The sequence below is a fragment of the Streptococcus mitis SK564 genome (assembly GCF_000148525.1).
In the GTDB taxonomy this organism is placed as follows: domain Bacteria; phylum Bacillota; class Bacilli; order Lactobacillales; family Streptococcaceae; genus Streptococcus; species Streptococcus mitis_H.
The window spans coordinates 1-57671 of sequence record NZ_AEDU01000029.1 but is presented as its reverse complement, the minus strand read 5'-3'; the positions used below and the strand labels follow the sequence as shown (position 1 = coordinate 57671).

The 57671-nt window shown below is 35.0% G+C and carries 50 protein-coding genes and 3 pseudogenes (1 of these 53 running past the window's edge); 16 read left to right on the top strand and 37 right to left on the bottom strand.

Going from position 1 to position 57671, the window contains the following annotated elements; translation table 11 throughout:
- The 10 genes from SMSK564_RS11580 to SMSK564_RS11540 form a co-directional block, all read right to left on the bottom strand.
- Positions 1-9 carry the 5' end (the start) of a glycosyltransferase gene (locus SMSK564_RS11580; protein ID WP_000458861.1) on the bottom strand. 873 nt of this gene lie to the left of the window's left edge, so 9 of the gene's 882 nt are visible here — the first part of the coding sequence; its start codon is at positions 7-9; its stop codon lies beyond the left edge, outside the window.
- A 1-nt stretch (position 10) separates the two neighbouring features.
- Positions 11-835, bottom strand: coding sequence for a LicD family protein (locus SMSK564_RS11575; RefSeq protein WP_001076783.1), 825 nt, complete (start codon positions 833-835; stop codon positions 11-13).
- Positions 832-1575: a WecB/TagA/CpsF family glycosyltransferase gene (locus SMSK564_RS11570; protein WP_001205623.1), complete on the bottom strand. Its 744-nt coding sequence runs from the start codon at positions 1573-1575 to the stop codon at positions 832-834. Before SMSK564_RS11570 ends, SMSK564_RS11575 begins: the two co-directional genes overlap by 4 nt.
- Before the next feature lie 3 nt (positions 1576-1578).
- Positions 1579-2946: a sugar transferase gene (locus tag SMSK564_RS0103150; protein WP_000343579.1), complete on the bottom strand. Its 1368-nt coding sequence runs from the start codon at positions 2944-2946 to the stop codon at positions 1579-1581.
- Positions 2947-2961: 15 nt separating this feature from the next.
- Positions 2962-3645 carry a tyrosine-protein kinase gene (locus SMSK564_RS11565; protein WP_001086093.1) on the bottom strand — a complete coding sequence of 228 codons (684 nt, stop codon included), beginning with the start codon at positions 3643-3645 and terminating at the stop codon, positions 2962-2964.
- A 10-nt stretch (positions 3646-3655) separates the two neighbouring features.
- Positions 3656-4348 carry a capsular polysaccharide biosynthesis protein CpsC gene (gene cpsC / locus SMSK564_RS11560; protein WP_000654829.1) on the bottom strand — a complete coding sequence of 231 codons (693 nt, stop codon included), beginning with the start codon at positions 4346-4348 and terminating at the stop codon, positions 3656-3658.
- 8 nt (positions 4349-4356) lie between these two features.
- Positions 4357-5088 (bottom strand): capsular polysaccharide biosynthesis protein Cps4B, encoded by a 732-nt coding sequence (gene cps4B, locus SMSK564_RS11555; RefSeq protein WP_000565324.1) that lies wholly within the window; start codon positions 5086-5088, stop codon positions 4357-4359.
- 1 nt (position 5089) lies between these two features.
- Positions 5090-6535 carry an LCP family glycopolymer transferase CpsA gene (gene cpsA, locus SMSK564_RS11550; RefSeq protein WP_000091063.1) on the bottom strand — a complete coding sequence of 482 codons (1446 nt, stop codon included), beginning with the start codon at positions 6533-6535 and terminating at the stop codon, positions 5090-5092.
- 424 nt (positions 6536-6959) lie between these two features.
- On the bottom strand, positions 6960-8918 hold the full coding sequence (locus SMSK564_RS11545) for a peptide ABC transporter substrate-binding protein (RefSeq protein ID WP_000208590.1): 1959 nt from the start codon (positions 8916-8918) through the stop codon (positions 6960-6962).
- 195 nt (positions 8919-9113) lie between these two features.
- Positions 9114-10721, bottom strand: a complete 1608-nt coding sequence (locus SMSK564_RS11540; RefSeq protein ID WP_001156790.1) for a glycoside hydrolase family 13 protein — start codon at positions 10719-10721, stop codon at positions 9114-9116.
- Between the two features lie 152 nt (positions 10722-10873).
- Between SMSK564_RS11540 and SMSK564_RS11535 the strand changes: the two genes are divergently transcribed.
- Positions 10874-12358 (top strand): DUF1846 domain-containing protein, encoded by a 1485-nt coding sequence (locus tag SMSK564_RS11535; protein WP_000743601.1) that lies wholly within the window; start codon positions 10874-10876, stop codon positions 12356-12358.
- A 94-nt stretch (positions 12359-12452) separates the two neighbouring features.
- A complete protein-coding gene (locus SMSK564_RS11530) occupies positions 12453-12935 on the top strand; it encodes an S-ribosylhomocysteine lyase (RefSeq protein ID WP_000032549.1) in 483 nt (160 codons plus the stop codon).
- A gap of 60 nt (positions 12936-12995) precedes the next feature.
- On the opposite strand, the gene SMSK564_RS11525 is transcribed toward SMSK564_RS11530, so the two are convergent.
- The 5 genes from SMSK564_RS11525 to rsmH form a co-directional block, all read right to left on the bottom strand.
- On the bottom strand, positions 12996-15101 hold the full coding sequence (locus SMSK564_RS11525; RefSeq protein WP_001063426.1) for an ATP-dependent Clp protease ATP-binding subunit: 2106 nt from the start codon (positions 15099-15101) through the stop codon (positions 12996-12998).
- A 451-nt stretch (positions 15102-15552) separates the two neighbouring features.
- A complete protein-coding gene (gene mraY, locus SMSK564_RS11520) occupies positions 15553-16533 on the bottom strand; it encodes a phospho-N-acetylmuramoyl-pentapeptide-transferase (RefSeq protein WP_000470806.1) in 981 nt (326 codons plus the stop codon).
- Position 16534: 1 nt separating this feature from the next.
- Positions 16535-18787 carry a penicillin-binding protein PBP2X gene (gene pbp2x, locus SMSK564_RS11515; RefSeq protein ID WP_000872295.1) on the bottom strand — a complete coding sequence of 751 codons (2253 nt, stop codon included), beginning with the start codon at positions 18785-18787 and terminating at the stop codon, positions 16535-16537.
- A gap of 3 nt (positions 18788-18790) precedes the next feature.
- Positions 18791-19108, bottom strand: coding sequence for a cell division protein FtsL (gene ftsL / locus SMSK564_RS11510; RefSeq protein ID WP_000840792.1), 318 nt, complete (start codon positions 19106-19108; stop codon positions 18791-18793).
- 10 nt (positions 19109-19118) lie between these two features.
- Positions 19119-20069 (bottom strand): 16S rRNA (cytosine(1402)-N(4))-methyltransferase RsmH, encoded by a 951-nt coding sequence (rsmH, locus tag SMSK564_RS11505; protein WP_025170932.1) that lies wholly within the window; start codon positions 20067-20069, stop codon positions 19119-19121.
- A 166-nt stretch (positions 20070-20235) separates the two neighbouring features.
- Between rsmH and SMSK564_RS11500 the strand changes: the two genes are divergently transcribed.
- The 6 genes from SMSK564_RS11500 to SMSK564_RS0103140 are packed head-to-tail and all read left to right on the top strand — an operon-like array spanning position 20236 to position 22662.
- Positions 20236-20430, top strand: a complete 195-nt coding sequence (locus SMSK564_RS11500) for a helix-turn-helix transcriptional regulator (RefSeq protein WP_001082471.1) — start codon at positions 20236-20238, stop codon at positions 20428-20430.
- 15 nt (positions 20431-20445) lie between these two features.
- Positions 20446-20988: a DUF3278 domain-containing protein gene (locus SMSK564_RS11495; protein ID WP_000712335.1), complete on the top strand. Its 543-nt coding sequence runs from the start codon at positions 20446-20448 to the stop codon at positions 20986-20988.
- A 10-nt stretch (positions 20989-20998) separates the two neighbouring features.
- The gene (locus SMSK564_RS11490) at positions 20999-21247 is read left to right on the top strand and encodes a hypothetical protein (protein WP_000711737.1); all 249 of its coding nucleotides are present in this window, start codon (positions 20999-21001) and stop codon (positions 21245-21247) included.
- Positions 21248-21257: 10 nt separating this feature from the next.
- The gene (locus tag SMSK564_RS11485) at positions 21258-21584 is read left to right on the top strand and encodes a hypothetical protein (RefSeq protein WP_000838777.1); all 327 of its coding nucleotides are present in this window, start codon (positions 21258-21260) and stop codon (positions 21582-21584) included.
- Positions 21585-21610: 26 nt separating this feature from the next.
- Positions 21611-22189: a DUF3278 domain-containing protein gene (locus tag SMSK564_RS11480; RefSeq protein WP_000711226.1), complete on the top strand. Its 579-nt coding sequence runs from the start codon at positions 21611-21613 to the stop codon at positions 22187-22189.
- Entirely contained in the window at positions 22186-22662 is a 477-nt protein-coding gene (locus SMSK564_RS0103140) for a glutathione peroxidase (protein ID WP_000203042.1), read from the top strand. Before SMSK564_RS11480 ends, SMSK564_RS0103140 begins: the two co-directional genes overlap by 4 nt.
- A 30-nt stretch (positions 22663-22692) precedes the next feature.
- On the opposite strand, the gene SMSK564_RS0103135 is transcribed toward SMSK564_RS0103140, so the two are convergent.
- From SMSK564_RS0103135 to SMSK564_RS11450, 7 genes are all read right to left on the bottom strand, one after another.
- The gene (locus tag SMSK564_RS0103135; protein WP_000692895.1) at positions 22693-22923 is read right to left on the bottom strand and encodes a hypothetical protein; all 231 of its coding nucleotides are present in this window, start codon (positions 22921-22923) and stop codon (positions 22693-22695) included.
- Between the two features lie 164 nt (positions 22924-23087).
- On the bottom strand, positions 23088-24497 hold the full coding sequence (locus tag SMSK564_RS11475; RefSeq protein WP_419992002.1) for a peptide MFS transporter: 1410 nt from the start codon (positions 24495-24497) through the stop codon (positions 23088-23090).
- Positions 24498-24926: 429 nt separating this feature from the next.
- Positions 24927-27140: a glycoside hydrolase family 31 protein gene (locus SMSK564_RS11470; protein ID WP_000688737.1), complete on the bottom strand. Its 2214-nt coding sequence runs from the start codon at positions 27138-27140 to the stop codon at positions 24927-24929.
- A complete protein-coding gene (locus tag SMSK564_RS11465) occupies positions 27137-27781 on the bottom strand; it encodes a DUF624 domain-containing protein (protein ID WP_001170584.1) in 645 nt (214 codons plus the stop codon). The genes SMSK564_RS11470 and SMSK564_RS11465 overlap by 4 nt, the downstream gene beginning before the upstream one ends.
- 205 nt (positions 27782-27986) lie before the next feature.
- A complete protein-coding gene (locus tag SMSK564_RS11460) occupies positions 27987-29552 on the bottom strand; it encodes a type 2 periplasmic-binding domain-containing protein (protein WP_000792262.1) in 1566 nt (521 codons plus the stop codon).
- Between the two features lie 9 nt (positions 29553-29561).
- On the bottom strand, positions 29562-30458 hold the full coding sequence (locus SMSK564_RS11455) for a carbohydrate ABC transporter permease (protein WP_001267167.1): 897 nt from the start codon (positions 30456-30458) through the stop codon (positions 29562-29564).
- Between the two features lie 17 nt (positions 30459-30475).
- Positions 30476-31393 carry an ABC transporter permease gene (locus SMSK564_RS11450; protein ID WP_000861540.1) on the bottom strand — a complete coding sequence of 306 codons (918 nt, stop codon included), beginning with the start codon at positions 31391-31393 and terminating at the stop codon, positions 30476-30478.
- Between the two features lie 202 nt (positions 31394-31595).
- Here SMSK564_RS11450 and SMSK564_RS11445 point away from each other — a divergent pair, with 202 nt between their 5' ends.
- The 4 genes and pseudogenes from SMSK564_RS11445 to SMSK564_RS13020 all read left to right on the top strand — a co-directional run.
- Positions 31596-33266: a sensor histidine kinase gene (locus SMSK564_RS11445; RefSeq protein WP_000773065.1), complete on the top strand. Its 1671-nt coding sequence runs from the start codon at positions 31596-31598 to the stop codon at positions 33264-33266.
- On the top strand, positions 33247-34785 hold the full coding sequence (locus tag SMSK564_RS0103130) for a response regulator transcription factor (RefSeq protein ID WP_001023731.1): 1539 nt from the start codon (positions 33247-33249) through the stop codon (positions 34783-34785). Before SMSK564_RS11445 ends, SMSK564_RS0103130 begins: the two co-directional genes overlap by 20 nt.
- A 384-nt stretch (positions 34786-35169) precedes the next feature.
- Positions 35170-36378, top strand: coding sequence for an ATP-binding protein (locus SMSK564_RS11440; protein ID WP_001106641.1), 1209 nt, complete (start codon positions 35170-35172; stop codon positions 36376-36378).
- Positions 36379-36730: 352 nt separating this feature from the next.
- Positions 36731-37123: pseudogene (locus tag SMSK564_RS13020) on the top strand (tyrosine-type recombinase/integrase); the annotation flags it as partial.
- A gap of 281 nt (positions 37124-37404) precedes the next feature.
- On the opposite strand, the pseudogene SMSK564_RS13825 reads toward SMSK564_RS13020, so the two are convergent.
- From SMSK564_RS13825 to SMSK564_RS11420, 6 genes and pseudogenes are all read right to left on the bottom strand, one after another.
- A pseudogene (locus SMSK564_RS13825) lies at positions 37405-37540 on the bottom strand (AAA family ATPase); the annotation flags it as partial.
- Positions 37541-37622: 82 nt separating this feature from the next.
- On the bottom strand, positions 37623-38384 hold the full coding sequence (gene pezT, locus SMSK564_RS11435) for a type II toxin-antitoxin system toxin PezT (protein WP_000762582.1): 762 nt from the start codon (positions 38382-38384) through the stop codon (positions 37623-37625).
- Entirely contained in the window at positions 38384-38860 is a 477-nt protein-coding gene (gene pezA / locus SMSK564_RS11430; protein WP_000578853.1) for a type II toxin-antitoxin system antitoxin PezA, read from the bottom strand. Before pezA ends, pezT begins: the two co-directional genes overlap by 1 nt.
- 451 nt (positions 38861-39311) lie before the next feature.
- Positions 39312-39578, bottom strand: coding sequence for a hypothetical protein (locus SMSK564_RS0103120; RefSeq protein ID WP_001002152.1), 267 nt, complete (start codon positions 39576-39578; stop codon positions 39312-39314).
- A 97-nt stretch (positions 39579-39675) separates the two neighbouring features.
- Positions 39676-41019 carry an SIR2 family NAD-dependent protein deacylase gene (locus SMSK564_RS11425; protein WP_000523607.1) on the bottom strand — a complete coding sequence of 448 codons (1344 nt, stop codon included), beginning with the start codon at positions 41017-41019 and terminating at the stop codon, positions 39676-39678.
- 70 nt (positions 41020-41089) lie between these two features.
- Complete coding sequence (locus tag SMSK564_RS11420) at positions 41090-41431, bottom strand: helix-turn-helix domain-containing protein (protein ID WP_000395812.1); 342 nt, start codon at positions 41429-41431, stop codon at positions 41090-41092.
- Positions 41432-42293: 862 nt separating this feature from the next.
- On the opposite strand from SMSK564_RS11420, the gene SMSK564_RS11415 reads away from it, so the two are divergent.
- Positions 42294-42590 (top strand): hypothetical protein, encoded by a 297-nt coding sequence (locus SMSK564_RS11415; protein ID WP_000611950.1) that lies wholly within the window; start codon positions 42294-42296, stop codon positions 42588-42590.
- Between the two features lie 21 nt (positions 42591-42611).
- Positions 42612-42734, top strand: coding sequence for a hypothetical protein (locus tag SMSK564_RS13820; RefSeq protein WP_004237094.1), 123 nt, complete (start codon positions 42612-42614; stop codon positions 42732-42734).
- A gap of 523 nt (positions 42735-43257) precedes the next feature.
- On the opposite strand, the gene SMSK564_RS0103115 is transcribed toward SMSK564_RS13820, so the two are convergent.
- The 8 genes and pseudogenes from SMSK564_RS0103115 to SMSK564_RS11375 all read right to left on the bottom strand — a co-directional run bounded on the left by SMSK564_RS0103115 (position 43258) and on the right by SMSK564_RS11375 (position 54791).
- The gene (locus SMSK564_RS0103115) at positions 43258-44691 is read right to left on the bottom strand and encodes an ATP-binding protein (protein ID WP_000872635.1); all 1434 of its coding nucleotides are present in this window, start codon (positions 44689-44691) and stop codon (positions 43258-43260) included.
- Between the two features lie 67 nt (positions 44692-44758).
- Positions 44759-46378, bottom strand: coding sequence for an ATP-binding protein (locus tag SMSK564_RS11410; RefSeq protein WP_000687284.1), 1620 nt, complete (start codon positions 46376-46378; stop codon positions 44759-44761).
- Positions 46368-47729: an SIR2 family protein gene (locus SMSK564_RS11405; protein WP_000345451.1), complete on the bottom strand. Its 1362-nt coding sequence runs from the start codon at positions 47727-47729 to the stop codon at positions 46368-46370. The genes SMSK564_RS11410 and SMSK564_RS11405 overlap by 11 nt, the downstream gene beginning before the upstream one ends.
- A gap of 4 nt (positions 47730-47733) precedes the next feature.
- Entirely contained in the window at positions 47734-52431 is a 4698-nt protein-coding gene (locus SMSK564_RS11400; RefSeq protein ID WP_000141851.1) for a DEAD/DEAH box helicase, read from the bottom strand.
- Positions 52432-52794: 363 nt separating this feature from the next.
- On the bottom strand, positions 52795-52989 hold the full coding sequence (locus SMSK564_RS11395; RefSeq protein WP_000469564.1) for a hypothetical protein: 195 nt from the start codon (positions 52987-52989) through the stop codon (positions 52795-52797).
- Positions 52970-53302, bottom strand: coding sequence for a hypothetical protein (locus tag SMSK564_RS11390; RefSeq protein ID WP_001220782.1), 333 nt, complete (start codon positions 53300-53302; stop codon positions 52970-52972). Before SMSK564_RS11390 ends, SMSK564_RS11395 begins: the two co-directional genes overlap by 20 nt.
- A gap of 359 nt (positions 53303-53661) precedes the next feature.
- Positions 53662-54501 (bottom strand): annotated as a pseudogene (locus SMSK564_RS13905) (phage replisome organizer N-terminal domain-containing protein).
- Between the two features lie 8 nt (positions 54502-54509).
- Positions 54510-54791, bottom strand: coding sequence for a hypothetical protein (locus SMSK564_RS11375; RefSeq protein ID WP_000005472.1), 282 nt, complete (start codon positions 54789-54791; stop codon positions 54510-54512).
- Positions 54792-54938: 147 nt separating this feature from the next.
- On the opposite strand from SMSK564_RS11375, the gene SMSK564_RS11370 reads away from it, so the two are divergent.
- Both SMSK564_RS11370 and SMSK564_RS11365 read left to right on the top strand, forming a co-directional pair.
- Positions 54939-55457: a helix-turn-helix domain-containing protein gene (locus tag SMSK564_RS11370; RefSeq protein ID WP_000181350.1), complete on the top strand. Its 519-nt coding sequence runs from the start codon at positions 54939-54941 to the stop codon at positions 55455-55457.
- Positions 55458-55508: 51 nt separating this feature from the next.
- Positions 55509-56663: a site-specific integrase gene (locus SMSK564_RS11365; RefSeq protein WP_000022153.1), complete on the top strand. Its 1155-nt coding sequence runs from the start codon at positions 55509-55511 to the stop codon at positions 56661-56663.
- 851 nt (positions 56664-57514) lie between these two features.
- On the opposite strand, the gene SMSK564_RS13010 is transcribed toward SMSK564_RS11365, so the two are convergent.
- The coding region (locus SMSK564_RS13010) for a hypothetical protein (RefSeq protein ID WP_000315128.1) at positions 57515-57671 on the bottom strand (157 nt) is incomplete at its 5' end.

The following is a 57671-nucleotide window of genomic DNA, read 5'->3' as shown; positions in this document are numbered from 1 at the left end:
ACAAAACAAATTAGTGTCCTCCTAAATGCGATTTCTTTTCATCATCACTAGGCTCTTCGTGAAGATAGTTTTCTCCGTAAAGTCTTTTAAGGTAGCGGTCATACTCCGTTGGAACTTTAAAGGAGGTATCCTCAAAAGACTTCTCTACTCCTTCTCCCCAAATCCCTACCGGCATAACTTCTTTAGCAAATAAAGAAGCATTGATAGTCCCAGCATACTGCTGCTTTTTCCAATCATACTTTTTATAGAGATTATCCAAACGTCTATATACAGAATTCTGAGGAAATAGTTTTGCAAATCCTAGTTTTTTAAAGAAACCAATAATTAGTTTTTGCTTAGCGGAATGCATATCCACATGGTCACCAACATAAGTTGTGCCTAAACTTGCTAAAAAACGATACCAGTATACTTTACCAAAGTAAATCTTTCTTAGAACCGAATGATTTGGAGCACCGTCCAAAGGAATGATATCAATCAAATGCAATCCTAAATTAGTATTTCGGGGCAAACCCAAACGTATTCTTTCATCTTCTAAAAGGAATAATCGAGGAAAGTAGCAATGTAAAGTGTCGCAATATTGATAAGCAAGAACCTGATATTTGCCTGCGATAATTCTATCTTTAAAAATACTTGGCAGCTTATCATATGATTCACGAGGGACAGCGATATCCATATCATCATCCCATGGAATAAAGCCGTCGTATTTGACTGCACCAAGTACACTACCACCACGGAGGAAAAAATCTATACCATTCTCTTCACAGATTTTTTTAAACTCTTTTATAGCATCTAATTCAACTTTTTGAATTAAGTGAATCATCTCTGTCTGGTTCAATATTTAATACCTCTTTTTGCTTTTAAAACTTTTCTTATGAATGTAATATTCCCTACAAAATAACGTTTAAAGAGACGTTTAGGCTCATTAGCTACACGGAATAACCACTCTAGATTTGATTTTTGCATCCAAAGAGGAGCTCGTTGAATATGTCCAGACAATACATCAAAACTACCGCCAACTCCCATAAACACCGAATTGACACCGTTATCCATAAATTTTTGGATAATATATTCTTTTTTAGGAGACGTAATACCAACAAACACAAAATCAGGGGTCTTTTCACGAATATCTTCTTGAATATCTTTCTCATCATTTTCAGAAAAATAGCCATTCCTGTGCCCAATAACTATCAAATTTGGATAATCTATCTTAAATACTTTAAGCATATCTTGCAAAACTTCTTCTTTTGCTCCAAAAAAGTAAACTGAATATCCTTTTTTATTCGACAACTCTAAAAGACATTGCATCAAATCAATACCCGCTACTCGTTCAGGAACAGGCGTTCCTAAAAACTTACTTGCAAGAACAACTGAGGCTCCATCCGCATTAATGATTCCTGATTCATTAACGATTTTTTTGATTTTCTCATCTGTATGACACTGATTAATTTTATCAGCATTCACCCCCATCAAGTGTAGTGGTCTTTTTTCTAATACATTTTGTTCTACAATATCTATCGTTTCATTCATCGTAAGCGGATCAATTGTTACGCCTAAAATTTGGATTCTATCCCTCATTCCTTACTTTGCTCCATCTCTCATAAATACAACTTTAACAGTTTTTAACAAAATTTCAATATCTTTCCAGATTGTCCAATTATCAATATAAGCCACATCTAATTTTACAACATCGTCAAAATCGGTTATTTTACTACGGCCACTAACCTGCCATAAACCTGTAATACCAGGTTTAAAGCTGAGTCGACGTTTCTGTTCTGGAGTATACTGATCATACTCGTCTACTGTCGGTGGACGCGTCCCCACTAAACTCATATCTCCTATAAAGACATTCCAAAATTGTGGCAATTCATCCAAACTGGTTTTACGAATAAAGCGACCAATTTTTGTAACACGAGGATCATTGTCCATCTTAAACATACCACCTTGCATCGTATTTTGATCCATCAACTGTTCTTTGATAGCTTCAGCATCGATCCGCATCGAACGGAATTTATAAAAGGTAAAATGTCGACCATTTTTCCCTATACGAGTTTGAGCAAAAATAGCTGGTCCGCCATCTTTACGAATCAATGGAACTAAAACTAGACTAGCTATACCAAAAAGAATAAGGCCAATAGTGGCACCACAAATATCGAGAATTCTCTTTGAAATCACATGACTAGTTTTATAAAAATTTGTAGAGAAAGTAACTACATTCAATCCTACCATCTCATGAATTTGTTTATTGCGACCCAAATTCTTATCAAATGCATTAAGATTTACAGTTACATCTACCCCCATTGTCTCAAACCTAGAGATAATTTCTCCAATATCGTAGCTCTCTCCTGGAAGGTTGACAAACACCTCATCCACAACTTCATGCGTTGCAAATTCAATAATTTTTTCCTTTTCAATTACAGGTATTTTATCATGTTGAAAGTCAGATTTATCCAAAACACTTACTGCTACCAATTTCCATGAAAGTTCATCAGATTCTAGCAATTTATCAAGAACTTTTTCTATATTTTTCGTTACTGTTAACAGTAAAATTTTCTTGCTATTTTTTAGATTAAAAAACACATGCTTCCAATATTTCTTTATTAAGAAATTCAACAAGTATAAGGATATTCCTTCTAAAGTTAAGAAGTATACCATTCCTCTTCTAGAGATACTAAACCGTTCCTCTATAAAAAAGTTTAATACACTTATAGCTATTGCAAAGAAAAAAATATATCTTATAGTACTATTAAACTCAACTAGGTACCCTCTTTTAAAAAAATTGTTACCATAGGAACTAAAATAAAATACAAAAAAGTGGAGAAGGTATAGTATAACCATCGAAGAACGTTCAATTTCTGTCTCTCTAACAAAGCTAAGAAAATAAACCAATAAAATGACAATAATACTCTGTAATACTGCCAGAAAAATTTTCAATCCTTTTTCATCCATAAAATCTTCCCCAGGTTATTTTTTACCATAATTACCATAACCACCGTAAGAACCATATTTTTCACGTTGAACATCAAATTTATTGAGAACAACACCTAAAAATGGTTTTCCTGCTTGTTCTAACTGGCTTTTAGCTTTTTGTACTTCTCTTCGTTTTGCAGCTCCTGATTCTACAACTAAAATGGATGCATCGCATTTTTGCACAATAATAGCTGCATCAATTACAACTCCAATTGGTGCCGTATCAACGATAATATAGTCGAAATATTTACGTAAGGTTTCAATCACAATTCCAAAGTTGTCACTTTGAAGAAGAGCTGTTGGATTAGGAGAAGACACTCCTGACTCGATGACAAATAAATTGTCAACATTTGTCTCACAAAGTCCATTTGACAAATCCTGAGTTCCAGCCAGATAGTCTGTCAAGCCTGTAATTCTTTCTCTTGACTTAAATACTCCTGACATAACTGAGTTCCGGATATCTGCATCAATCAAAAGAGTCTTATAGCCTGCACGTGCAAAAGCCCAAGCAATATTAGTAGAAGTTGTAGATTTTCCTTCACTAGAATCAACTGAGGTGACCACAATAACCTTCAAGTCATTGCCGCTCAATTGTACATTTGTTCGTAAAGCATTATAGTACTCTTCTGCTTTTTTTACAGAGTTAAGTTTCTGTTGTGATAGTTCTAACTTTGCCATCTCTTCTCCCTTACTTTACTTTATCCAGATTTGGAATAATTCCAAGGAGTGGAATCTCCATAACATCTTCTATATCTTCTGGACGTTTTACACGGTCATCAAATAGTTCAATTAATAGCACTACTACAATCACTAAGCCTGCTCCAAGTCCTGCTCCAATCACAGTATTACGACGAATATTTGGCGAAGACGGTGATATCGCTGGTCGTGCCTCCTCAAGGGTTGTTACATCTGAAACACGAGTAATACTGATAATTTTTTGAGCAGCTACTTCTCTCAAAGAGTTAGCAATACGGCTTGCCTCTTCAGGAACTCGATTATTAACTGAAATAGACACAATACGGGTATCAACTGGTACTGTCACTTTAATTTTATTAGCCAAACCTTTTGGCGTCAAATCTAGTTTCAAATCAGAAACAACTTTCTCCAAAACATCCTGCGATAGGATAATTTCACGATAGTCTTTAACCAAGTATGATCCTGCCTGCAAGTCTTGATTGGTTAAACCAGACTTCTCTCCTTGATTACGGTTAACTACATAAATCCGAGTCGTACTGGTAAACTCAGGTTTGATAACAAAAGTACTGTAGGCAAAAGCAACTGAAGAAGTTATAATTGCCACTAATAAAATGACTAACTTTCTTTTCCATAAAGCTCTAAATAGTTGAAATACATCGATTTCCAAAGTGTTTTGATCTTTCATATTTTCTCCTAAATTAATTGATCCATTATAATTTTTCTGGGATTTTCTACAAAAAGTTCTTTCGCTTTTTTCGCTCCATATTTCTTAGCAATGATATCGTATGCCTGTTCCATATATGGAGGTCTACTGTCTAAATTATGCATGTCACTTGCAACTACATGAACTAAATCACGTTCCAAAAAATACCGAGCTCTCTTTTTCATAAATTTATATCTTTCACCAAAGAGCTTAGGTTTTAAAACATGATAACTATTTATCTGAGTATAGCAACCCATATCAATCAGTTCGCGAACGCGTTTTTCATTATTCTCTAAAGCATCATAACGTTCAATATGAGCAATTACTGGTGTGATTCCCAACATCAAAATATTACTCAATCCCGTATGAATCTCACGATAGGGAGTGTGCATGCTAAACTCAATCAAAGCATAACGGCTATCATTAAGGGTAGGAATTTCTTTTTTTTCTAGCTTTTCTAGAACATCCGAAGTATAGTATATCTCTGCGCCATAAGCAATGACTAAATCATCTGCTACTTCTTTTGCAATTTCACGAACCTTAATAAAATTTGTTGCAATTTTTTCTTCTGGAGTTTCAAACATTCCTTTTCGACGATGTGAAGTAGACACAATCATTCGAACCCCTTGATTATAAGCTTCTCTTAAAAGTGCCTTGCTATCCTCTATCGACTTTGGCCCATCATCTACATCAAAAACGATATGCGAATGGATGTCTATCATTTCATCTACCCTCCATCACATCCTGTATAGCTGCCTTGACTGTAGCTAGACTACTGTCATCGATTTCCATCATATAGAGACTACTGTCTGGCATTGCATAGGAAGGAAGATCCATTCGACCTGTCCCTTTTAAATCTTGAGAATTTACTTTATAATTACCTCCACTTTCCAATTGAGTATTCACTAGATCCATCATAGTCTCAATCGGCATATTTGTTTGAAGGGAATCCTGTAATCCTTGAAGGATATTGCTGTAGTTTTTTAAGGCCTCGGTTGAAGTCAACTTCTGAATAATTGCTACAATAACCTTTTGTTGGTTTCGACCACGGTCACGATCTCCATCTGCTAATGAGTACCGTTCACGAACAAAACCAAGAGCCTGTTCGGAATCAAGGTGAACATTCCCAACGGGGAAATGAACCTTCCCATTTTGTAATGAAAACTCTTGTTCATTATAAACATCTACTCCACCCAACAGGTCAATCAATTTCAAAAATGAGGTAAAATTCAAACGAACATAATAATTAATATCTACACCATAGAGATTCTCTAGGGTGTGAATGGATGAATCAACTCCGTATATACCAGCATGAGTTAATTTATCCTTTTGATTATTTCCACCATCAGCAATAGGAACATATGAATCTCGAGGAGTTGTTGTAAGAAGGATTCTCTTCGTATCCCTATTGACCGTCATTAGAATATTGACATCTGAGCGAGAAACTGAACTAATGGCACCGTAAGTATCAATCCCACTGACATAGATATTGAAAAAGCGATCTTTAGATACCTTAGGAGTCTCAACCTCTTTAGTCATTTTTTTAGTGTAAATTTTCTTGATTTTAGAAGCATAATCCGGATACTCTGCCTCAATAATATTCTCAAATACACTATTTAAGACAATGGCTTTGGCCTCTCCAGAAATCAAACTTTTATAAGTTGATAAGTAAGAATTACTTTTTTCAACCGTCAAATCCTTATTTTGACTCGTCTTAATATCAGAGATTAGCTTTTGAATATTCTCATTATCCGTACCTGTTGGCCCCATAACACTAGATAATTGGGTAACATGATTGATATCACTATCCTTTAAAACAACGACGCTGAGAGAATACTCTGAATAATTTGAAGTTGCATTAATATGACTTGTGAATCCCACAAATTGTTGCAGAGCAAACAAAGAAACCGAACTCACTAAAACAGCTAGTGTCAAAAAGAAAATCGTGAACTTTTCGGCTTTTCTATAGATTATTAGTAGTGTAGCACTAATAGCAACCATAAAGGTAAAAACTGCAACTACAACATTCAAGTTTCTAAAAGCAAGCATATTATACTTAAAGATTAAGAACAATAAAAACCCGCTCAGCAATGAATAAACAAGCAACAAGAATATGTTAATATTCTGTTTTGTTTTATGTGAGCGTGATTTTTTAAAACGTCTACTCATGATTATCACCTATATATTTAATAGTCCTATTATATCACTTTTTTAATATAAATTCTACAATTAACACTTTTATAGATAATCTTTGATCCAGGTTTTTCGTGTCTCATAAAATTTTAATTCCTACTCGAAAGTAGAAGTACTATAGTATTTTTGTAGTAGTATTATTTGATATCAACATCATATATCAGTGTTTCTAAACTCTTTTCTATAAATAAAAAAGTATAATCACACAAAAGTCTGATACTCAATGAAAATAAAAGAAGAAACTAGGAAGCTAGCTTCATGTTGCTCAAAACACTGTTTTAAGGTTGCAGATAGAGCTGATGCGCTTTGGAAAAATTTTCGAAGAGTATGAACTGCAATATACAAAAAACAGCCCTATCAAGATGGCTTTATAAAAACCATCCAATAGAACTGCTCGTTATTATTTAACATGCTTTTCTGCTTCTTTTTGAGCTTTTTCAATTGCTTTTTTGCTCTCTTGCTCCCATTTAGTCTTGGCTTCTTCATACTGTTTAGTCGTAACTGTATCTTTTTGCAGTTTCATGTACTTATAATTATTTCCATCACCCTTGATACCAACCAATGAATAACCTCTTGTAAATGGTGTCACTTTAGTTACAAAAGCTGTCCCACCATTTGACATAGCTGACATAATGAGAGAGCTATCGATCATCCAAGCTTGAGCTTCAGCGTATTTTTCATAACGCTTCGCTACATCTTTGTTTTCACTATCCGCTTCCTTAAGCATTTTAGTGTAAGTATCCAAACCTAAGCTAGCAATTTTTGCTTTATCTTCCTTGGCATCTAGACCAAAAATCTTGAGGTAGAATCCATCCTCTGCATTGAAAGGATTGAGATAAGTTGATGGATCTTGGTAATCACCTACCCAGCCATCAAAGTTCAAATCGTAGTCTCGATCAGCTGGCGTTGGTGCTAAGAAGGCTACGTTATTAAAATCATCTGTTGACAGTTGCTGAACATCAATGACAATATTATCAGCACCCAAAACTGATTCAAGAGTCTGTTTAACAGAGTTCATACCTGTCACAGCATTTTTATTCGTCTGATCAACCGCCACATCCAAGTGAATAGGGAAGGTCACACCTTGACTTGCCAATTCTTTTTTAGCTTCCGCAAATTTTGCTTGGGCTTTTTCTTTGTTAAAGTAGGCATCCTGAGCATCTGCCAAGTTAATACCTGACCATTCTGTGCCATAGTTGACCAATTCAGAAGCGACTACTTCTCCAAAGGTCTTGTCTCCCACTTGGACAAATGTAGGAGGCACTAGAGTATTACGAAGGGTCTTGCTTGCCGCTTCTTCCCCATTTGACTGGGCAGAATAGGCTGTGCGATCCAAGGCAAAGTTCACCGCTTGACGGAATTTTTTGTTCAAGACAGCTGTCTCAGTTGACTTCTTCTGCTCATCTGTCGTTTTAGACGTATGGTTATAAGCCTTACGGTTGACGTTAAAATTGAAATACCAAGAAGTCTTGTCCTGCAAGCTATAGACGATATTATCCTTATATTTTTCCTTGGTCTTAGCAAAGTTAGAACTATTTGGATAAACCCCAGCGATCGAATAGGCTCCACTTTCAAAGTTACGGATGGTCAATTCTTGGTCTGAGCCATCAAAGTAAGCCAATTTCACATGTTCAATTGATACTTTGTCATGATCGTAGTAATGCGGATTTTTCACATACTCAATCGATGATTTTGATGTGAAATCTTTTAACAAATAAGGTCCGCTGTAAAGAATACTATCTGGAGATAGGGTACCAAAATCTTTCCCTTTTGAATTTAGAAACTCTTCGTTTACTGGGAAAAGAATACTGTTTGTTGTTTTTGAGTTCCAGTAAGGTTCTGGGCGTGCCAAAGTATACTCAACAGTCTGGTCGTCAATGGCCTTCACCCCAACCTTAGAAAAGTCAGAATCCGCTCCTGTAATATAATCATTCAAGCCCTTGATCGAGTTTTGAATCAAGTCAATGGCCTGTGATTTATTGTCCACTGCGTACTTAATCCCTGTCACAAAATCTTGTGCCTTGACTGGGGCGTACTCTTCACCGTCAGCCGTGAACCATTTGGCATCTTTTCTCAATTTATAGGTATAAGTCAGGCCGTCGCTTGAAACAGACCAGTCTTCTGCCAAAGATGGAACTAGGTTTCCGTGGTTGTCATTTTCAAGCAAACCATCAACTAGGTTGGTAATAATAGCTGTATTATCAGCGTAGTAGTCTAATAAATAGTTAAATGTAGTTGGATTTCCACTAAAGGTTGATGAGTAAGTTTTTGTATCTGAACCAGATTGTCCGCAAGCAGCTAAAAGCAAGGCAGCCGCAAAAGTCAGGCCTGCACTAAGGACACGCTTTTTTGTAGTCATCTTCTTTCTCCTTTATGTTAGTTTTTGTAACATAAGTTTATTTTACCAAAATAGTGGAAATTTGTAAAGTTAATTGAATTTTGAGAATGAAAGTTTATAAATCTTAGTCATAAAAAAACAAAGGATTTCTGTCTTTCATACAGTCCTCCCTTGTTTTTATACGATTTCAATTTTAAATTTTTCTGTAAAAAATATTTATAGTAATTCCACACAGAAGGCATCCCATGGAGTCAAGACTTGTTTTTTAAAGGCTTCTTGAGCCGGGGTGTTTTCAATCAAAACAGATTTGACGTTTCCTTCTACGTCCAAGTCTTGCTCTTCATTGGACAAGTTAGCCGCAACTAGGAAATGACGGTCCCCATCTTTACGGATATAGGCGAAGACCTTGTCAGTTGTTTCCAAGAGTTCAAAGTCAGCTCGAATCAGCCAGCTATTCTCCTTACGGATTTGAACCAGTTTCTGATAGGTATAGAAAATAGAATCTGGATTTGCCAGCGCTTCTTGAACGTTGATTCCTTGATAATTTGGATTGACTGCCAACCAAGGTTGACCTGTTGAGAAACCAGCATTTTTGCTCTCGTCCCATTGCATAGGGGTACGGGCATTATCACGTCCAATGACACGGATACTGTCCATGATTTCTTCCATCGGAACGTCTTTTTCAAGAGCCTCACGCGCATAGTTGAGGGATTCAATATCTTCTACTTGATCCAGCGTTTCAAACGGATAGTTGGTCATACCAATCTCCTCACCTTGGTAGATATAAGGAGTTCCTCTCATGAGATGAAGCAAGATGGCAAAGGCTTTGGCAGATTTTTCGCGGTATTCTTGGTCATTTCCCCAGATTGAGACGATACGAGGAAGGTCATGATTGTTCCAGAAGAGGGAATTCCAACCATCCTCAACTCCTAACTCTGTCTGCCATTTGTTGAAGATTTCTTTTAACTTAGCGATATTCAGCTCTTTTTGATAATGCCATTTAGGTTGCCCTTCCTGATACTGAAGACAGATGTGTTCAAACTGGAAGACCATAGACAACTCTTGCCCTTTTGGATCCGAGTAGAGCTTAGCAATTTCTGGCGTTGCTCCCCATGTTTCCCCTACTGTCAAGAGTTCATGATCTCCAAAGGTGGCTCTGTTCATCTCCTTGAGATAGGGGTGGAGCATGGGACCATTATTGACTACCTTCTCGTCAGGAATTTTCCCAATCATGTCAATGACATCCATGCGGAAACCACCAATGCCTTTATCAATCCAGAAGTTCATCATCTCATAAATTTTCTGACGAAGTTTTTCATTTCCCCAGTTGAGATCCGGCTGTTTCTTACTGAAAAAGTGGAGATAGTACTGACCCGACTTTTCATCATATTCCCAAGCAGACCCACTAAAGATAGAATCTAGGTCGTTGGGTTCATCCCGCCAAATATAGTAGTCACGTTCAGGGCTGTCAGGATTTTCACAGGCCTCGACAAACCAAGCATGTTCATCGGATGTATGATTGACCACCAAGTCCATGATGATACGAATATCACGCTTCTTAGCTTCCGCGATTAGTTGATCCATGTCCTCCATAGTCCCAAAAATAGCTGCAATCGCTTGATAATCAGCAATATCATAGCCATTATCATCCATAGGACTGTCATAAACGGGAGAAAGCCAAATCGCTGTAATCCCCAGCTTGGCTAGATAGTCTAACTTACTGGTAATTCCTGGCAAATCACCAATTCCATCTCCGTTGCTATCCATAAAGCTCTTAGGATACACTTGATAGACAACGGCATTGTGCCACCATTTTTCTTGCATCTTCTTACCTCATTATTTTAATAATCTATAGTCTATGATAGCCCTTTTTAGAATTTTATGCAAGCGTTTGCCTAATCTTTTTGATTCCTTTTTTAACTCCATAGTTTCCTAACTTCCAATTTTTTATTATAATAGAGGTCAGAGGTAAAAAAATGAAAAAACAAGCTTTTAGTTCTGAACAATATTTGAATCTACAGCGCGACCACATTTTGGAGCGCATTAACCAATTTGACGGCAAGCTCTACTTAGAGTTTGGTGGCAAAATGTTAGAAGATTTCCACGCCGCTCGTGTTCTTCCTGGTTATGAGCCTGACAACAAAATCAAGCTCTTACAAGAATTGAAAGAGCAAGTTGAGGTTGTGATTGCCATTAATGCTAGCAACATCGAACATTCTAAAGCACGTGGTGACTTGGGCATTTCTTATGACCAAGAAGTTCTTCGCTTGATTGATAAATTCAATGAATTGGGAATTTTTGTTGGCTCAGTGGTCATCACACAGTACGCTGGCCAACCAGCTGCAGATGCCTTCCGCAACCAACTTGAGAAAAACGGAATTGATTCTTATCTTCATTATCCAATCAAAGGATATCCGACGGATATGGATCATATCATTTCTCCAGAAGGTATGGGAAAAAATGACTACATCAAAACCAGTCGTAACTTGATTGTCGTAACTGCTCCTGGACCTGGTTCTGGAAAATTGGCAACCTGTATGTCAAATATGTACCACGACCAAATCAATGGTATCAAGTCTGGCTACGCTAAATTTGAAACCTTCCCCGTTTGGAATCTTCCCCTTCATCACCCAGTCAATTTGGCCTACGAGGCTGCCACAGCTGACCTTGACGATGTCAACATGATTGACCCTTTCCATCTTCAAACCTATGGAGAAACTACTGTCAACTACAACCGTGATATTGAAATTTTCCCAGTTCTCAAACGCATGTTAGAACGTATCCTTGGTGAATCTCCATACGCTTCACCGACAGACATGGGTGTCAACATGGTTGGCTTCGCTATTACAGATGATGAAGCTGCTATCGAAGCTTCTAAACAAGAAATCATCCGACGTTACTATCAAACTGTTCTTGACTTTAAAGCTGAAAAAGTTGGTGAAGCTGCTGTTAAGAAAATTGAGTTGCTCATGAACGACCTCGGTATCACACCTGCAGACCGGAAGGTTGCTGTCGTTGCTCGTCAAAAGGCAGAAGAAACTGGTGGCCCTGCCCTAGCCCTTGAATTGCCAAATGGGGAAATCGTGACTGGTAAGAACTCAGAACTCTTTGGTCCAACAGCCGCTGCCTTGATCAACGCCATCAAGAAATCAGCTGACATCGCTAAAGAAGTAAAACTAATCGAACCTGAAGTTGTTAAGCCAATCCAAGGTCTTAAAATCGATCATCTAGGTAGCCGCAATCCACGTCTGCATTCAAATGAAATCCTGATTGCACTTGCTATCACAGCTACAGAAAATCCTGATGCTGCTCGTGCTATGGAAGAGCTCGGCAACCTCAAAGGAAGCGAAGCCCACTCAACCATCATCTTGACTGATGAAGATAAGAATGTCCTTCGCAAATTGGGTATCAACGTTACCTTTGACCCTTACTACCAATACGACCGCTTGTATCGTAAGTAACGATTTGAACCTCTCCACTCTCGGAGAGGTTTTCTCTCTGCCTAAGGAGCCAGCTTTATGTTATAATGAAGAGAGAAAACTGAAAGGATTTACCATGTCAAAAGAAGTTATTGTTGAAAGTTTTGAACTTGACCACACTATTGTTAAAGCTCCCTATGTTCGCTTGATTGGGGAAGAAACGGGACCAAAAGGAGACATCATCTCCAATTATGATATTCGCTTGGTGCAACCAAACGAAGACTCGATCCCTACTGCTGGACTTCACACCATTGAGCACCTCTTAGCTAAACTCATCCGTACTCGCATCGACGGCATGATTGACTGTTCACCATTTGGCTGCCGTACAGGCTTCCACATGATTATGTGGGGGCGTCATACCAGCGCTGAGATTGCGACAGTTATCAAGGATTCGCTCAAGGAAATCGCTGAAACTACTACTTGGGAAGATGTCCCTGGAACAACCATCGAATCTTGTGGAAACTACAAGGATCACAGCCTCTTCTCTGCTAAAGAATGGGCGAAACTCATCTTGGAACAAGGAATCTCAGATGATGCCTTTGAGCGCCATGTGATTTAGACACAAAAGGAACCAGTTTTTTCAGCTGGCTCCTTCTTTTTTTATTCTCAAAATTTTGTCTTAGGCTTTTTCACGAATAACTAAACCACCATCTTCCATGTCAGCTTCTAGGTGTTTGGCATCTAGGTGATCCAAATGGAAGTCTGTCACCTTATCCCGAATTTCTTGTTCAACCACGCGACGGAGAGGACGAACACCCATGACTTCATCATAACCTTCTTCTGTAATATAGTCCTTAGCCGCTTGACTGACTATCAAATCAATGTCTTTCTTAGCCAAGGTTTGGTTGACTTCAGCCAACATTAAATCCACAATCTTAGAAAGGTCTTCCTTAGTCAAGTGTGAAAACTCAATGACTGCGTTAAAGCGGTTGAGGAATTCTGGACGGAAGAATGGTTTCAAACGATCCATCAATTCTGGTTTATCCGCATCTTCTGTCAAGTTAGCTTCGTAACCAAAGCCTGCGTTTGAAGTTGCGATAATCACCGTATTCTTGAAGTTGACAGTGTTACCTTGACCATCTGTCAAACGACCATCGTCCAAAACTTGGAGGAGAAGGGTGATGACTTGAGGGTCAGCCTTTTCAATCTCATCCAAAAGTACGATTGAGTATGGATTGCGACGAACACGTTCTGTTAAGGTATTGCTATTGTCATCGTAACCAACATAACCTGCAGTTGTACCAATCAATTTAGATACGGCTGTGCGGTCGCTGTATTCTGACATGTCCAAACGGATGATCGCATCCTTGGTTCCAAACATATCGAGCGCCAATTGCTTAGCAAGCTCCGTCTTACCAACCCCAGTAGGTCCTACAAAGAGGAAACTACCGATTGGGCGATTGCCTTCATCAAAACCAGCACGGTTACGACGGATAGCGCGAGCTACAGCTTCTACCGCCTTGTCTTGGCCGATTACCTTATCTTGCAGACGATGAGCCATATCTTTCAAACGTTCGATGTCTGATGCTCCCATTTGTGATACTGGGATACCCGTCATTCGTTCTACAGATTCAGCCACATCGTTGACACTTGCAGTCACTTTCATATCTTCTGTGTGGTTTTCGATTTTCTTTTCCAATTCTGCAATGCGTGTTTTATAGTTTAGAGCTGCTTCAAAATCTTCTGCCTCAACAGCTTTTTCTTGCTTGTCTTTTTCTACCTCAATTTCACGTTCAACAGCATGAACATCTGTTACTGGATGCTGAGCTGCCAAGTGAGCTGCCGTTACATCTACAAGGTCGATAGCCTTATCGGGCAAACTACGTTGAGGAATATACTGAACAGAATAATCCACTGCTGCTTTCAAAACCTCGTCTGGCAAGATGACATTGTGGTGTTGTTGATAAAGGTCACGAATTCCTTGAAGGATTTTAAAGGTATCCTCTGCTGAAGGAGCATTTACTTTCACTTCGTTGAAACGACGAGCAAGAGCTGCATTCTTCAAGATGGTGTTACGGTATTCGTCTTGAGTTGTTGCCCCAATCACTGTCAATTCACCACGAGAGAGGGCTGGCTTGAGAATGTCTGCAAGTCCCTTAGATCCACTATCTCCACCAGTGCTACCAGCACCGAGAATTTGGTGAATTTCATCAAAGAAGAGGATAATATTCCCTGCTTCTTTCACTTCATTGACTAAATTTTGAACGTTTTCTTCAAAACTACCACGGTATTGAGTCCCAGCCTCAAGACCTGAAATATCAATGGAAATAATTTCCTTATTCTTAATAGCAGCTGGAACATCGCCGTTCACAATTGCTTGAGCAAGACCTTCGACAACAGCTGTCTTACCAACACCTGCATCTCCGACCAGAACAGGATTGTTCTTGGTACGACGTGAGAGGATCTCAGATGTTTCTTGAATTTCCTTGTTTCGTCCGATAACAGGATCCAGCTTGCCCTCGCGAGCTTCTGCTGTCAAGTTTCGCCCTAGTTTAGCAAGGACACCATCTTGTTTCATACCTGAAGCCTGTTGTGGCATTTTGCCATCAACTTCTACATTTCCTGGTAATTGACCAGTTGCACGATAGTGAGCAAATTCCTCAGGTGTGACTTCACGTCCATTAATCAAGTAACGACGATTTTCAGAACTGTATCCTCGCATACCACCCATCAATTGGTTAAATAGATCATCCATGTTGTTAAAATTATTAAAGTTGTTGTTCATATTCTTTACCTCTTTTTGTTTACTTAGTTATGATCACTGACATTGACTATCTTTGACCTTTGTTTTAAAAAATTTAGACTAGCTAAATGGCTACTCTAGGTACTATTTCTGGTTTTTCTTTTTCAAGCAGGAGTAGACTATCTTTACTTCTGAAGATTTCTAGATTAAACATAGACACACCTCTTTCTATTTTACTTTAAATAATACTCTTCGAAAATCTCTTCAAACCACGTCAGCTCTATCTGCAACCTCAAAACAGTGTTTTGAAAACCTGCGGCTAGCTTCCTAGTTTGCTCTTTGATTTTCATTGAGTATAAGTGTTCGAGTAAGGCTTTCATTTACCTTACGTTCATAATATACTACATTAGTCAGAAAAGGTCAAGGGATTTGACTTTAATTGACCAATATTTTTTAAAAAGCAAAAACACCCTGAAACATCAGGGTGCCATTCTTACATCAAATACAAAATTGCTAGGGTCAAGAGACTTGCTAGAAGTCCCACTCCCCAAAAGAAGAAGTCAACCTTCCACTCGCTCCATGGATTTCCTTTACCAGACAATCCTCCAAGCTCAAAATGGTGATGCACAGGCGTCATGCGGAAAATACGTTTGCCACCAGTCATTTTGAAATAACTGACTTGCATCATGACTGAAGTTGTTTCAAAAACATAAACAATTCCGATAATCAAGAGAGTCCATTCTTGGTGGAGGGCCATAGAGATAGCTGCCAGCATTCCACCGAGAGCTAAACTTCCCACATCCCCCATAAAGACCTTAGCAGGCTTATGGTTAAAGACAAAGAAACCAAGCAAACCACCAATCATGGCAAGAATCACTAGAAGAATATCCATCTGACCTTGCACATAGGCAATAACTCCATAGGCAGACAAACTAATCACGACTGAAATACTAGCCAGACCGTCAATGCCGTCAGTCAAGTTGACTGCGTTTGAAAAACCAACTAGCCAGAAAAGGGCGAAAAGAATATAGAAAATCCCTAGATGCACTTGGTAACCAAAGACTGAAAGCATATCGCCCCCACGCTCATAAAAAAGGTAGAAAATGACGCCACCTAGCAGCTGAAGAGCCAATTTCTGTTTGGGGTTTAGCCCCTCATTGATCTTTCGGAAGACCTTGAGAAAGTCATCTAAAAAACCAACCAAGCCATACAAGACCAAAATAAACAAAATCATACCAACATTATTGGTCAATTGTTTCGAAAAAAGAGCGACGAGGAAACTCACCACAACTGCAGCAATGAGGAAAACAAGTCCCCCCATTGTAGGAGTCCCAGCTTTTGCCTGGTGCTGTTTAACATCCTCATGCATCTGCTGGCCTGTAATTTGCGCCTTTCTATAAAATTGGATAAAGGCCGGAATTCCTACTAAAGTTAGTAAAAATGTCACAATTCCAGCACTAATAGAAATAAACATATTAGTCTCCTAAAGTTAATTTAATTTTTTTAATGTTTTTGATAGCTGTATTAGTCCGAACATCTTGCTTCTGAACAACGGAACCTGAACCTTCAAATTCCAGTTCAATATCCAACCATTTAGCAAAGGTCTCGGCAGTCTCTTTTTTCCAGCCATACATGTCTGGAATTTCTTCTACCTTATCCGATAAAAGGAGAACTTGTTGGTTTGGTGCAAGATTGGTCCCTTCTTCTACAGAAGTCTCTTTAATCTTTGTTCCAGTACCTACAACGATTGGTTGCACAATATTTCGGCGTAAGGCTTCCGCCAACTCACCAGGTGAAATATCCTTGATGCTAGGCATTGCATAAGAAGATTCTGTCGTAACTTTATCTAAATTTTTGGCTGGAGATTGAAGATTGAGAGATTCTTTCATAGCTGAAGCCCGCTCCAAGATTGGGGTGGCAAATTCTCCCAACTGGATACCTGAATAATGCTCAGGCTGTTGAACCGTTACATACAAGATAAAATCAGGATTTTCAGCAGGATTCATAGTCACAGCTGAGAAAATATAATTGGTAGAACCAACCAAGTATCCTCCATTTTTCTCATCAGCGATTTGAGCCGTACCGGATTTAACTGCTACATTTTGTCCAGGAACTGTTATAATTGGCTTTCCTGTGTAGTGATTATACATAGTTCCATATAGAGGGTCCGTCCCAACTAAGATCATGTGATTTCGAGTTGTGCTTGCTGCCTCTTTGGAAACAGGATTTCCTACTATTTCTTTTTGTGACTTACGTACAGACTGATTGTTAGTATCATAAATAGCACTTATAAATTTTGGCTCCAGCATAACTCCATCATTAGCAATAGCTGTAAAGGCACGAAGCATTTGTGTTTGTGTCACTGAAATTCCTTGCCCAAATGAGCTTTGAGCAATACTAACAATATTATCAGCTGGAAGTTGACCAGCGTATTCATCTGTCAAGCCAAAGCGAGTTGGAACCCCAAATTTAAAGCGTTTTAGATAATCCAACCAAGTAGCATCTCCCATTTTTTGTTCAAGTAGACTCATTCCAACATTACTGGAGTGAGCGAAACCTTGTAAGAAAGTCATCATCCCACCAGTAGTCAAACCTTCATTAACATCCCAATCTCGAGTCGTCGCATCCGCTATTTTGAATTCACTGCTATTGAAGTATTCTCCACTTGGGAAGGTATTATTATCAATAGAAGAAGCTAACGTCATAACCTTCATGGCTGATCCTGGTTCATAGTTACTTTGATAAAGAATATCACGCCAAACAAAGTCCTCAGTGATTCCTTCTTTAGTATCTGCATTAAAGGTAGGTCGTTGGGTGGTAGCGAGGATTTCACCGGTCTTTGCACTGACCAAGGTCGCGGTCATATACTTACCTTTTACTTTTTCTAGAAAGGCATCCATCTGAGTTTCCATGAAAGATTGTAGCGGACTAGACAATGTTGTATAAACATCCTTGCCATCTACCGTTTGTTGGGAAACTTGTTCTGTTCCAGGGACAATATTACCCAGACGATCTTTTTCATAGGTAATAATACCGTCTTTCCCTGCAAGAATACTGTTCAAGGAACTCTCCATCCCAGAAGTTCCCAGCAAACTCTTGCTACCATCCTCATTTTCATGGAGTTGGGCCAAACCAATAAAACTAGAAGCGAATTGTCCATTTGGATAGCTTCTATTAGGGCTAGTTGTGAAGTCAATTCCTTCAACACTAGCGTCTTTCAAATCCTTTTTAATAGCCATCATATTGGCATAGGTAATCCCATTGCCCTTTGCTCCAAAGGAAACTTGCTTGAGATTAGGTTGCGAGAGTTGCTCTCTTACATAAGATTCTTCCATGTCCAGATACTTATGAAAGACCTCTGCAACCTTGTTAAATTGTGTTTTTTCTACGTAAAGAATCTTACCCGTTGCTGACTTATAGTTCTCATCAATAACCGCATAGACATTATAGGAGGTTGCATCCTCAGCAATTGGGACTCCATTTCGGTCATAAATAGTCCCACGTTTGGCAGGAACTATACGGGTGGTTTGATGAACCTTCTTAGCTTCCTTCGCTAAATCTGTTCCAAAGCGAGTGCCCGTCCCAATAATGACCGCAAAATTGACTAAAAAAACGGCAAAAACAAAGACAGATAATAAACTCAGACTTTTTCCAACTCTGCGTCTGTTTTCAGCCGGCGATTTCCGATTTTTCGTCGCATAACGGATTACTCTTTTTGTCCACTTCATATCTTACTCCGCTATTCGAATATTTTCATTGTTTAATTGCAAATCGTGTGAATTGGCAATTTCTTTCAAACGTTCTGCACGTAATAGTTCATTGACCTCTTGCTTGGCATCGTCCAATTCGGTCTTCTTTTCCTCTATCTGCGCATTGATTTTTGTCAAATCATTCTGTACTTGCAAAAGCTTGGTCTGCATAAAAATAATACTAATGGCTACAATAAGAGTGGTTATAGCAATGGAAAAGTAAAAAGCTTTTTCCACACGCGAAAACCGTTTAAGTTGCATCTGTAGTATTTGACCTGTTTTTTCTATTCTTTCTGCCATCTTTTTCCTCTTACTTGTGAATTTTTCTGGCCACGCGCAACTTGGCTGAGTGCGAGCGGTTATTGGCTTCTAATTCTTCTGCACTTGGCAAGATTGGCTTACGGGACACCAATTCCATCTTGGGCTTGAGATCATCTGGGATGAAGGGTAAGCCTTTTGGAACTTCAACCGTTGAAGCTTCCTTGAACAATTGCTTGGTCAAACGGTCTTCCAAGGAATGAAAGGTAATCACTGAAATCCTACCATCCAGAGCCAACATATCCATAGCCTGCTGGATGGACTCATCTGCCGCTCCCAGTTCATCATTGACTTCAATTCGAATAGCCTGGAAAATCTGCTTAGCAGGATGACCCTTCTTCTTGAGCTCCTTGGCAGGCTTGGCCGACTTGATAATTTCTGCCAATTCAGTCGTAGTCTCGATAGGTTTCAGATCACGCGCTTGTTCAATCTTGCGGGCAATCTGTTTAGAAAATTTATCCTCGCCATACTTGAAGAAAATACGAACCAAGTCATGATAGTCATAATTGTTCACCACTTCATAGGCTGTCAGACTAGCATCCTGATTCATCCGCATGTCCAGTGGCGCATCCTTTTTATAAGAAAAACCACGCTCACGCTGGTCCAATTGAGGACTAGACACTCCCAAGTCATAACAAATTCCATCAATTTCCTGAACACCAGCTTCGCGCAAACGTGCCTGTAAATGACGGAAGTTATCCTTGATAAAGGTTACCATCCCTTTTTCGATATAGGGTGCCAAACGTTTTTGCGCATTGTCAATGGCATTCTGGTCCTGATCAAAGGCATAGAGATGGCCTTTTTCACTTAATTTACTTAATAAATATTCGCTGTGGCCTGCTCCACCCAAAGTCGCATCAACGTAGATACCGTCAGGCTTTACGTCGAGCATATCAATCGTCTCATGGAGTAAGACCGTTACATGATGAAATTCTTTTGTCATATCTTATCTATTTTACCACAAATCTGACTAGCTTGCACTAGTCAGACAAATAGGCCAAAAACAAGTAAGATTTCTTTAAGAAATATGTCAAATATGCTTGACAATCGCTCTATAGAATAATATAATATGGTCAAATATATACGACACAAATCAGAAAGGAGAACAGATGAATCGTGTGAAAGAATTTCGCAAGGAACTAGGCATTTCCCAGCTCGAGCTCGCCAAGGATATCGGTGTCTCGAGACAAACCATCAATATGATTGAAAACGACAAGTACAATCCAACCCTGGAACTCTGTCTCAATCTCGCTCGTAGCCTCCAAACTGACCTCAACAGTCTCTTTTGGGAGGATAATTTTTAAAAAAGGAGCCAACTCATGAAAAAAGAAACCTTCACTGAAAAACTTATCAAACGCATTTATGGCATTTCAGGACCACTTGATGAACACAAACGACGCGAGGCTGATCGTATCGGCAATCAAGTTTTTATCATCCTCTTTTATCTGATGACGTTTGGAAATCTCATCCCCTTTGTCCTCGCTTATAAATACCCGCAAATTGTCGCTATCGGCTATCCTATTGTGGTATTCGGCATTTCGATGATTTCTGCTTTCTATGTGCTCTCCCAAACCAAAAAAACAGGGATTACAGCTATTGATCCAGATATGCTGAGTGAGAAAGAAAGCAAGCAACTACATTACCCTGGTCTGAAAGCAGGTTTGTTCTTTGGTCTATGGATGTTTTTTATAACCCCTCTTCTCCATATACTGCTAGATGAGAGCCAGGACTATCTTCAGTCTCTTCTCGCTTTTAAAAATATTTTTTCAAGTATCCTCCAGTCTGTCTTCTTTGGAGTGGTTATACAGATTCTCATCTCCCGTCGCATTGCAAAAGCCAAGAAAAATCAGGATAATGATTAGGAGGAAACTCATGAAAAAAGAAAAGAAACAGTTACGTTATCCTGGTCTGAAAGCAGGTTCGATTTATGGAACAATGATATTTTTTATAATTCCACTCATTGATACCCTAACAAGTGAAAATCCAAATTTTATCAGTTCTCTTCTAAATACAAAACATATTTTTAAAACTATACTGGGAGCTTTCTTTTTCGGAATGATGATGCATATTGTCGACTCACTTCGCATTGCAAAAGCTAAGAAAGATCAAGATGAGGAGTAGGAGGTGCCCTATGAAATCATTACTAACTTTACTGACCTATCATCTTTTGTTTGCTTCACTGCTCATCTTCATCATCATTTCAGGGAACTTGCCAATCAGCGAGATACTCCTCCTTCTAGTCTTTATTCCAGCCCTCAACAAAGGACTAACTTATCTAAAGATTGACTCCCAAAAAACGCGCATACTCAACTTAGCACTGTGCTTTATGATTATATCTTTGCCACAACTGATGGTCATCTCAAGCAATTGGAAATATTATTTACTGTTCACTATCGCTAGCCTTTCTTCTATCACTTATCTTTATTATCTCTATCAATTCGTAAAAGAAAGTCAGTAAAACTGCTCATTTAGGAGGTTACTAGTATGAAAAAAGAAGACTTCACCACTCGCCTACTTCGAAATCTCTTTCACATTCAGGGCCCTTTTGATGAATGCCGACAAGAGATTATCTACAAGGCTTGTGCCCGTTCCATGGTCCAAATCGTTTATTCTTCCTTCTTTCTCTTCTTGTTTTATCTATTATTTGGACGCTTCATAGAAGCCGTTCGCTATGCTATGCCCTACGTTTACTCTGGACTCATTTTTTTCATTACTTTAAAAACTCAAAGAGCCGTCAAAGAACTCCATCTGGAAAAAGATGACAAGTCAGAAATCATCCTCAAAACCTACAGCAAAGCCCAAATCAAATTCCGAAGCTGGATTGTGTTTATCGGTCTTCAGATTGGCCTCTTTACCCTGCTCATCTTTCATAAAGTCTTCGTTCAGCAGATGTCCTTTTCAGATTTTGGGAAGTTGCTCATGCAATTCGATAAAAGTGTTCCTTTCCTGATGTATGGCTTGATTATCGGTAGTATTTTCGGAACCCTGACCTACGGATTTCTATCACTACAGGAGGAGAAGACTCCTAAAAATACCAAACAGAAGGAGAAAAGCAATCAATGACCTCACTATACGATTTTTCAGTCTTAAACCAAGACAAGCAAGAAACTCCACTAAATGCCTATCGTGGTAAGGTTCTCTTGGTTGTTAATACTGCTACCGGATGTGGTTTAACGCCCCAGTACCATGGACTTCAAGAACTCTATGATCGTTATCAAGAACAAGGTTTTGAGATTTTAGACTTCCCTTGCAATCAGTTTATGGGACAAGCACCAGGTAATGCAGAGGAAATCAACGCCTTCTGTAGCCTACATTATCAAACCACTTTCCCACGTTTTGCCAAGATCAAGGTCAACGGTAAGGAGGCAGATCCCCTCTATGTTTGGTTGAAAGACCAGAAATCTGGTCCACTAGGAAAACGAATCGAATGGAATTTCGCTAAATTTCTCATCGGTCGTGATGGGCAGGTCTTTGAACGCTTCTCTTCAAAAACAGACCTAAAACAAATTGAAGAGGCAATACAAAATCTACTATAATTTTACAATCTCACTTTGATCAGGTCTCCTTTAACCTAATGAATAGTGAGATTTTTTGATTAGCTTTGACTTATACTCTTCGAAAATCTCTTCAAACCGCGTCAACGTCGCCTTGCCATATGTATGGTTACTGACTTCGTCAGTTTCATCTACAACCTCAAAACAGTGTTTTGAGCTGACTTCGTCAGTTTCATCTACAACCTCAAAACAGTGTTTTGAGCAACCTGCGGCTAGTTTCCTAATTTGCTCTTTAATTTTCATTGAGTATTAAATAGAAAAGTGTACAAATGTCTACTAGGAAAATCAGAAACATTGTGAGTTTTAATCAAACAAAAAGGACTTAGCTCTATGCAATACAGAACTAAATCCTTTGAATAAATAATTGATCTAACTTTTAGAATCCCTACAGAAATTCCAGTTTTTCTCTATTTGATACCAGACATTAGTTTTTCAATACGTGGAACGTATAAGAGTAAGATAATACTGAATACAATCGTAATTCCTCCAACAATTCCATAGTAAGCCACTTCAGTTTCGCTTGTATAAAATTTTACAATTTGAGCATTGATGGCTTGGGCAGCAGCATCACTCAAGAACCAGATAGACATCATTTGTGCTTGGAAGGACTTTGGTGCTAGCTTATTAGTGACTGATAGACCAATAGGCGAAATCAACATCTCCCCCACAATCACAATAGCCCAACTCATAATCAACCAGAAAGGACTGACCTTAACATCTGTCCCAAAGAGCATCCCTGGTAACATCATCCACAAGAAGGATAAACCTGCTGCTAATAAACCGTAAGCAAATTTCTTAGAAGAGGACGGTTGCTTTTTACCCATTTTCCCCCACAACCATGCAAAAATCGGCACATAAATCATAATGAAAAGTGGATTGATACTTTGGAAAAAGCTAGATGGAAAATGAATCTGATTCCCAAATACATTAAAGTAAAGTTGAGTTTGATCATCCGCAAATAGAGCGAGAACAACAGAACCCTGTTCCTCAATAGACCAGAAGAGTACTCCAGCGATAAATAGAGGAATGTAGGCAAATACTCGGGATCTCTCAGTGGCAGTTATTTTCTGACTAGATAAAATCTTAAAGAAATAGTAGATTGGAATAATTACAGCAATCACTGTAAAGATATTAACAATCATATCCACATTAAACTGGTGAGTAAAGACTAAACCTATAACCACAAGAATAACCATGACAAGTGTAATTAGCAAGCGTTTAATCAAGGTATGCTGCTCCTTCTGTGAAAGTGGATCAGTGGGGTAAAGACTTGATTCAGGCAGGTATTTCTTCCCATCTAAAACATATTTCACAAGACCAAAGAACATCCCAACAGCAGCTAATGAGAAACCTAGATGGAAATTGACTTCCTGACCTAGATAACCCACTAGATAAGGGGCAACGAAGGCACCTAAGTTAATACCAAAGACAAAGATACTAAATCCTGCATCCCGTCTATCATCCTCTTTCTCATAAATTCCCCCAACCATATCTGAGATATTAGGTTTTAAAAATCCAGTACCAAAGATAATCAAGGCAATAGAAAGATAGAGAGCCACTTGTCCAAAAGGTGTTGCCAAAGCAATATGCCCTAGCATAATCAGAATCCCACCGTAAAAGACGGTCTTACGGCTTCCTAAAATACGGTCACTGACAAAACCACCGACAACCGAGGATAAAAATACCAGCGAGCCATAAATCGCCATAACCGATGCAGCTGTGGTCTTATCCATCCCCAACCCACCATCTTGTACACTATAGTACATATAGTAAAGTAGGATAGCTCGCATCCCATAGTAAGAAAAGCGCTCCCACATCTCTGTAAAGAAGAGGGTGGACAAGCCCATAGGATGTCCAAAAAATGTTTTCTGTTTTTCCATATATATTCTCCTTTAACGATATAATAATTCATTTTACAGAATTTTCAAACAAATGTCAAACAAATCCTGTCTATTTTAGAAAATTTTCTGAAAAATCTAACCTCTCATACTTAATTCCACCATAAAAATTCATTTCAAACTAACTTCCACTTCGGTCAGGCAAGTGGAAGTTACTTTGAAAAATTTCTCTTGTTTAGTTTAAAAAAGAGGCTGGGCAAAAAGTCTTTAAAATCATAAAAACATCCCTATGCCAAACTTGTAATTACTAAAATACAAGTCAATAAGCATAGAGATGTAAAACTATTACACATTAAAAAATAAATAATTAGCAATTAAAGAATAGAAATTGTGTACAAAATGTCTCAATTAGTTTTCGCTAGTAAATATCATTTCCAACAAACGCCCTCTCAATTCCTTATCCTGATGATGCAAGATATTCATTAAGTCATGAGAATTTTTGGCATTGATGAATTGATTTAACAATCTATCTTTTAATTCATATGGAAGAGAAGCCGTCTTTAGTAGTCTAAAAACTTCATCATTTAGGGGTGTCCTTTTATTATCTTTCAATTCAAATCTAGCTGTATCATTCTTATTTGGCAATTCAATTATAGACACATTCGTTCCTTTAAAATGAATTCTATGCCTTCTATTGCTTGGAACGATACTAGAATCGCCTTGTAATGCTAACTCTACCATCCCCATTTCCCAGTCGATTGATAATCTTGTTTTATATCTTTGACCATTTTGAACTTCAATCATTTCAAAAGAATGTTGCTTGCCTGGGAATACATACCAATCTACAACTTCAGGTAAATCAACACCCATATCTATCTCAGAACCAACCAAGGGAATGATTGCACCACTTTTTGCAAACACAGGTATAGTCGAAATGTCTCTATAAACACTCAACTTCACACCACCTGTATATTTTTTCTCTGAAAAGAAGTCATACCATTCACCTTCAGGGAACCATACATCTACTTTTGCAGATTGGAATGCCAAATCCATCTTTTCTACAATGGGAGCCACCATCAGTTCTGTTCCAAAAAAGTATTGATTTGGAACATTATAACTCTCATCATTCTCTGGGTAGAAATAATACATTGGGCTGATTAATGGGGCACCTTCCTCATGTGTCTTTACATTCATGGTATATAGATATGGAATCATCTGATGTCTCAAACGAAGGTATTTCTTCATAATCTTAGATGTTGTTTCTGAAAAAAACCAAGGTTCTTTACTATTAAAGGGACTTCTAGAACTATGTAATCGAGTTATCGGACTAAAAACGCCAAACTGTAGCCATCTAGTTTGTAGCTCTTCATCATAATCCCCCAGCATGTGTCCACCGATATCATGGCTCCACCAACTATAGCCGATATTTGATGCTGTCGCTGTAAAATAAGGTTGAAATCTTAAGGAATTCCAACTAATAATGGTATCTCCTGAAAAACCAACAGGGTATCGGTGACTACCCGGCCCTGCATATCTTGATAAAATCAAACCACCTTCTACATTTTTACAACTATCCTGATAGTGATAATGGTTTAAAAGCCACAGTGGATCCAACATGCCTTGTGTCCCTTGTTGCCAGTCAATCCACCAAAAATCTACTCCTTGCTTTTCTAGCTCATAATGAACATCTTTAAAGTAGGATTCCCTAAAAGAGGGATTAAAAAAATCAAAAATGGCAGGTTCTTCTAGTTCTATATTTAACCCCAATCGTTTGGCGACTCGAGGATAAGCTTCTTCATAAGCCCGTATACCATCAGCAGGATGGACATTTAAGGAGAGTTTTAACTTTCTATCATGAAGTTGTTGCAATAACTGTTCTGGATTAGGTATTAAGTTTCTATTCCAACTATATCCTGTCCACCCACTTCCAAAACGAGCTGGAATGTCAGTTATATGCCAATCCATATCTAAAACACCGATAGATAATGGAATTTTCCCTGTTTCAAATCTGTCTATTAAATCCAAGTATTCATCCGACGTATAAGGCCAATACCTACTCCACCAATTTCCTAAAGCATATCTTGGCAATAAGGGTGTTGAACCAGTCAAATGGTAAAAGTCTCTGATTGCTCCTCTATAATCATGCCCATAGGCAAAGAAATACAGGTCAATTTGATTTTCTCTCTCAATATAACCAGACTGTTCATCCCAAATAAATCCTTGAGAATCATCCAATAAGGCTATACCATTTCTGCTAATAATTCCATCTTCTAACGAGATTGCTCCATCTGCCTTATCCAGAGTCCGAGCTGTTCCTTTTAACGTTTCAATAGATTCACCAAAATACCAGCGACTACCATATACGGCAAAATTTCCTTTTAATTCTATAAATAAATTTTCGGCGTTAAATTCTCCTTTATTAAAATGCAAATGAAAATAGTCCGTCATAATATCTAGTACGTTTGATGTCTCGATATAATCTAACGAAACTTGGCCAAACTCTCTATTATAGATAAGTTGTGTAGTTCTATCCTCAAAACTTCCAGTTTGAGAGTATTCTAACCTTACTAGCTTGTCTGTTAATACAGAGATTCGATAAAACTCTCCCTTAAAAATTTTCAATTTGTTTCCCTCCTTTTAGTAAATTTCTTTATCTTATCAAACATTTTATTTGTTATCGTTACATTCATCAATCCGCAAAAAGCAAATCCCCCAAATGTAAATACGTAAATAGCTGTTAAAACTCGTTCTGGACTACTAAAACTCATATACAGTACAGAAATATTAAATAAAACCAACATGATAGCTTGTATTGGATTTAAAATACAAATTAATACGCTATTTACAATACTATTTTTTAGATTATCTTTAAATAGACCAATATAGGGAAAAACAACACTCATAAAAAGTATTATAACAAATAAAAAGGGCAACACTAACAATAAACTATACTCTGAAAGTAAACTTGAATAGCCCCAAAGACAATAGTTCACATATAAAAGTAATTCTATTAGGAGGATAAACAACCAAATAAAAGTTGATTGTTTAAAATTTTGTCTAAAGATCCGAAAATAATGATAAGCAATATCGGTATCTTTACCTTTTAAAATACGATACCACATTGTCGTAAGAGAAGTTAGTGATGCCCCAATTGTAACTATTGGAATACAACTCACAATAAATAGAGTATTTAAAATAATTAAATCTGTCAAAAAAGTTAAAATTCTAACCATTTTTCCATCTAATGAAAATAATTTTTGCATAATAGATATCTCCATAAAATCGATTGCCTTAACTCTATATTTTATAATGTCAGTTGTACAAAAATATTACCTAAATTATTTAAAAAACATTTCCACATTTCTTTAAAAATTAGAATAAAGGAAGCGAGATAATCTGATGTTATCAGTCTCGCTTCCTGTAATTAGCTAGTCCCTTGTTTATACAACCAAGAGTTCATATAAAGTATTACTCTTTTACTTCTTTTTGGTAACGATTATATGCTTCCTGTTGAATCTTCATAAATTCGTCCAATCCCATATTCTTAAGAGTTTCTTTGTATGAGTCCCATTCTTTTTCTATGCCACCTTCAACTACCCATTTAGATGCTTGTTGTTTGACATAAGATTCAATACTCACATAGATTGATGATAATTTGTTAAGTTCTTCTTGTGAATAAATCACATTAGGGTAAGCTGGCAACGCAAATTGTTTCAAATCTTGGTCCATCTTCAATTTCAATCCATCACCTTGTGTTTGATCGATTTCTACGCGACTATTGATATCATCGCTTACGTATTTAGGACCAAAATCTCGAAGTGAATTAATCCATGCCCATTCATCAGCTGATTTACCATCTTTAGGAGGTAACACTTTAAACTTATCACCATTCTTTTCAGTAGCTATTCCAAATGATCCATAGAAATTCTGAATACTTGCTTCATCTGTATATAATTTATCCAACCATTTCAATAATTTAGCAGGGTTTTTGCTCTTATTTGTAATCAAAATTTCATTTCGACCATAGTTGTAATGATCTGGATCAGAAAAGACATATTGTTTACCATCCATACCTTTTAAAGCAGGTAGAGCGATATACTCACTTGAATGTAAGCCAAACGTTGCATCTGCTGTCCAACCACTAGAAACACCTACTCTAGATACTCCCTTATCCATACGTTTTGCTACACTCATAGATGTATCTTCTGTAAAGATTTCCGGATCAATCAAACCTTTTTTATAAGCTTCGTGCATTGCTGCAATCCCTTGTTTATAACTTTCCTCTGTACGAAGGTAGACTGGTTTCCCATCTTTTACAGACATTTCATATGTATTATCTGCCCCTAAACGATTATTGAACGGAAGAATATATGAGAATGTCGGATCAAAGTTTCCTGCTCCGAATGGAATTTCATCAGAAGCGTCTCCATTTCCGTTCGCATCTTTATCCTTAAATTCTTGTAGTACTTTTACTAAATCATCATAAGTTTCTGGAACCTTTAATCCTAAATTATCCAGCCACTTTTTATTAATAAATAGCTGATTAGCTACAGTAGGACGCATCGGTAATTTTTTAGGTAGACTGTAGATATGACCATCTGGTGAAGTAATCATAGCTTTAATCTTAGGTTCTTTCTCCATAGCCTTAGTTAAATTTGGCATGTTTTCCTTGATTAAATCTTCCAATGGAATAAACAAAGATTGGTTCTGAGCAATTTCTGAATCTGTAAATGCATTTGAACCCAAAAATGCATCTGGTAAATCTCCGCTAGCAACCAAAACAGATTTCTTATCTGCCCAATCTGCGGCTACAAGTGTATCCCATTTAACATCAATACCTGCTTCCTTGGCAGAATCTGTTAGAAAACCTTTATGATAATCTTCTCCCCAGTCAGACCAACGAACAGTTGTGATTTTATAAGAATCTTCTCCAGACTTATCGTCCTTATTCGCATTACTAGAATTTGCACAGGCTGTTAAGCCAGCAAGTGTAACTGTTCCTAAGAACAAATATGTAAATGATTTATTTTTCATGTTTTTCTCCTATTCTTTCAAGGCGCCAATCATTACGCCTTGATTAAAGTATTTTTGAACAAAGGGATATAGCAACATTATCGGAGCGGTTGAAATAACAATTGCTGCATATTTCATCATATCGGCTTTGATACGAAGATCTGATGCCACTTCTCCTGTTGCTTGCGATTGTAACATTTGATTACTAATTAGTAAACGTCGTAAAATTAATTGCAATGGCTGTAAATTTTCATTCGTTAAATAAATTAAAGCATTAAACCACGAATTCCAAATACCAACTGCAGTCCAAAGTCCAATAACTGCTATAATAGCTTTTGATAAAGGAACAACTATTTTAATAAAATAACGAATTGTACCACAGCCATCAATTTGCGCAGCCTCCCACATCCCGTCTGGAATACTATTATTAAAGAAAGTTCTAGCAACAATAATATTGTATGATGAAACTGCAAAAGGTATTACCATTACCCAAAATGTATCAATCAAGCCTACATTCTTTACTGTTAAGTAGGTAGGAATCAAGCCACCTGATACAAACATAGGGATTATGTATAGAATACTCATCCACTTTCTACCAACCAATTCTTTTCTAGATAAAGCATAACCAGCTGGAATATTGACTACTAAAGCAACTAAGGTACCAACAACAGTATATAAAATGGTATTTAGATAGCTACGTAAGAATAAAGGTTGTTGAATAAGACGTAAATATCCATCTAATTTCCATTCTCTAGGAATAAACCATACCTTTCCATTTGCAACATCTGAAGGATTACTAAAAGATGCAATCACTACAAACCATAACGGATAAACAATTAACAGGATAAGGAAAATTGCTAAACCATAGGTAACTATATCAAATAATAATTCAGAGTTTGTTTTTCTTGATTTATGAAACCATCTCACTTTAAGCACTCCTTCCTTTAAAAAAGACCCGTTCTAGTATATCTTTTTGAGAACCAGTTAACAGATAACAAAATTATTAGATTGACTACGGTGTTAAATAACCCTATAGCTGTCGAATAACTATACTGAAAGTTCACCATACCAACTTTATAAACATAGGTCGAAATTATCTCACTTCCTGCTAAATTAAGAGGATTCTGTAATAGTAACACTTTCTCAAACCCTACACTTAATAAACTACCTGCTCTTAATATTAGCAAAATCATAGCAGTTGGCAAAAGTAATGGTAATTCTATATGCCGAATTTTTTGTAACCTAGAGGCACCATCCATAGTTGCAGCCTCATAATATGTAGGATCAATTGCAGAAAGCGCCGCCAGATAAATAATACTATCCCAACCAATATGTTGCCATACATCACTCCAAACATAAACACCTGCAAAATGACTAGGTTTTGATAAAAAATCTGGAATAGTGATTCCAACAGACTTAAATACATTCGCTAACAAACCACTAGTAGGAGATAAAAATAAGATGATCATCCCACACATAACCATTGTAGAGATAAAATGGGGTAAGTAAGTTGTCACTTGAAATATTTTTCTAAACTTCCCAACTCTTAACTGATTACTAATTATAGCTAGTATAATAGGTAAGGGGAATCCTACTACAATACTATAAAGTGAAATTTTTAATGTATTGAACATAGTTGTCCCGAATTGGAATGATGAGAAAAATTGAGTAAAGTACTTAAATCCTACCCACTGACTAGCAAAGATACCATTGGCTGGTGAATAGTCTTTAAATGCAATAATTAGTCCCAACATGGGAATATAGGAAAATAAAATTAATAGCAATATTGAAGGAAAAAGTAATATATATAACGGAATACTATGCTTTAATTTTATTTTATGAAGTTGAGATGCTACTTTCATGTTTTTCCTCCCATCTGATTTTCTACGATTATTTTACACCATATAGAATTCCCTTAATAGAACTTTTTGGACTAGGTTTATCAATTTTTCAGTTTTTTAATTTTAAAAACTATTACTTTTCCGACATCTTGATAAAACATATCTGTTTTGTTACATGATATCGTATTTTCAAAGTGCTATAATTTTAGTAGGAGAATAGTATATGAAATTAAATCACGACTTATCAAAAAAACATTCCATTCATTTTTTCTTTAAACTCCTACTTGTACTACTATTGATAAATATTTTAATCAATATTGCTATGAGTAACATAACCAGAAATTTTATTAAAAACCAAAATATAGTACACCTACGTAGTTCAATTGAAATTTATGCTGACTCTGTTAATGAAAAATTACATTCTGTAGAACGCTTTATGTACTCAACAATAACGCATAATGAATCTTTAGAGAAATTAAATCATGTACAAACGTTTCTTGAGTATCAAGAAAATCTTAAAAAAGTTCAAACTAGCTTTACAGAGTTTGAATATCAAAATGAAACTCATATGACATTCTTATTAGAAACCGATAGTACTGATCATTTTATAAATGTCTCCAATCTTTATATTCCATATGAAGATTATCTACTGTTAAAATCAAATCTAAAATCATTGCGTAGTGATATAAGTGACCGTAAATGGAAAAATGTAACTACTAAAAACAGTGAATACTTAGTTAAATCTGTTCATTACGAAGGAAAAATCATTTATGCCGTCATATCTTCAGAAGATATCCTAAAACCTCTCAATAAACTTAATATTGGTAATAATGGCAAACTCTCCCTAAAAGAGCCTAACAATATACCGTCCGCTAATTACCTAATTCATGCCCAAAATGAAAAAACGCATTTACCTTTCGATATTTATGTTTTAGTCGATTATGCCGAAGTCTTTAGAAATATCACACTCTTAGAAGTATTTTTATCAGCCGTTCCTATCATTATCACAATTTTATCAATCATCATTATCCTGTATATTCGTCAGTGGATGATTAAACCTATAACAAGACTCACTGAACGACTCTCTCAACTCGGGGACTCCATCCCCCCTTCTGAATTTTTTATATCTGAAGGTATACTAGAAATTGATAAGGCAAATGATAAACTTAATAAAGTAATATTTGACATGCAAGAATTAAAAATAAGGGAATACCATTCACAACTAGAACTTAAGAAGATTGAACTTAATTATCTAAAGAACCAAATCCGTCCACATTTCTACTTAAATATGTTATCAATGATTCATAGTATGCTTCAAACAAAAAACTACAAGGAAATTGAAGAGTTAACTATCCTAACTTCAAATTATCTCCGTCATTTATTTATGGCTAATCAAGATTTTTCAGAACTTAAAGATGAAGTTCAGCATATTAAAGATTATTTAGAAATACAACGAATTCGATATGGAAATAGTATCTACTTTTCACTAGACTACAATTCTGAGCTACAAAATACTCTTGTTCCATCGTTACTTTTACAAACATTTATTGAAAATACAATCAAACATGGTTTTTCATTTCAGGATTTATTTACAATTTTGCTATCAATAAAAAAAGTAAAAACTGAGAACTCAGATTATATTCAGATTTGTATCGAGGATAATGGTCCAGGTTTCTCTGAAGAAATTTTATCAAAACTAAATCAGAAACAGTCTCTAATAACAGAAGATGGACATCATATTGGGATCACAAACACCATCGAACGTTTAAATCTTCTCTATCCTAATGACTATAGTATTGCATTTGAAAATAATGAAGAAGGTGGGGCTAAAATTCTTTTACTTATTCCATACAAGATTATAGATGGAGGTTATAATGAACATCTTATTAGTTGATGACGATCGTTTTATCATTGAAGCTTTACGAGAGAAAATAAATTGGGCTAAACTACACATTGACACTGTTTATGTTGCCTATAGCCTCACTCAAGCTCAAAATATTATTAGAGAGAATCCTATTGATCTCATGATAAGCGATATAGAAATGCCTCAAGGTAGTGGCCTCGAACTCTTATCGTGGATTAGAAATGAAAAATATGATATAAAAACAATTTTTTTAACCAATTACGCCGACTTCAACTATGCTCAAAAAGCAATTGAATTGCAAAGCTTCGAATACTATCTAAAACCCATTAACTTTGAAAAATTAGAATTTATTATTCAAAAAGCCATTAGTAAAATTGAGAATCATAACTTAAATGGAAAAAATGATTCGCTTTTACAAATAGAAGATAATTTCTGGTATGATTACCTTAGAAAACCTCAAATTTCTCGCATTGATGAGCTAGAAATAATAGCAAGCAAACAAGATTTTATTCTTCAAAAACACCAGTATTTTTTTCTTGCAGTTTTAACAATCAATCTTAATGAAGAAGATTATTCTGCAGAAACTCCATCATGGACTTCTCAACTAAAAAGAGAACTTCAAAGAATTTCACAACCTTCTTATAAGCTGATAAGTCTATTCAAGATGGAAAGCCAGGTTGATCAATATGTTTGTCTCTTTAGAGTAGACTCATCCAAACGTAGTGACAAATTGGCATATGAGATTCATTCTCAAATTTCTAATAACTTTAGTAAATACTCAAACATTATATATAAGAGTTGCCATAAAATATCCGATATTTTATTTCATACCAAAGAACTCTACACTTATAATGAACAATATGTTTCTTATTGGAATACTATTACATGTGTTCCACATAGTTTTCCAACTTCCTTTAAAACAGAAACTCTTTCAATTACGTTTTTAGATACCTTAAGTGAATACGAATTAAGAGAAAAAATTAATTCACTTACTTATAATTCTCAAATTCCTACTTTCACACTACAACAAATTTTACTAGATTGGACTCAACAAATAGGAATATATCTAGATCAAAATGGAATCTCGGCACATAAATTGTTCCAAAATAGCACTCATGATTTCTTATTCCAACGACGCTTTCATTCAATTGAATCTTTTCAGGATTACTTTGATTATTATTGGTCACATGCTAAGAAATTTGCAACAAACATTGAAAACCAGAAAAATAGTATTCAACGTATTGTCGAATACATAGATCATCACTACTATGAGGATATAAATCGTTCTATATTAGCAGATATGGTTTATCTCAGTGCAGATCATTTAGCTAGAATTTTTAAAAAAGAAACTGGAGAAACTCTTGTTAAATATATAACGGATAAGCGCATTAATGCTGCTAAATCTCTCCTATCTCAAACAAATATCTCGATATCACAAGTATCTTGTCAAGTAGGGTATGATAATTATTCTTACTTTACTAAAATTTTTAAACAAAGGACTGGACTTTCTCCTGGAGATTACCGTAAAACTTATCAAAATAAAATGTAAGCAATCTGAATTATTGAAATACTACGGACTGTGGTAAGCTTTGACAGTCTACAGTTTTTCCAAAAATAGCTCCATAAACTTATTTGAAATTGCTGATAAGGTAACTTCTTAAAAAGTCAGTTTCAGAAAAACAGCCCGTAAATATTTCTAGGATGAAACGTATACTATCAAGTTTTTTATTCCTGATAGTATGCGCTTTTTATTTGAATACTTGCTACAAAACCTCACAAGATTTACTATCATGCCATACCAAAATGGACTATTTTTTGATTGCACAAAAATATTATTTTCAAATATTTAGAAATAATCGAACAAATTAAATATTATTTCTAAATATTTGAAAATAATTTCTATTTGTATTATACTATCTTTGAGGTATCTATTATGAACTATATCAAAAGACCACATTATTTAGACTTTTTAAGAAGACATCGTGATCGCCAAATCATCAAAGTTGTGAGCGGAGTTAGACGAGCTGGTAAATCTGTGCTTTTTCAACTCTATAAAGAGGAGTTACTAGCAACTGGGGTAGACGAGGATCAAATCATATCCATCAATTTTGAAGATCTGAGTTATTATGAACTGCGACATTTTCAAACATTATTCGCTTATATAAAAGATCAATTAGTTAGCGAGAAAACATACTATATCTTTTTAGATGAAATTCAACATGTTGAAAAATTTGAACTGGTAGCAGATAGTCTATTTATCCTACCAAATGTTGACCTCTATTTGACTGGATCCAACGCCTACTTTATGAGTAGCCAATTAGCTACAAACTTGACCGGTCGGTATGTTGAGATAGAAGTTCTTCCATTGTCATTTGAAGAATACCTATCAGGTCAATCTCTCACAGAGAATCTGAATACAACAGAAATTTTTAACAAATATCTCTTTAGTGCTTTCCCTTACTTATTGCAAACATCATCTTACGCTGAAAAAATTGATTATCTAAGAGGAATATATAACTCCATACTGTTAAATGATATTGTCACTAGATTGGGAAATCCAAATCCTACTATTATTGAACGCATTGTCCGAACCCTTCTCAGTAGTACAGGTAGCTTAATATCAACAAATAAGATTCGCAATACCCTAGTTAGCCAAAATGTTTCAATCTCCCATAATACTTTGGAAAATTATTTGACAACTTTGACAGATAGTTTACTTTTTTATTCCGTTCCACGTTTTGATGTAAAAGGTCGAGCATTATTGCGACGCTTAGAAAAATATTATCCCGTTGATTTAGGTTTACGACATCTCTTATTACCAGACCACAAAGAAGACATTGGGCATATCTTGGAAAATATGGTATATTTGGAATTGAGACGTAGATATTCACAAGTATATGTTGGTAACTTAGATAAGTATGAGGTTGATTTTGTTGTTGTAACTGATCTTGGTCACTACGCTTATTATCAGGTCAGTGAAACAACACTTGCTCCAGAAACACTAGAAAGAGAACTCAGACCACTAGAAGCCATTAAAGATCAATTCCCCAAATATCTATTGACAATGGATACGATTCAACCAACAGCAAATTACAATGGTATTGAGAAGAAAAATATCATAGATTGGTTACTAGAAAAATAAATAATCATAAATCATACAGCTAACTAGATTTGCAACAGTCTGTTATCAATGATTCTATCCAAACCCTAACAAGATATAGCGAATTTAGAACACACTATATAATACGGACACTTGAAAGATAAAATGGAATCTTTAACTTCTGGAAGTACTATTATTACTCAAAATGATGAATCTCCATAGAATTAATGAAACTATAAATCAAACGGAACTATAATGAAAAAAAGACCAAGCAATCAGGATTTAAAATCCTAAAAACGCATACTATCAGGTATGAAAAACTTGATAGTATGCGTTTTATTATGGAAATATTTGCTTCATTTTCTCCTGAAATAGAGCTTTTGCTATCCTATTTTTCTCTATTAATAATGACTTACTTCAGCTTCTTACCTCTTAGAAAGAGCAACAAAAATATGAACTAGCAAAGTTTGGCATCATCAGTAATCCAGAACAATTTGTTTTTACATATATCGACACAAAAGGAAACATCAATAAGCCTTTACATGCTGACTATCTAAACAATAAAATAAAAATCATTAGAAAGCGACATAAAGAGCTGGCACACGCTACACCACACAAACTACGTCATACGGGAGCAACGCTCGCTAAACAGGCAGGAATGAACTTAGAAGCCATTTCCGAAGCCCTAACACACAGTGATACAGGTACAACACAGATTTATGTCAATACTTCTAATGTAGTTCCTATGGTAGTCGGTGAATTTGCCTTAAAGTCTCTAAAACAATAAGATGAAAATAAGGTAAACTTTGAGGTGAACTTTTCAAAAAAACACGAAAAAAGCACCCATAAGGTAAACTCTTGAGTGCTTTGAAACGTTGATAGTATCGTATTGATTAATGTTTTGAGAACTGTAATGCTTTACGAGCCTTTTTCAAGCCTAGTTTGATACATTTTTATTTTAACAAGTGTCATCATTCCTTTAAAATCAACGTTTCCCAGGGTTTCCTGAAAATAAATTTACAACTAATTTGAATAAGTTTCAGTTAAATGGTGTGAATTTTACCCTATAGAAACATCTACCAAGTAATTTATAGCTTCCAACTCTCCCTCATCAAACATTTAAAACATTGTATAAAGCAGCATTTACTTTATCACATTCATCAATTAATACAATTTTGATTTCTCTGGACAATAAATCATTAGCTTCTGTAAAAATCTATTGCTGTCAATTCATCGAAATATATTACTTTTTTTAGTGTACTCATAAATTACCCCTTCGTCACTTATCAATTATCACCTAACTCCCTCAACCGTTCCTGCCCTACCTTCAACATCTCTTTTTCAACCGTGTTCCATTTTCCAAATAGGCATTCGTGTAAAACTTCTGCTGCTGAGGTTTCGTCTACTTGCGAATCATAAACACACGATTGATCTCTTTGATAAATTTGAATTTGTCTAAAAAGTTTATCCTTTTCTAACTCCCGTAAGTTATTAACCAAATGTTCTACAATTCCATCATGGTGTGCTTTAGGAGTCGCTCTAGCTTGACTAGGATCTATGGCGTAGAGCTCCTCATAACGTATCAAAGTACTGAGATAGGACAATTCTGGCTTAGTCGCAATCAGTGCAAGTGAGACTTGATAGCCTCTATTTGTCAATAATTGTGCTGTTTTCCGAGGGACTTCGGTTGTTCTCAAGGTACCCTCGATTAATAAATGATAACCTTGCTTACTCAACTCATCTACAAGATATTCAACCATTTGGCCCGCGAATGCTTTTGTATAATCCACACTATCTTTACCATACTTTTCCTGTAGACCAAGGTAGTTCGGGTGAAAAGAGCGATAACTATCTCCATCAATGATAATGACATTTCCCTGAAATTCCCTTTGTTTAATACGATGAATCGTTGTCTTACCAGCACCACTCTGCCCACCAAGCAAAATAGCCTTGGGCTGAGATGAAGTTGTTTTTCCACGAGTTAAAGAACGAACGAGTCGATTAGAGGCTTTAATAAAATCATCCTGACTAAATTTATCTAATTTCATTAAGCCACCACTAGATGACTAGCTTGTTCTAGCATACGTTCAATGCCATCCAAATAGCCATTATATCGCTCTACTTCATCAAAAGTAGCAACAAGATAAATCTTCGTGTTAATCAAATCAGAAAGATCATCGCTCATTAGAACCCAAGGATTAGCACTATCATCAAATTCAATTCCTTGTTCATCTTGAAAACGATAAAGTTGTGCTAAGATATTCGCTCCTCGTTCCTTTATCAATTCTATTTTTAATGTTAACTGATAATCTTCTACTGGTGTGAGCATTTTTTCCTCCCCTACGATATCGAGATAGGAAACATTAAATTTTTTGCAGATGCGATCTACTAATTCTGTCGAAACCGAACTTATCCCATTCTCATAACGGCTCAAACTATTTCGAGAGATACCAATAATCTTTGCGAATTCAGGTTGGGTGAGATCATGTGTTTTACGTAATGTTTTTATATTTTCTCCAATCATGAGAGCCCTCCTTTTATTTATTTCTATTATAGCAAAAAAAATAGAAACGCACCATTTTTGGTGCACCAAAAAAAACAGATAAACTTTATTAGCGATGTTGACATCTGAAATTTAGATATTGAAGACTACATAATGAAAACTCTGAGAAGCACTGATATCCTGCTGTTTCCCATAGTATTTAAATTTTTAAGCAAAACAAAAAAAACACCCAAGAGATGACTCTTGAGTGCTTTGAAACATTGATATAATCGTACTGATTAACGTTTTGAAAATTGGCTAGCTTTACGAGCTTTTTTCAAGGATGGTTTGTGAAAGCTAGTTTTTATATACTTATAAAATGGCTTTAGAATAGTATTTTATTGAATCTTAAGTTATTAAGATTTTAAAAAAATAAATATAAGTACACTACTTTTAGGAAATTTTTATCTTACTTTTAAATTTTCTTTTGTAATCAATTATGACATAAGGTGAAATTTTGTTTTTCTTTTGAATTATCTCTTTCATATGAAAAACTTATTCCATAATCATCAATTATTGTTAAACCTTCTATCTTGTGATTAGAAAAGTGATGAGAGAATACTCTAATTTTGTTTATTTCTATGTAGTACTGAAAAAAAGAACTAAAATAGCAGTTTAATATAGAAATATTATTTCTTTTTAGATATTTATATAATAATTGTTTAGCGATTCTGCTTACTTTCATATAATGTTCATTCATAAGAAAAACTCCTCCTCTCTAGTCTATATCTCAAAACTCAGCCTTTTTGGTTGAGTTTGTAGGGGATAAAAAAGTGGAAACTTATCCACTTTTTATTCTAAATTTTTTTCAATAGTTCTGGAAAATCTTTAAAATCTTTAGTCCAAATAATATTTACTCCCATTTTAGAAAAATGATGTGAAATTATCACAAGTTCGAATGGACTCATCTTTCCAATTCTCATTATTGTATAATGCCTCTTTTTGGATTCTAAAGCAAGCTTTAATAATCTTCTAATATTAGGATCGGTTAAGCTACAACCAACAAAAAGACAATTATTTTTTCTAAACGTTTCTAATTGTGTTTCAATTTGCCATGAATATGGACTATTATATAAAAAATTATAATCATCCTCTGTTAGCTTAATTGAATCTTTGTAGCTTTGATTTATAGGTTTACTATAAGGTAAGTATCCATGGATATGATAAATTGGAATGGAATCTTGTAGGGATTCCTCCGGTGTATAAAAAACTTTATATTTAATATTCTTAAAAAATTTATCCAAATACTGCTCGTAAAAATCATCGTAATTATAAGTTAATACTTTAATATTTCTCTTTTTTGAGTATCGTTCCAATAATCTTCCTAATTCATAAAGTGTGGTGTCCTTCTTTAATAGTTTCGGTAAAAATTTATCGTATAAGCTCGCATAGATTCTCTTATAAAATTTATCACTCGGTAGCAGATCCTTATATAATTGTGCATGAATTAAGTCAGTAGATCCTATTTTTCTTTTTATTTGTCTGTCAAAATTCAATGGAATTAATTTATTTATGTCTTTCTCAAATGAGAGTATAAGTTTATCCCATGAAACCGCACCATAATCAGAAGAGACTCCCGCACCTAAAACAATTGCGAAATCACCCGTACGAATATCATTTTTTAATTTTGTAATAACATACGTGTTATAATTTATAAAGTCGTCTATGTCAATCTGATTGACTTGTACATTATTATAGAGTCTATCTAAAGTTTGTGACTTAATATAATCAATTGGATATTTATTTATCCATCCTTCTATTGTCTCATCTGCAAAAAAATATACATTGTCTATTCGTTCAATATTATCTCGAATATCTTCCTCTGATATACCATAAATTATGAATAATAGATTTTCATGAATTGAAATTTTTTGTTTATATTGCGCGATCGTCTTTCTTAAAACTGACAACGATGAAACAATTTTATAAGAAACAAGAACTGGACCATTAATTTCAATATTTTGAATATAACATCCATCTTCCATATATGCATCAAAAAGAATTTTGCTATATTTGTCCAAAACTATATTATCTCTGACAATGTTTCTATCTAACCTTTCATTCATTTCATTCAAAAGAACTCCATCGATAAACTTTTCAAATGAATGTTGTGATGTAAATAATTTTGTTTTTAATCCCATACTTTTTTCCTACTAATATAATAAAGTGATTAAACGATTCAAAACTGAAGGCCGCAATTCTATTTATATACTATTCTTTTCCATTGAATAATTTCTTTCGCTCTTTCATAAACTCAATCAATTCTTTTTTAAAGATTTCTTTTTCCTCATCGGTCAATCCTTTTGAGTTCATACGAAAAAGTAACTCAATATTATCTAATTTATCCTCTGTATAATCTGAATTACCAACTAAGTAATCTACTGACACGTTCAAAATCTGTGCGATTTTAACTAGATTTTCTTGCGTTGGTTTTTTAATCCCACGTTCCCATGAAGCGTAAGCAGGTTGTGAAATTCCTAGTTTTTCAGCAACATCAACTTGGGTTAATTGTGCTTGTTTTCTTAGAGTTTTTAAGCGTTCCGAAAATTCCATTCTATTCCTCTTAAAATTTTTAAAGAAATTTTTCAAATATCTCTTGATAGATATAGCCATTGGTTATATAATATAAATATAGCTGATAGTTATATATTTTGTAAAAATAATAACGCTTAACTTCCAGCATCATGATCTTTGAAAATTTAATAAAAAGTGCGTATGACAACCAGAGGACTGATTGCCAAAACTACACTAAACTTCGTACCTTTATTGTAATTGTTTTGGAAAGAAAAGTCAAGTCCCTAAATGGTTGAAGTGTAGATATAAAACATTTTTGCGGGCTTCCACGAATTTCGGACTTTCGCACTTTTCCGGATAGTAAAGTGAACTGGCTTCGCCAAAGGGCGTAAGAGAATCTTAAGGGCAAGATTGTGACTACCTATTGAGCTTGGCTGGGAGAGCGATGGTAATTCATGCAAAGCAGCTTGCTAAACGTTGCCACCGTGAAGGAGGAAGCCTTCAACCAAATAACTTTTCTTTACTGCTGTCTATCCTTATCAGGTAGACTCACTCTCAAGCTACTAAGTCTTCTTTTTACTTAGTAGCTTTTTCATTTTTATAATAAAGGAGGATACTATGACAAACTTTTTTTCGCACTACAATGTCAAAGACTTTACGATAATTACACATTTACTTATAGAATCTTCAGTTCATCTGATAAGCTAATCGCAAAGCTATATACTCAAGCTTTGAATGATTTAGATTCTTTAGCAAAGAAATCACTCATCACAGGATTTTCTCATGCTGAAGTGGAATTCTCTACTAGAATGTTTAAACGTAAACTTTCTACTCACTACTACTCAAGAGTGAAGCTACCAGCTTAACTCTTTTTATTTTACAATCAGAAAGGAAACAACTTATGATCCCAGAAACTTTAAAAATGAAACCAGAATTTATCGGCCTAGCTTACTACAAAAAATTAGGAAACACTCCTCGTTATGTCTTTGGTAAAGAAGGAAAGTACCAACGACATATTCTAAATAGTGAAACCCATGGTGCCTTCCACGTTATTACACCTGCTTCTACCACTGTCTTTCCAGAAGATACTCTTGTTGAAGCAGTCAACCCCATTTTCCTATCAGATATTTCGCTGAATGTAAATTCTGTCGTACCTGCTCTCAACGTTTTTGCTGAGAAACTAATACTCAAGAAATAATAAAATAAAGGAGAAAATAAAATGGCTAAAACTGGATTAAACTATGGAATCTATAAAACACTAACACATAGGATTTATGTCAATACTTCTAATGTAGTTCCTATGGCCGTTGGTGAATTTGCTTTAAAGTCTCTAAAACAATAAGGTAAAAATAAGGTGAACTTTGAGGTAAACTTTTTAAAAAAACACGAAAAAAGCACCCATGAGGTAAACTCTTGAGTGCTTTGAAACGTTGATATAATCGTATTGATTAACGTTTTGAAAATTGTGATGCTTTACGAGCTTTCTTAAGACCTGGTTTTTTCTACATCATGATATTTATGGTAAATTATCACTAAAATCAAGTAATTTCAAGAGATAAATATTCAATCTTTACATATATAACCCTTTTAAAAATCAAGAGGTTATCAAAGGGTTATCACTTTTTTAGTTTTCGGAGCTTATGTAGTTGAGAAACAACGATTTATTTTTCTTCGTTTTTCTTCGTTTTTCTTCGTTTTTCTTCGTTTCGTTACTTGTTGTGAAATGATGTATAATAAAAATCACATTCCCATACAAACAATTGAATTGCAAAATTATAAAGCGAATGAACTTCATGAATTTAAAAGTAAGATTACTTTATAAATTCACTAATTAGTAACTATGTTTTCTTCGTTTTTCTTCGTTTTTATTTCATTTCTAATTTATAGTATTGACTGCGATCTTTCGTACTTGTCCCATACCATGTTAAAATACCTTTTGCTCTCAACGTTTTCAATAATTTCGACGAGTAAGAAACACTCCTACCTAAGAATTCTGCTACTTTTTTAGTTGTCATAGGTTCTGCTGTATTGTACATATACTGTATCAATAGTTTTTCATCAACACTTAAATCACTATAATCTCTAAGTTTACTTTCCAAAGAATCACGTGTTCTCAATGTTCTACTTGTAATACTGTTTTCTAATGTTAAAACTACTTTGTTACCTGGTTCAGAGTAACACGGTTCATGGAGAAAAGCAGATTCCATTTCAGAATAGATTCGTTTTACTCCCTCATTCATTTCTCGGACCCATCCAAATTCAGTTAAGGTACGAGCTATACGCGGATTTCTAGAAAAACGTTCATGTCTTATATTCTCAACAGTTACAATATTCGGTAGTTTTCCTGGGCTATGAATCTCTAGACGATTATCAAACATCAATACCCTGATATGATCTCCGTATACTGAATAATTCCTGTGGGTTACTGCATTTACAATTCCTTCAAACCAAGCAAATTCAGGATATTCTGGAAGTATCTGAAATCTACCATCACTATCTAAATACTGAAACTCTCGTAGCTGGGTTCGAATAAAATCTCTAACTTTAACAATTAATTTAGGCAATGCATCATCAAATGTTACTTCCTTAATAACATTAAATTCACTTCCTGTACCTACATCTACCCCATCAAATCGTTGAAAACGAACACGTGCTTGAGGGAAAAATGCTGAAGGATACTTACCAAAGATAAGAATAGCTGCCTTTGTTAATTTACCATTGATAAGAAACCGTCTTGCCTTTAATACCTCCTCAGTTGAACGTTCTGAAATATCAAAATGGTCCTTAAAATCCTGAACCAATAGTTCATCAATATCATCTAATGTGGCATCTTCAATGATTTCATCTTCAAAGAAACGCTGTCCCTTATCATAACTAAGTTGTATACGTTGCTCATAACTCAACTTGACTGATTCATCTCCCTGTCGTAGATAAACTTCATCATTTGGAGCAGCAATCACTCGGTTCGATGATAATTCAACTGAGATAACCAAAATCAGGTCGTCTTCTCCCTTATGATTAACCACAGGTATTTCCTCAAAAGACAAGTCCAACGGTGTATCCCGCATCTCTCGGTCTATCTTTTTGAAATCATCAATTGGATAGGCTTTCCTATCCTTGAAACCAGTGATAATATTATCCTGCTTTTCATCTTCAATCCCGATAATCAACTGACCTCCGTCAGCATTAGCAAAGGCAATCAGATGCTTTAACAATTCCGATGGTTTTTTCCTAGCTGATTTCCTATCCAAATATTGATTTTCTGGCGAAAATTGCCAGTAATTAAAATCATATTTCATTTATTTTCTCCTAATTTTTGGTTAAATAATGATGATTATTCTGTATTACTTACTAAATCTGTTTTTCTTAAGATAATAGGCTAGGTGTTTCATTATGATGAGGGCGATTACACTTTTCAACTTGTATATATAAATTTTTAAGCAAATTAATACTAGTCAGAACTGCTTCACCAGTATTTAATTTTTTAATTTGATTGATTTGATTCTCCATCAGATGATTTTGAATAGCTTTTATTTCATCTGGTGAAGTTAGCCTATGAACTAATAAAGTGCCAACTTGCCCTAACAATATTTTATCAACATCATTTGGATTCTGAGTTGTCAAAAACAGAAATATACCTTTCTTTCTACCCTCACGAGCAATGCTATTTAATCCTGTATAAAATGTAAATCCGTCATTATTAATACCTTTTGTATATCTATGAACTTCATCAATAAACATAACAAATGGTTTTATTGATGTCGAACTTAAATTTACTAAATGATTTGAAACGAGATCAATAATCATCCCACCAATGCCATCAGTTGTTCCAATTTGAGAAACATCTATATATAATGATTTTTTTGTTTCTCCCGCTGAAAATGAATCGATAATATCAATAAGACTTTGACCATCAGAAGTGAAAAAATTTACAAGCGATGTGTTATTCAACTTATAATTGACCTTTTGAATGAGGTACTGATTCACATTGAAGTTGAATAAATCCGACTCAAATTCTCCCTTTTTATTTTGTTTAGTTGTTTCAACAGCTATTTGTGCAGATAAAAGATTAATATTAAAATTCTTATCTTCATCCGTAAGACTAGAAAGATCTACTTCTACAGCACTAACAGATCTTCCTATTTTATGATATATTCCATCATTATCCTTCTTATATTGGTATCGTAAAGAACGTATAGCTTCGGCCAATACTGCTGGTTGTGTTCCATCATTTGTCTCAAATAGAATTGACCATTGATTAATTGACATTTGTGATAAAGGTAAGAAAGCAGTTTGTCCAAGTATGTATTTATCTACTTCATCGTCTGTAAATGAGTCTGAATACTCCCCTGTTGGATCTATTATTAAAGTTCTTATACCATCATTGATTAGTTTATCCAAAATGCTCAAAGCTGATGTAGATTTGCCACTATTAGTAGTTCCAATAGTCATTAAATGTCTATTAAACAAAGTTTTAGGTTGCAATCTTATGGGGTAATTCTGTGAGCTGAACGCTAAATTAGCAAATGTTGATAGTTGATTTTCGCTATCTGGATTAACTTCTATTGATTTTATAAAAATATCTACAACTTTTTCATTAGCCATATATACCTTATCAGTGATACCAACCGTGTTTGTCCCATTCAGTTTAAAATACTTTTCACCTAGTGGTATATACCCAAGAATATCTATACTGATTTCAGGAAATATTTTCTCTTGTAACCCACTAGTTAACATTTCGTGAACACTATCTGAATTTGGAAGCTTAGACTGAAATATTTCTCCAAAGAATAACCCATTATTTGAATCAATCAAAACATAGTAATTAATCGTATTAGGTGAAAGTATATCTTTCTTTAACTTCCTATATGAGAATAAAGATAAGTTCTCAATTTGAATTGTTGAGTATGAACGATTGACCTGAGAAATCATTCCAAGATAGTAATTACTTTTATCAGCTACCGTATAAAAACTATCAATTTTCATCTGTAAAGTACCTTCCATTCAAATAATCAACTAAATTATCATTCATCGTTGCCTTTAAAAATGAAATTGGATAACCTTGATCCATTAAATGTACAAGTTCTGCCCAGTTATAATTGTATCTAGAATCCGATTCTTTAATCACATCATAACTATTATTTTCCTTGTTCCACTCTCTATTAGGGTCTATATTAAAGTCAGTAACCAATATCTTAAGACTATTGTTATTTTTTAATGCTTGTGTAATCATTTTGGAAATATGGACGTCTGCGAAACTGAATCCAGATGAAATCAACAAAGTGTTTGGACGCTTTATAAGATCTTGGAATTTTGTAAAGAGTTCAAAATATGGTTCTTGGTAACTTTGAGCATATTTATCAGAACTTGGAAAAACCATTACCATTTTGTCTGTATCTATGATACTATCTTTATTTTTTCTCAAAATAGTTCCATCATCTTGCTTTTCCCAGGTAAGTGAACCATGTATCTTTAAAAGATTGAATATCTTATCCTTATATTCAACCTCTCTGGTGTTGATATTCTGAACCTCCTTTATAAGATTCCATTCAAACATACTGCTATCAAACTTCGGTATTGGAGTGAAATTAAAACCATCAAAAATAACAAAATTATTTTCCGCCGCAGCTTCTTCGATTAAAACATCATAATTTGTCGTAATAACCGAAAACTTATTTCCATCCTTACCTGATATACTTGACAAAAAGTTTAATAACTTACCGTGTTTCAATTCCTTACTGTCATATGAATAGTTTGTATTTTCTTTAATTAGCTGTAAAATCTTTTTGATACTATTATTAAATTTATCTTTATCTGTATCCGGTACATATGGTCGATAATGGAATAGTGTTGATAAGAAATCCTCTAGGTTAAAACTGTCTGCCAATTTATATGTCTCGGTTTCCTCAGATTCTTTATCTAATATATTCCCATCTTTGTATCTACATTGACTAGCCAATTCCTTTAGTGTATATAATCCATCTGATTTATCTAGCTTTGAAAAGACATCATCAGCAATCATTTTTACTGTCTTTCCAAAATTTGGATTTAAATCTTGTGTCACTGATGCTCCTGCGCCTGCTAGAAAAACAATGTTTGAATATTTTTCACCGTAAACTATTCTGTGAATTTTTCCACTAATCATACGTTGAAAGTCAATTTTGGTAAAGACTTTTTGCTGTTCCTCTTGAGAGTCAGGATGTTCCAGTTTTCCATTAGAATCATAGAAAAAAGAATTTCCATCTTTATTTTTCTCTATACCGTAGGAAATTGTATTAGATAGATAATGCAATTCGATTTTCTCATAATCTTTTTCTTTGTCGTAAAAGAAATCCATGTTCTTAGTCCTCCACTTCAAATTTAGGTAAGCTATTAATTAAGTCAACCGTTTGTACAGATACATTGATAATTCTCAACAGCAAATTGAAGATATACTTTTCATCATCACTATAATCATTTGGATCATCTGTAATTCCAGATTTTCTATCAGTTTTAACTTGATACTGATCTATTATCCATTCAATAGCTGATCGTCCATTCACAACATACTCATATGCCTTTTCGGGGATATTACTAATGGTGATGGCGCTGTTAAATATGATTGTAGATAGATCATTTACTGATTTTCCCTTTTCATCACGTTTTTTAGCGAATCTCATCTTGGTTACTTTGTAACTTGGTTTCTCTGCTATCGTAATTTCAACTCCATCGTAGACAGGAACTTCTTCATAGTTAAGATGTAAATCCATCAATTCCTGACCAACTTTAACATACCTCTCCTTATTTTTTACAATAGGAATTCTTGCGAGATCTTTCTTCAAATCATTAGCGTACTTCTCCTGATATTCTCGAGAATTGAGTAATCCATATACATAAGCAAATGTTTCATCAAGATTTAATTCTAGCTTATCAGCAAAATCTTGACTCATGTTATCGTTATTTTGGAACAATGACGTTTCGTCTACTTCGTTGTCGTAGCGCATGAATCCTTGACCATTCATCATAAATTGATAATCAGGAATAAACTTAGTTACAAGAACGCTGAAGTCTTTGTTCGAGCCATTACCAATCGTGACAATAGTCAAGTTATTTTCCCCAAATTGTCTATAATATTTAGAGGGTCTATGCAATAGTTCTTTTCCAAAGTATAGATGTTTTTTCACAAATGGTCTGTAAGAAATAACCCTCGTTTCTGAGACATAATCTATAGTTTTTAATCTAAAGGCATCTTTTTTGAGACCTTCACTCCAATTCAATACTTTAGGATCGTAGTTTAACGATGATTTTCTAAATTCTTCAGGAATTGTTTTCAACTTCTCAATTTCATTATTGTAATTATCTATCAATCTCTTTGCATTAAAAAGTGAATTCTCTCTACTAAACGAATATACCCATGGATCACGACTTGTGACAATACCTGTTGCACTAAAAACAAATACACCATTTTCGCTTGATACTAAACTTCTATAATTATTAAAGTTTTTATCTCGCTGATTGAGCCAATCATTGTTTTCATCAGGTGTAATATCCTGACAATCGATACTTGAAATATCTCCAAAATCAGAAATAATTGCTAGCTTTTCTTTTTGAGAGAGGTAATCTCCAATATCATGGTAATGCAACTCATGGCTGTCCGAACCATCTTTGACTAGGATAGAGATGGCAACTGTTGTTCTAGTACCTCCACCAAAAACATTACCCCCTTCTTTTTTACGAATTTCTCCTTGCCCTAATGCATTTCCTCTCATGTTGAATATATATAGATGGTTAAATTCATCGTAAAGGCTTGCTCTTAGTCCATCAGCACTACTACTGTCTAAAAAACTTCCATTAGATACAAATGAGATGATTCCTTGGTTTGTCAACCTATCTGTTGCCCATCTTACCGCTTTTACATAACTGTCCATTGTAGCATTTTGGGCATTAGCTTTTGATTTCGCAACGTATGTTCTTCTAATATTCTCTTCAAGCTTTGGATAATGTATATTTTGATTATTATCGCTTTCTGACCCTTGACCTTTAGAATACGGCGGATTCCCAATAATGGCTGTAATGGGCTGTTCTTGTTGTCTCTTGAGCCGCTTATCATTGGTACCAAAGAAGGAATCATCCAAAGTATCCTCTAGTTCTGTTGATTCAAAGGTATCTGTTAATACAATTCCTTCAAATGGTGTATACGGTTCATCGCCATTAATTTCATCAAATACAGCTTCAATATTAATGGCAGCAATGTAATAGCTTAAAAGAACAATCTCATTCGCATGCAATTCTTGTGTATATTTTCTTAGAATATCATCAAAGGTAATTTCACCACTATCCATCAATGACTTCAAGTAATGCAATGTTCTAGTGATAAATGTTCCAGTTCCAGTAAATGGATCCAAAATATGAACATTTTCACTCGCTAAAGTCTTACCAAAATGCTTTCTCAAAACTACATCGACCGATTTGACAATAAAATCTACAACTTCTACAGGAGTAAAGACAATACCTAATCTTTCTGTGGTTGATTTAAAGCCAGTAGAAAAGAATTTATCATACAGAGTAATAATGATTTTCTGCTTAGCTTGAGCGTTATCAATTCCCTCTGCACGTAGACGAACTGAATCATAAAATGGTTGCAATTCTTTCTGCTCTTTTTCAAAACCAAATTGTGATAGTTCCTCTACAATTTGTTCCATGGCAGAACTTACTGGATTGTTCTTAACAAAACTGTATTCTCCAAAGAGAGCATCAAAAATTGGTAAAGTAATTAAGTGTTGCGCCAACATCTCAATCGCTTGACTTTGGTCAATTGATTCATTGATATTGTGTTGTAAGCTATGAAGGAATTTATCAAAAGCAGATTTACTATCAGGATTTTGTTCTAAGATGAACTCAATTCCTTGAATGTGACGTCTAGCAATATCAGCTACATCTTTTGACCAGTCTTCTAAGTAACGCCTGTCCCCCACTTTTTGAACAATCTTACCATAAATTGCACCCTCGACAGTTTCCCATTCAAGTTCAAGTTCTGTTTGATAAGCAACTATTGGCTCTTTCACATAACTATCATTGAAATTAGGATCATCTGGTGCACCACCAACCCCAATAACTTGGATATTTTTGGGTTTTTGTTTGTTTAATTCTAGTTTATTAACTGTAGCTTCAAAACGTTCATCTACTGAACGCAGAGCGTTTAACACCTGCCAAATAACATCGTATGTTTTATTGTTATCGAGAATTGTTTCTGGTGTCTCACCTGCTGGAACTACAATTGGTAGAATAATGTAGCCATATTCTTTTCCTTCAAATTTACGGATGATTCGTCCGACAGCCTGAACAATATCTACCTGTGATTTTCGAGGAGACAGGAAGATAATAGCATCAAGATTAGGAACATCAATTCCTTCTGTTAGGAAGCGAACATTTGACAAAATACGAGCTGAATCTTCAGGAATATCATCACTAGCTAACCAATCTAATGCTTCATTTTTTTCGAGGGCGTTCATACTGCCATCTACGTGACGAACATTTACGGAGTAGCCTTCATCACTATTAAGGTATTCATTAACAACATTTTCAAACTGAGTTGATAGCCTTTTACTATCTTCGATAGTCCGAGAAAAGGCTATAGCTCTTTGCATTGGTTCGCCAGAAACTTTATCTGCAAAACTTTCTCGTTTAATCATTCCATTCCAAACACCAATGATACGCCCCACATCATCAATATTCAGACCATTCTCTGAATCAGCAAGAGCTTTTTGCATATCTTTCTGAACCACTGTTTCGTCAACAGCCAAAACCATTAGTTTATAATCCGTTAGGATATCTTGACTAATAGCATCTCCAAAACCTAAACGATAGAATACACTACCATATAGATTTTCATCATCCATACTAGAAATAACGCTTGAATTTTCTTCTGCTTTTTTCTTAGCCTCAATTCCATATAATTTTGGTGTTGCTGTTTGATAAAGACGTTTTATCCCCTTAACATTTAGATCACTATGTACCTTCGTAAACGATGATGCTTCATCTCCAAAAGCTTTTGCACCAGTGGTACGGTGTGCCTCATCTGCGATAATTAAATCAAACTCTGGAAAACCCTCTTTTTGTGCTTCACCAAGAACATCTATTGACTGATAAGTTCCAAAAACCACTAACAGTTCTTTTTTGGGTCTTGTCATTAATTCTAAGTAGTTTTCAACAACTTTTTTTGACGAGGTTGTTGCTGGATAACCAATATCACTAGCTTTAATTGTTAGATTGGACTCATCTTGCTTGACACTGCCACGACTAGCATTTCTATCACTAGTAACTGCCATAGAAGACATTGTCATTTCTGTATCATTGTTCCACCCTCTCAAGGTTTGCGTAAGTAGTTGAATACTAGGTACTAGATAAAGAATAGTATATTGTTCCTTAGAGGCATCTCTTGCCATTGCTTCAGCAATTTTTAAACTCGTAAAAGTCTTACCCGTTCCAGGCGCCATTATAAGTTGTCCACGATCATTTTCTGTAAAATGATTCAATGCAGACTGAATTGCACTTTCTTGATAATATCTTAACTTCTTTTTAGCTTTTACAGCTACTACTTCTGGTGATTCAAAAGAAAATTTTGACCAATCAATCTGAGAATTTCTTAAATCTGAAAGCCCAATACGAATAACATCGCTACGATCTGCTAAAGCTTTTTCAGCATTCTTGCCCCATTTATCTGTTGAAGCAACAATAATACCTGATTCGTAATAATCTTTTCCAAGTTCCCCTAAAAAAGAATCAATATTAGATTTTTGAATACTATGATTATAGAATTTTGCCTGAATCGCTACTAATTCACCAGTAAATTTTTCAGCAACTAAGTCTACTCCAAGATCAACTTTAGGTATTCCAAATTCCTCTGGAACATCTGCTAGCATCCATACATTCTTAAACTCATTCTGGTATGTTGGTTCATTTTGAAAATAGGCACGAGCCAAATATTCAAAATATGTCCCTCGATCTCTCTGTGTTTCAGCAAGTCCATTAATCTGATGTACTAAATTATCAAAAGTCATTTTATTCCCTTCTTTTCAAAATTAAAATTTAGATATAATTCATTTATTTGAACAGAACATATTACAGTTACTATCGTATGTTTATTATACCACTTTCTTTTCCTATCTCGTATAATTCCATCAGGGGTTTGGGGATTCCCCAAAATTCAAATCATCCCAAAAAGTACATACACTTTGTGTATACAAATTTTAGGATGATTTTGGGAGTGTGTGTATACAGACTCTGAGCTCGCAAAGTCATCTTATGAGAAATCTTTCCTTCTCGATAAAATAATCCCAAAAATCAATTTGACTGTCATTTGTGTGTACAAATATTTTAAGAAGATATATAAAAAACGCTGCAAAATTTTTAACAGCGTTTCCTTATTTTAAAATTCTCATATGTCTTTCTTTTTTATGGTTAGCATCATAGTATTCCAGCATCGCATGATACAAACGAGCCTTCGTTTTATCTTGTTGTTTAATTCCATGAAGAAATAATTCTGCTCGCTTTAATTTCAATATGTATTCACATATCTGATCAAAATCCTTATCCATATTACTTTTGAAAATAAACATCTTTTTCCTCCATCACATCAACTATTTTTTGCATCAAAATAGACATATCCATTTTGTTTTCATAGCTTATTCTCCCAACTACAGTTGCAAGACGGGCTATAGAATTGATATTCTTTCCGACTTGTTCCAACTCTTCTGTTAAAGGAACTAAACCTTCAAAAGAGACTTTTTGGATGTTCAAATCTGTTCGTATTAATTTTTGTCTAGCAAACTCAGAAAAATTACGAATATTTTCCTTCCTCATACAATCATTTAATTTTTTATTTTCTTCTTCCGTCAAAAACACCTGTTTCAACACAGATTTTATTCTCATGGTCCTATCACCTCGTTTTCTTATTTAGTCGTTTTACAAGTTCTTTCACTTGTTTACTTGTCTTCTTTTCATATTCTATCATCAGCTCAACGCAGTAGTGAAATATCCTTACATTATCCAAATCCTCACTTTGTTCTGCTATTCTTTCTAACTGACGTAAGTTATTGATAATTCTTCTAACTTGAAATATAAAGTCATGATAAGATTCAAAATCAAATTGAAGATAAATAGGCGAGCTCTTAAATAACATTTTTCTGGCATAAGAGGAAAAACTTAGATGATTTGTCATTTCAATCAAGTTATTCACTATTTCATTTTGCTCCTCAGTGATGTAACATTTCTTTAGAACAGTCCTATATCTACTCATTTATCATATACTTCTTTCGGGCATTTTCATGGGCAATAGCTTTGCACTCCAGCATACGTTCCTGCTTTAAATTCTCCATAGACTTAAATAAATACGCCAAAGGAGACGTCGCATCCTCAGGAATCCGTTCAATCATGCTAATGACTTCATCACTAGTTACATACCCACTAGCCAAATACTCGCCTATCTTCATCTTCTGAGCATGTGTTAAAGTGTAATTGTTAGGATACAAAAATCTATCATTGTACTTATAAGAAATGGATTCTAACAAAGAATAATATTTGGGTGGAATATAAGTTTCAGGCTTTCTAGAACTATTATCCAGTATATTCTCAATCTCTTTCTTATTCTTACTCTTGTTCTTAATCTCTTGCGTTACATTATCATTTTCATCCGTTACTGTAACGTTACAGTCTAAAACGAGTTGTGGCTCGCCTGTAATTAGTGCTTTTTGTTTTTGTCTATGACGAGCAACACGTTACCTAGTTTGTTTTCTAATCTTTTCTAGTCCATCTATATTCTGATGTTTCTCCCATTTTGGAATGGTAATAGCGCCATCTATGATTTCTATCATGCCAAATTCTTCAAACATGCTGAGAGCTAATTTTACAGATGTAGCCTTTCGCCTAAACACTGTTGAAAGCATCTCTTCTGTGTAATAAACCTTGTTCCCTAGACTTAATATGCCACTATTATTTTGCTTTCCTGCAAGCACCAGAATTTTAAACCATATTACAATAAGAGTATCTCCTTCTGGCATTGATTCTATTAGCTGAATTTTTTCATCATCAAATATATCTGTTGTTATCTTGATCCACTGAACACCATTCATACGAGTACCTATCTTTCATATTGCTTCAACCATCGTGTTACTGCTCTTTTATCGTATAAAGTCACTCCATCAATCACCATGGTTGGCATTCCTTCTTTCGTCCATTTTTGGATTGTTGTCGTAGATACATCTAACCACCTAGACAAACCTGACATACGAACCATAGGTTTATAAAGTTCTTTATCTTCAAATACTCTTGCTACAGCATTTGAAATCATCTCATCATAGTGAGCACGTAATTGCTTCTCTAATTCTTTAGGAAGCTGGACAACTAAAGTAGTTTCCGACATAAATTCACACCTCGTTTCTAAATTAAATAAGCTCCGAAACCATTTAATTTGTTATTCATTTTGAATTATATATCCTTTTTGAATTTTTGTCAAGCTTTTTTATTCAAAAAGAATAAAATGTGTTATAATGATAAAAAGGAGGTTCTTATGACGAATCATATTACTAAACTGATAGAAAATAGCGGAAAAAAATTGACAGAAATTAGCGAAGCTACAAATATAGCCTATCCTACACTTTCTGGATACAATCAAGGAATCCGCAAACCTAAAAAAGATAATGCTGAAAAATTGGCAAAATACTTTAATGTTTCCGTCGCTTACATTATGGGACTTGATAGCAACCCACACGCTCCATCAAATCTTAAAATTGTTACAGATAGTTTCAAAACATCTAAAATTGGTTCTGTGACACCTTTTAAAAGCGATATGGAGAAGTTAAAGAAGAGCATCGAATTTGGCGAAAGGGCATTAACACTACCACTTGATGATAGTTTTTCAGATGAATTTCGTCATATATTCTCAGAATATCTAGCTGAGAAAAACAAACGTTTTATGTCTGAGTTTATAGATTATATGAATCACCAAAATAAAGATTCTAAAGTTTGGCAGAGCTGGATTAAAACAGACGAATACGCTATCCGCCAAGAAGATAGAAAAAATAGATAGACACTCATTTCTCAATTACATAAGCTCCGAAAACTTAGATACGGAGAAAAAATGTCTATACACAAATACAAAACAAAAAAAGGAATCCTATACTATGTCAGCTTTTACATTGGCTTAGATGCTTATGGAAAGAAAAAAAGGCACTTAAAGAGAGGGTTCAAAACCAAAAAAGAGGCAAAATTGTACGAAGCTCGTTTAGAAGCTGGTGTCGTTGCCCCCACAGTAAGTACCGACAAACCTAACCCCAAAGTCACTTATAAAGAACTTTATCAAGAATGGTTTAATGCCTATGTTGGTACCGTTGAAGAAACAACTTCTTCCCAAACTAAGAATATCTATCGAATACATATTCTACCAATATTTGGCGATAAATTTATTGACCAAATCAGTCCTTTAGACTGTCAAAACTTTATTACACAAAAATCTCAGACTTTCAAAAATATCAAACAGATAAAATCCTATACCTCAAAAATTTTTGATTTTGCAATCAACATGAACTACATTGATCGAAATCCAATGAAGAATGTTATCATGCCTAAAATCAAAAAAACTAGATCAGATAATTTTTGGTCTCTGGAGGAATTACATCATTTCCTTGATATAGTGAAAGAAACTGAGCCATTTAAACATTTTGCTTTATTTAGACTGCTTGCATTTAGTGGACTACGAAAAGGGGAGTTATACGCTTTAAAATGGGCTGATATTAACTTTGACAGCAATCTATTGAACATAGATAAAAGTCTAGGAAGAATTGACGGTAAAGCGATTGAAAAGAGTACAAAGAATGAATCTTCAGTTCGTACAATCTATCTTGATGATGAGACAATCGATATTATTAAACAATGGAGAAATTTCTATCTAAAAGAACAATCTCAGTTGCCTCTTACAAAGCTGAATATTAGTAACGAATATATGTTCTCTTACATATCAAGCAATGACAAAATTGAGCCCCTTCATGCTGACTACATTAATAACGTACTGAATCGAATCATTAAAAAGCATAAATTAAAACCAATTAGCCCACATGGGTTCAGACATACACATGCAACACTTATGTCTGAAATTGGAATCGACCCTTCTAATACATCAAAACGACTTGGCCACGCAAGCAGTCAGGTGACATTAGATGTCTATACTCACACCACAAAAACTGGTGAGAAAAACTCTATTGACAAATTTGCAGACTATCTCAATAAAGCAAAATAAATCATGATTTTAAAAATTTAGAAGAGGTTATCAGAAGGTTATCACAAAGCTATTTGAGCTCAAAAATCGACAAAAAAGCACTTTGCAAAATTTTTGCAAAGTGCTTTGAAACGTTGATATAATCGTATTGATTAACGTTTTGAGAATTGTGATGCTTTACGAGCTTTCTTAAGACCTGGTTGGGGCACCACTTATTTCATCTAATTTCAAAGTGCTTTAAAATCAACGTTTTCATAAGTTTTCAAAACATAAAATTTCAACTAATTTTAATCAATTTCATCAAAATAAGGTAAACTTTCATAAAAAATAAGCAAAAATCGAACCAGAATATCAAAAGTTTCCCTTATTTAGTTTTACAGAAGTGAAATAGGGATTCACTACACGTCAATATACGGTAGAAACCTTGATTTAAAGCGATTCTTGAAATTTCAAATTTCACTACATTGCAATAAAAATCAGCCGAATCACTACCTTTTTTTGAAATAAGAATATTGATTCGGACAATTAAAAGTAAGAGGAACTCAAATGTAAATTGGAGTTCCTTTTTTGTATATTTTTCAAATAACGCCTCTACACTATTTGTAGCAAATTCACCACTACAGTTTTATCTTAGTTAAAATAAGTTAGAATATGTAAGTGAGTATCAGATATACCAAGACATCGTCACCATCTAAGGTATATTCAAAATACAAAAGTTGACCAACTAGATTTCTGAATATCCTTATATATCCATTCTCAAAATTGGTTTAAATAGCGTAGTCTTTTAAACTAGTTTTGAGAATCTAAAAAATCTTCCTACATATGTAAGAAGATTTTTTAGTTCAGAATGATTAGATTTAGCTAATGGATACCTATCCTACCCACTCACCGTTAGCATTGACTCGATAGCCATCGGGTGTAGTGGTGTTTACTAATAAATCTCCTGAATTATAGGTATAGTACCATTTACCAGAAACTGTAAACCAACCTGTCTTCATAGCTCCAGCAGTATCAAGATAATACCATGAT

What these genes read in the sequence shown, in the direction of transcription:
- pezA (WP_000578853.1), bottom strand. Translation starts at nt 38,860, where the DNA reads ATGATTGGAGAAAATATAAAAACATTACGTAAAACACATGATCTCACC.
- SMSK564_RS11400 (WP_000141851.1), bottom strand. Translation starts at nt 52,431, where the DNA reads ATGACTTTTGATAATTTAGTACATCAGATTAATGGACTTGCTGAAACA.
- SMSK564_RS11440 (WP_001106641.1), top strand. Translation starts at nt 35,170, where the DNA reads ATGAACTATATCAAAAGACCACATTATTTAGACTTTTTAAGAAGACAT.
- SMSK564_RS11525 (WP_001063426.1), bottom strand. Translation starts at nt 15,101, where the DNA reads ATGAACAACAACTTTAATAATTTTAACAACATGGATGATCTATTTAAC.
- cps4B (WP_000565324.1), bottom strand. Translation starts at nt 5,088, where the DNA reads ATGATAGACATCCATTCGCATATCGTTTTTGATGTAGATGATGGGCCA.
- SMSK564_RS0103120 (WP_001002152.1), bottom strand. Translation starts at nt 39,578, where the DNA reads ATGAATGAACATTATATGAAAGTAAGCAGAATCGCTAAACAATTATTA.
- SMSK564_RS11495 (WP_000712335.1), top strand. Translation starts at nt 20,446, where the DNA reads ATGAAAAAAGAAACCTTCACTGAAAAACTTATCAAACGCATTTATGGC.
- SMSK564_RS11500 (WP_001082471.1), top strand. Translation starts at nt 20,236, where the DNA reads ATGAATCGTGTGAAAGAATTTCGCAAGGAACTAGGCATTTCCCAGCTC.
- SMSK564_RS11465 (WP_001170584.1), bottom strand. Translation starts at nt 27,781, where the DNA reads ATGCAAAAATTATTTTCATTAGATGGAAAAATGGTTAGAATTTTAACT.
- SMSK564_RS11415 (WP_000611950.1), top strand. Translation starts at nt 42,294, where the DNA reads ATGATCCCAGAAACTTTAAAAATGAAACCAGAATTTATCGGCCTAGCT.
- SMSK564_RS11480 (WP_000711226.1), top strand. Translation starts at nt 21,611, where the DNA reads ATGAAAAAAGAAGACTTCACCACTCGCCTACTTCGAAATCTCTTTCAC.
- ftsL (WP_000840792.1), bottom strand. Translation starts at nt 19,108, where the DNA reads ATGGCAGAAAGAATAGAAAAAACAGGTCAAATACTACAGATGCAACTT.
- SMSK564_RS13820 (WP_004237094.1), top strand. Translation starts at nt 42,612, where the DNA reads ATGGCTAAAACTGGATTAAACTATGGAATCTATAAAACACTAACACAT.
- pbp2x (WP_000872295.1), bottom strand. Translation starts at nt 18,787, where the DNA reads ATGAAGTGGACAAAAAGAGTAATCCGTTATGCGACGAAAAATCGGAAA.
- SMSK564_RS11375 (WP_000005472.1), bottom strand. Translation starts at nt 54,791, where the DNA reads ATGTCGGAAACTACTTTAGTTGTCCAGCTTCCTAAAGAATTAGAGAAG.
- SMSK564_RS11370 (WP_000181350.1), top strand. Translation starts at nt 54,939, where the DNA reads ATGACGAATCATATTACTAAACTGATAGAAAATAGCGGAAAAAAATTG.
- SMSK564_RS11570 (WP_001205623.1), bottom strand. Translation starts at nt 1,575, where the DNA reads ATGAGGGATAGAATCCAAATTTTAGGCGTAACAATTGATCCGCTTACG.
- SMSK564_RS11445 (WP_000773065.1), top strand. Translation starts at nt 31,596, where the DNA reads ATGAAATTAAATCACGACTTATCAAAAAAACATTCCATTCATTTTTTC.
- cpsA (WP_000091063.1), bottom strand. Translation starts at nt 6,535, where the DNA reads ATGAGTAGACGTTTTAAAAAATCACGCTCACATAAAACAAAACAGAAT.
- SMSK564_RS0103115 (WP_000872635.1), bottom strand. Translation starts at nt 44,691, where the DNA reads ATGAAATATGATTTTAATTACTGGCAATTTTCGCCAGAAAATCAATAT.
- SMSK564_RS11425 (WP_000523607.1), bottom strand. Translation starts at nt 41,019, where the DNA reads ATGGGATTAAAAACAAAATTATTTACATCACAACATTCATTTGAAAAG.
- SMSK564_RS11530 (WP_000032549.1), top strand. Translation starts at nt 12,453, where the DNA reads ATGTCAAAAGAAGTTATTGTTGAAAGTTTTGAACTTGACCACACTATT.
- SMSK564_RS11395 (WP_000469564.1), bottom strand. Translation starts at nt 52,989, where the DNA reads ATGTTTATTTTCAAAAGTAATATGGATAAGGATTTTGATCAGATATGT.
- SMSK564_RS11565 (WP_001086093.1), bottom strand. Translation starts at nt 3,645, where the DNA reads ATGGCAAAGTTAGAACTATCACAACAGAAACTTAACTCTGTAAAAAAA.
- pezT (WP_000762582.1), bottom strand. Translation starts at nt 38,384, where the DNA reads ATGAAATTAGATAAATTTAGTCAGGATGATTTTATTAAAGCCTCTAAT.
- SMSK564_RS11410 (WP_000687284.1), bottom strand. Translation starts at nt 46,378, where the DNA reads ATGAAAATTGATAGTTTTTATACGGTAGCTGATAAAAGTAATTACTAT.
- SMSK564_RS11365 (WP_000022153.1), top strand. Translation starts at nt 55,509, where the DNA reads ATGTCTATACACAAATACAAAACAAAAAAAGGAATCCTATACTATGTC.
- SMSK564_RS0103130 (WP_001023731.1), top strand. Translation starts at nt 33,247, where the DNA reads ATGAACATCTTATTAGTTGATGACGATCGTTTTATCATTGAAGCTTTA.
- SMSK564_RS11540 (WP_001156790.1), bottom strand. Translation starts at nt 10,721, where the DNA reads ATGCAAGAAAAATGGTGGCACAATGCCGTTGTCTATCAAGTGTATCCT.
- SMSK564_RS11405 (WP_000345451.1), bottom strand. Translation starts at nt 47,729, where the DNA reads ATGGATTTCTTTTACGACAAAGAAAAAGATTATGAGAAAATCGAATTG.
- SMSK564_RS0103150 (WP_000343579.1), bottom strand. Translation starts at nt 2,946, where the DNA reads ATGGATGAAAAAGGATTGAAAATTTTTCTGGCAGTATTACAGAGTATT.
- SMSK564_RS11485 (WP_000838777.1), top strand. Translation starts at nt 21,258, where the DNA reads ATGAAATCATTACTAACTTTACTGACCTATCATCTTTTGTTTGCTTCA.
- SMSK564_RS11490 (WP_000711737.1), top strand. Translation starts at nt 20,999, where the DNA reads ATGAAAAAAGAAAAGAAACAGTTACGTTATCCTGGTCTGAAAGCAGGT.
- SMSK564_RS0103135 (WP_000692895.1), bottom strand. Translation starts at nt 22,923, where the DNA reads ATGAAAATTAAAGAGCAAATTAGGAAACTAGCCGCAGGTTGCTCAAAA.
- SMSK564_RS11390 (WP_001220782.1), bottom strand. Translation starts at nt 53,302, where the DNA reads ATGAGAATAAAATCTGTGTTGAAACAGGTGTTTTTGACGGAAGAAGAA.
- SMSK564_RS0103140 (WP_000203042.1), top strand. Translation starts at nt 22,186, where the DNA reads ATGACCTCACTATACGATTTTTCAGTCTTAAACCAAGACAAGCAAGAA.
- SMSK564_RS11545 (WP_000208590.1), bottom strand. Translation starts at nt 8,918, where the DNA reads ATGACTACAAAAAAGCGTGTCCTTAGTGCAGGCCTGACTTTTGCGGCT.
- SMSK564_RS11535 (WP_000743601.1), top strand. Translation starts at nt 10,874, where the DNA reads ATGAAAAAACAAGCTTTTAGTTCTGAACAATATTTGAATCTACAGCGC.
- SMSK564_RS11460 (WP_000792262.1), bottom strand. Translation starts at nt 29,552, where the DNA reads ATGAAAAATAAATCATTTACATATTTGTTCTTAGGAACAGTTACACTT.
- SMSK564_RS11475 (WP_419992002.1), bottom strand. Translation starts at nt 24,497, where the DNA reads ATGTGGGAGCGCTTTTCTTACTATGGGATGCGAGCTATCCTACTTTAC.
- SMSK564_RS11420 (WP_000395812.1), bottom strand. Translation starts at nt 41,431, where the DNA reads ATGGAATTTTCGGAACGCTTAAAAACTCTAAGAAAACAAGCACAATTA.
- mraY (WP_000470806.1), bottom strand. Translation starts at nt 16,533, where the DNA reads ATGTTTATTTCTATTAGTGCTGGAATTGTGACATTTTTACTAACTTTA.
- SMSK564_RS11450 (WP_000861540.1), bottom strand. Translation starts at nt 31,393, where the DNA reads ATGAAAGTAGCATCTCAACTTCATAAAATAAAATTAAAGCATAGTATT.
- rsmH (WP_025170932.1), bottom strand. Translation starts at nt 20,069, where the DNA reads ATGACAAAAGAATTTCATCATGTAACGGTCTTACTCCATGAGACGATT.
- cpsC (WP_000654829.1), bottom strand. Translation starts at nt 4,348, where the DNA reads ATGAAAGATCAAAACACTTTGGAAATCGATGTATTTCAACTATTTAGA.